Consider the following 43402-nt stretch of genomic DNA (forward strand, 5'->3'; position numbering starts at 1 on the left):
GCATAGCACGATTGGATATGTGTCACCTTTTGAATTTGAAAAGCGGTATTATGATAATTTAACCCTGTCAGGCATTGCTGCCTGACTCAAGTAAAACACTCTCCGATATAGTCGGGGCGGTTCATTTACCAGCAATCTAGGATGCGAGAGGCTGAGCTCAACTTGAATCATGCTAAACTAGGCTAAAAATACTCTCTGGATTGAATCATAGAAAACGGACGATGCGACGTTATACAGATCCGGTCTTACCATAAACACATTACTGATATTGATAAACTTTAGGGCAAAATTATGAATAACCCCAATAATAGCAATCGTGTGGTCATTAATCTTGACAGCGGACTTGATGAATTAGATGACGATGATATTACCTTACCCAGTCTACCAGTGCAATCTGTGCCCATTATCGATGCGCCTGAAAAAAGTGATGTAAGTGATGGCGATGAGTCAGGAACGCCTACTGTCAATAAGCAAGTGTCAAGCACCGATGCAGCCGAGAGTATTGCCCTAGGCGCGCCTATCCTTATGACGCAAAAGCACAGTAACACTGACAATACCTCAGAGAGCTTTGCAAATACCAATGATGCAGAGACTGCAACACCAGCTGTCCCTGCGTCAAAAATCCCCACTATGCCCTTACAAGCACAATTAGGCGATCTGCCAAGCGTTACTTCTAGCAGTACCATTAACAATAGCAATCAAGTGCCTTCTGAGCCACAGCAAAAGGTGGCAGTAGAGTCGCAAGAAAATCAAGAGGTGCAAGAGGAGCAAGAAAACAGCAAAAAAGGCAGCTGGTTTAACCGGATGAAAACCGGCTTGAGTAAATCACGCAAAAACTTAGCTGAAGGGATGGTCAGTATCCTTATCGGTGGCAAAGAGATTGATGATGAGCTGTTAGAGGAAGTGGAAGACCAACTGCTGGTTGCTGATATCGGTGTCAATGCCACCAACCGTATTATCAAAAGCTTAACTGAACAAACAGCGCGTGGCGATTTAATCTACGCACATTCATTGTACAAGGCACTACAAACTGAGCTGGTCGATATTTTAACGCCAAAAGTTGCGCCGCTTGTCATTGATACCAGTAAAAAACCTTTTGTTATCTTGGTCGTAGGCGTGAATGGCGTGGGTAAAACCACCACTATCGGCAAGCTTGCCAAACGTCTGCAAGGCGAGGGCAAGTCAGTCATGCTGGCAGCAGGGGACACCTTCCGCGCTGCCGCCACTGAACAGCTGCAAATCTGGGGTGAACGCAATAACATTGCAGTCGTGGCGCAAGGTCATGGCGCTGATAGTGCATCAGTTATCTTTGATGCCATGCAATCTGCTAAGGCAAAAAATATTGATGTGTTAATCGCCGATACAGCTGGGCGCTTACAGAATAAAACTCACCTGATGGCAGAGCTCGAAAAAGTAGTGCGCGTCATGCGTAAAGCCGATCCAAGCGCGCCGCATGAAGGCATGATTGTGCTTGATGCTGGCACGGGTCAAAATGCCATTAACCAAGTTGAGCTATTCAATAAAGTGGTGCCATTAACTGGTATTACGATTACCAAACTAGACGGTACTGCTAAAGGTGGTGTGGTCTTTAATATAGCCGAAACGACGGATGTGCCTATTCGTTATATTGGCGTAGGCGAGTCGATTGATGATCTGCGTGCCTTTAGTCCCAAACAATTTGTCGCCGCATTGTTTGAGACCGATGATAAAGCATAGCGCTCAACAGCTCATTTTAGCCAATAATAAAGTCTTGAAACCATAACGATTTGAAAGGAGTAGTCATGATAGTCACCACCGCCGCTTTTGGATCTAATCAATTAACATTAATTGCGCGTGCCAATGAGCATAGCAGTCCTAAACTGGTTGAGGTCAATTGGCTGCGGGCAAGTGACTCTTGGCACAGCTCAAAATCTATTCCCAAACTTAAAAAGCATTACGGTATTGATAATCAGAGCTTTACGTTCATAGATGAAGACAGCCTAAGCAAAAGCGAACCTGCTCAAGCATTATTAATAAATGCTATAGCACAATTAACGGAGTATTTTAACGGTGAGCGTCAAGCGTTCGATTTGCCACTAGATACAAGTTTGGGAACCAAGTTTCAGCAGCGAGTTTGGCAAGCACTACAAGATATTGGTTATGGCGAGACGATCAGCTATGCAACGCTGGCACAAAATGTCGATAGTCCCAAAGGATTTCGCGCAGTTGCCAATGCCAATAGTAAAAACCCTTTTAGTATTATCGTTCCTTGTCATCGTGTCATTGCAAGCGACGGTAAGCTTGGCGGTTATACAGGCGGCTTAGATAAGAAAATACACTTGTTAGCGCTTGAAGGCGTCACGTGCAAAGTTTAGTTTGTAGCAAGTGCTTATTGCACTATTAAGTACATACACGTATAAAAAAAGCCAAACGCTAAAAACGTTTGGCTTTTTTATGATACAAAATACAAAAATTATTGCTCAAGCTGCGCCATGACTTCGTCTGAGAAATTGACGTTGCTGTAAACCTCTTGCACATCATCGATGTCTTCTAACATATCAATCATCTTCATGACTTTTTCGGCATCTTCAACGTTGTCTATTTCAGCACTGGTTGATGGCGACATGGTCACTTCAGCATTGTCAGAGACAAGACCTGCGGCATTCAGTGCGTCTTTGACATGACCGAAATTTTCCCATTCAGTGATGACAAGCAAGCTTTCGCCATCATTTTCGATATCAAGCGCGCCTGCATCTAATGCCACCAGCATGACTTCATCTTCTAAGCTTGTGTCATTAAAGCTGATTTCACCGCGTTTATTGAATAGGTAAGCCACAGAGCCAGTAGTACCCAGATTGCCTTCATTTTTGGTAAAGGCATGGCGTACTTCACTGACCGTTCGGTTGAGATTGTCGGTCATGGTTGCGACCAGTACCGCGACGCCACCGATGCCATAGCCTTCATAGCTCACTTCATCCATATTGTCATTGTCATCGCCGCCTGTACCACGAGCTACGGCACGATTGATGGTGTCTCTTGTCATATTCACGGACAGGGCTTTTTCAATCACAGCACGTAGGCGCGGATTTTTATCAGGGTCAGGATCACCTTGCTTGGCAGCAGAAACAATTTCACGAATAATTTTGGTAAATACTTTGCCTTTTACCGCATCCTGACGGGCTTTACGGTGTTTGATATTTGCCCATTTTGAATGGCCTGCCATATGACGTCCTTAAGTGTTACGAGTTATTTGTTGTATGGATAAAAATTTATTGGTAAAAACCTTTCATATCTGATGCAGCTTTTTATTATATGATTGCACTGTTAACATTAGGCAAGTGATTTGTTGGTAAGTTAACGATTTTTATGTTGTTAACAGTGCTTTTTTGCTACACTGCTATGTTCTGGCCTTTAACCCACTAGCAGTTATTTTCGTAGTGACGGATAGCGGCCGATAACCACATTATTTTCAATATTATAAACCACTTTCACGTATTTTGACCAATCTTAGCTTACGCATATACGCCTAAGTTGTCCGGTTTTATATAACCATTGATCCTATGATTTGATTGACTTAATGAAGCAGCCGAATAGCGAAGCCATTACTCATTTGCGTAACCGCATTCATATTATTGTTGAAGGCACAGATACTCGTTTGGGTAAGCTGTTTGATATTGTATTGTTGATCGCGATTGTGGCCAGTGTGGCAGTCGTGATGCTCGATAGTGTGCTCTATATGCGCTTGCAGTACGGTACGCTGTTTTTTTACGCGGAATGGTTTTTTACTATTTTGTTTACCATTGAGTATATGCTCAGGTTACTCTCAGCACCCAATCGCTTACGTTACGCGTTTAGTTTTTTTGGGGTAGTGGATTTATTGTCCGTACTGCCAAGCTACTTAAGCTTGATCTTTGGCGGTGTACAGTACTTACTCGTCATTCGTATTTTACGTATTTTACGTATTTTTCGAGTACTCAAGCTTGAAGCCTATATGCAACAAGCAGGTTTTTTGGCGTCTGCACTTAAAACCAGTCAGCAAAAAATTACTGTCTTTTTCTTATCACTGGTCTTACTGGTTACCATTTTCGGCTCTATTATCTATGTCGTAGAAGGACCAGAAAATGGCTTTACCAGTATTCCGCTGTCTATCTATTGGGCAGTGGTCACCCTGACGACGGTCGGCTACGGTGATATGTCACCAAAAACACCATTGGGGCAAGCCATTGCAACCATGGTCATGATTACAGGTTACTCAATCATTGCTGTACCGACAGGGATTTTTACCTCAGAGCTTGCCCGTAATATGCGCCCGCAGCTCAATCCTGTGACTTGTCCGAACTGCGGTAAATTTGGTCACGCAGTCGGTGCTGAGTTTTGTGACCGCTGTGGCCATGCCTTGCATATATAATCAATACTGAAACTTATTCTGTAGATAAGTAGATATGTATAGTCAAAATACTCTAAAAACGCTACGGTACTGCTAGTACAAATTTTTTGCAGCCTCTGTCTGCATGGGCACAGCAAGCAAGAAAAATTGATACCAGCAGTACATAATGTGTCGATATTACTTTTCACTGACTATAGATATTTATTACTCCAAAATCCAATGCTTTAAAACTACATATACTCATGGACCAGTGGTGATAAATCTATCGTCACTCCTAGATTGACGAGATTCCAGTATTGTCCTGATATTGTGCGATCAAGCATCATCGTAGATGCTGATGGCTGAAACTGCCCAAAGTATTTCAAAGAAGTACGCATTTGAGCGATGGCTTCATGATGGGTCTGACTGTGTGCAAAGTCAAAAGCGCCGTCTTGATAGGGTTTGATGGATAAGGGTTTTAGCCCAATCTCTAGCCATCTGCCATAAAACTCTCCGGGTACGATTTTGTCGTCTTCACGGCGAATATCAAGAGCGACCAAATCCTGCTCAAGAGCGGTGACGTCGCCTTTTAAAGCGTGTTTGGCAAATCGCCGAAACAGTTGCACTTCGCTATCGCTATAGCTGCGAATCCCACCAAAATCGTATGCTACCACACTGCCGTCAGTGCGGAACGCAAAGTTGCCCGGGTGAGGATCGCAGTGCATTCGATATAAGCCAAACAGCTGCCCTGCGGTAAAATGAAACAGACGCGCGGCAATTTTCTGTTTAATATCATTATCCCACGTCGCTGCCACTGTCATCGACTCGCCACTCTCTTCTGTCAAGGTCAAAACTCTTTTGGAAGAGTGACTGCTAATCACCTTTGGAATAATCAAACCCGTATCTTCGGCATGAAAAGCGCCAAATACCCGTAAGTTATGCGCCTCTTTAATGTAGTCCAGCTCGTCATGTAAGCTTTGGCGAATCTCGTGAAACAACTGCTCTTGCAATTGCTTACTCATATTGAGCACGCCAGCGATTTTTAGTGCCATACGCACTTGTTTTAGATCACTATCACAGTTTTTGTCGACATCCGGATATTGCACCTTAACCACCACTCTTTGTCCAGATGGCAGCATTGCTCGATGCACCTGTCCGATGGAAGCTGCGGCAAAAGGCATTTCTTCAAATTCAGTAAACAATTCATGAATAGGCGCTTTGAGCTCACGTTCAACTTGGGCTCGTATCTGCACATAGGGCATTGCCGGTGCATCCTTTTGCAGCTTCTCCAATGCGGTTGCCACTTCAGGCGGGAATACGTCTTTATATTGTGAGGCAATTTGCCCTACCTTCATGACCGCACCCTTCATCTCGCCTAAGGTTTCAGCGATTTGAATACCGACATCTTGCATCAATTCTGAGCGTGCTTGTAGGCGTTTTTCTTCGTCACTTGAGAGATGCTTTAGTGAGTTTTTAGCTGCTTTTCCGGCAATACTTGCTGTCATACCAGCGAGTTTCATAAAGCGCGTTCCGGACGATTTTGCCATGCCTATCACCATATAGTGGGTTGTTTTCTAAACCCTAATATTATTATTTTAATTACATAAATGCTGTTTGACTACTGTGCCAAAAGTATCGCTATGACGATTTTTGTACTATTTGTCGCAGTAATTTTTATCATGTTTTTAGCAGTATTATTCATATAAAAATTTCAACGCCAACAAACTACTTATTCAATGTTATGGCATAAGTATGGGTCAGCCAATAATCCAATGCCATATGATAACCCAACTGACCCAAACCACAAATCACGCCAACGGCTACATCAGATAAATAAGAGTGCTCTCGAAACGACTCGCGGGCGTGGACATTGGATAAATGTACCTCTATAAATGGCTTTTGGGTGGCAAGTAGGGCATCGCGTATCGCAACTGAGGTATGTGTAAAGGCAGCAGGATTGATAATTATTGCATCGACCTGCGCACTTGCCTCTGCTAATAGACCGTAATGCTGGATATCATCGACCAGCTTGCCTTCGTGATTAGACTGACTGCAAATCAGCTCAATACCATGGGCTGCTGCGCGCTCGGTTAAGGCGCTCTCAATATCAGCAAGGGTCATATGACCGTAAATATCAGGCTCACGTTTGCCGAGTAGATTTAGATTCACACCATTAATCAATAGTAGTTTATAAGTAAGGGTTTTATTGGCTTTTTGATGGGATGCAGTGGGGGTCGTTGCTGATTGAGATGAGGTGGTCATAATGGTCTCTATGAATAGCAATGAATATCTTTATATAAATTTTTGGTGAATATAAGCGTACTACAATAACAGATTTTAGAGAACATAGCGCTCTCTACCCCTTTATATTATAGTTGATCCACTTTTAAAAGAGTACAGAACTACTGAGGTTAATTATTCGCGGCCAATAGCACTGTATCGTTTTTAAAATGAATCGACTATAAGTTATAAAAAAATAATTCTAAAAGACCGTTCAAGTTCTAAAAATCATATGAAAAGTCTTTGTGTTGCTAAAAAGCCGTGCTATGATATTTTTTACACAACAAACATTACATGTTTGTTGCTAATTCTAGTTTATTTGATGATTAATGCTTTTTTCGTAAAGCGGTTTTGGTTTTTGTCAAAGACTAGAGGCAGTAAAATGACTATATGCTAAATATTAAAAGCTATTATGAATCTTTTAGATTTCGCTAATATTATATTGGATAGTCACTCTTAAGTTTTGATTTCATAATTTTAGTACCCGTTTATATGCAATGATGCAAAGGAATTTGGGACTAAGTAAACTTTTTAGGAAGTAATATTATGTCAGCTCGCGAACAAGGTATCGTTAAGTGGTTTAATGACTCAAAAGGCTTTGGTTTCATTCAACGTGACAGCGGAGAAGATATTTTTGTGCATTTCCGCGCGATACAAGGTGATGGTTATCGCTCTTTAAAAGACGGCGAAAAAGTTGAGTTCAGTGTGGTAGAAGGTGATAAAGGTCTACAAGCTGAAGAAGTCAGAAAAGTAGAAGAGTAATCGCGACAGTCATTCTTATAGTTTAGCTATAATGTCTGTACAAACTACTGATATACTGCTGAGTCAAGTCCGTCCTGTCTTACTTATGTTGATTTTAACGCAGCATATTGGGTAAGCATCGACATAGGGCTTGGCTTTTTTATGCTTATCAGTTTTATACAGCTTCGCCTGCTGGCCAATGTTTAATGCAAACAGCTAAGCCTTATGACCGCTCATTTATTTATGATACACAAGCGATTTATATAAAAGGATATTTTTTTGAGTAACTTTACGACGTTTACGGATTTGCCACTTTCAGCAGCGACCTTGCGTGCAGTAAGTGACTTAGGTTTTACTGAATTGACGCCTATTCAAGCAAAGATACTGCCGCATACGTTGGCAAATCAAGATGCAATTGGACAGGCACAGACGGGTACGGGCAAAACGGCCACGTTTTTATTGACGATTATGGAGGCGTTACTCAAACGTCCGTTTGCCGCTGATGAAGAGCGCCATTTAGGTGAGCCGCGTGCCGTCGTCATGGCACCAACCCGTGAGCTTGCTCAGCAAATATTTGATGACTGTATCGCCTTAACCAAATATACCTCTTTGCATAGCGTTTGTATTATGGGGGGTACCAATTATGAAACCCAACAGCATGAGCTTGAGCGCCAATATGTCGATATCTTGATTGCCACACCTGGTCGCTTGATTGATTTGATGCACAAAGGCATGGTCTATTTGGATCGCGTAGAGGTATTGGTATTAGACGAAGCAGATCGCATGCTCGATATGGGCTTTATCCCCGATATTAAGCGCTTGGTCAGTCGCATGCCAGCCAATACCGACCGTCAAAGCTTGCTGTTTTCTGCGACTTTTAACCAAGATGTGATGGGTTTGGCATATCGCTGGTTACATGAACCAGAGTTTGTTGAGATTGAACCTGAGCATAAAACCAGCGAGCTGGTAGATCAACATTTTTATCTATTAACCGAAGAGCAAAAGTTAGAAGCAGTCGAACGTATCATCACGGATAGTACGGTAGAAAAAGTGATCATCTTCGCCAATCGTAAAGACCAAGTAAAGCGTCTATACCATCAGCTGCGTCAGGGATACAAAATCGTCATGTTATCAGGCGATGTCATTCAACAAAAACGCGAAAAATATTTACAGCGCTTCAAAGACGGTCATGCCTCTGTGTTGGTTGCGACCGATGTAGCAGGGCGCGGTATTCATGTTGATGATGTCAGCCATGTGATTAATTATACCTTGCCAGATCAGCCAGATGACTATGTACACCGTATTGGTCGTACTGGTCGTGCTGGACAATCGGGCATCAGTATCAGCTTTGTCAGTGAAGATGATGCCTTTAACATACCGGCATTAGAGAAGCATTTGGACACTAAGTTTAAGCTTGAGCAGTGGCAGCCCTAAGCACCTAAATCCTAGAGATTAGTCACTATCTTATTCATTAAGCTGGCTAAAATCGTTAAATAAAAAAAGCCCTTAGCGATGTATTAAGGGCTTTTTTATGCCTGTAATGTTGGTGATAACGTTAATGAGTCATAAATTAGTGAGGCTCTTCCATCGCTGCCGAGTCATCATCCATATTGGGCATACTATGATCCATCTGGCTCATATCGTGGTGGGTAGTACCATTTGTATCAGTTATCATCATAGTATCACCATGCTCCATGCCTTGACCACCGCCATGCTTCATGCCTTGACCACCGCCATGCATATTAGACATGGCGATAGGAAAGAAGACCACAGCCAAACCTGATAATACCATCACCGCACCATTGAGCTGTCTTAAGCGAAAACGCCCAATCTTATCCCGTAACCATCCGACGGTCTCGTGAGTGGCGACTAACATCGGTACAGTTCCTAAGCCAAAGACGAACATCAAGGCGGCACCGCTGAGTGGGTTGTGCGCGACCACGGCGATAAGTAAGGCGCCATAGACCAAGCCACAAGGCAAAAATCCCCATAGCAGACCAGCAGACAATGCCCGCGGAAAGGTATTAAGTGGGAAGACTTTTTGGCGAATAGGGCTTAGGTACTGCCAAAATCGCATGCCAAAACGCTCAAGATTTTTTAGAAACGGTGCCCCCAGCATTGTCACGCCGACAAATACCAATACCAAACCAAGCAAAATACGCGGTGCACTATTGCTTTGCATCAATGGCTGTAATACGGCTGTGCCTATCAATCCTGCGACCAAACCCAAAAATGCATAGCTGGTCAAGCGACCGAAATGATAGGTGGCAACCAATGCACGGCGTTTGGCAGGGCTGACGTCTTTCATTGACAGACCAAAGGCAGTTACTAAGCCACCACACATTCCTAAGCAGTGCGGAGAACCGAAAAAACCCATTAACAGTGCCGCAACGAGTAAAGCTGTGGTCATGGCAAGGTACTCCTAAAAATGGTAAAAAGCGTACCGACTTATCACTCTCTTATACAGATAGAATAAGTGGGTAACGCATTAGTAAGATAGCCCACAGCTATATTTTTGAGTTCTTGTCTGTATCAGACAGAGGATTTGCGGCGATGTCCACATTATTTAGCTTACTAGAGTGTTCTTCAATAGAAGTCATATCGTGCGCTTCTTTTACTTCTTGAGTAGCAGTTGCATTCTCCTGCGCCTGCATCACTTGTCGACGCTCCTGACGATCGTCTAAGATAATACGCTGTGAAGCGTTATCCAAATCTTCAAACTGGTTGGATTTTACCGCATAACGTACTGCCCAAATCGCGACCACAAACAGCATGAGACTTAATGGAATTAATAAAAATATACTGAGCATGGCACATCTCTTTAATAGCAGTTTCTTTTATCATTATACACCTGTTGCCAGTGAGGTGGATGAACGGTAAAGATAAAAGTAAGGGGGTAGATACTAATGACCGCACGTTTGCCAAGATTGGCTTGCAAGCTCTAGTCATCAGCAGTTTTGGCGACCTTGCCTCTCGGTGTTAATAGCTGCTGCGACGTTACCTCTTTGGCTTGACGACAATTTGCTTGAGGACGTATCACATCACGTAAGTAAGCGGCAACTTCATACACCGCGCGCCGCGAATGGCTTAAGTTTTGTGCCGGTTCCCTCCAATCACGTCTGACGGGTAAAGGGGAATTAAGGGCTGTGCTGTTGATGCCGTTTAAGGCAAACTGTCTGCGAGCACGTGCCATATGGTAGCTGTCGGTGATCAGATAAACATGATGCAGAGGGATGCGTTTTGCGGTAAATCGGGCGTTTTCACAGGTATTCATGCTGGCATTTTCACTGATTAACCCATCGATACCATGCTCAATCAGCCATTGACCAAGCCAAGGCGCTTCAGCACCACTGAGCACAATCGGCAAAGGTAGGTCATGGTAAGCTGTGGCAGCAGTACGGGCACGATTGAGACTATAGCGATTGAGGATAATTTGGTTGTTATGGTCATTGGTCAGACCACCGCCCAATACCACATAAGCGGTAGGCGGCGAGCTCAGAGCAACAGGTGGCATATTTGGCAAAGGCAGATGGGCTAATATATAAATAACCGCCTGAGAAAATAGCGGCGTAAATAAACTGATGAGAAGCAAAATAACCGTCGTTGCACCCAGCAAAAATGTGGCATTGATAATACGAAACAATTTAAGCATACGCTCAGCTGAACGTAAATAATGCCGCCATAGACGAGTAGACCATGACTGTTTAGACCACATGCTCATCGTATCCGAAGGAGCCATCGGCATTTACCCACACCGGCTCGCGCGACAACAGTATCGCAAATTTCTCATACACAGTATTGGTAATATACTGCTGAGCGGCGGCTACCTCTTTTTGGGTGGTTAGATAGGGCGCATGATTGGTCAGTACCAACGCTTGCTGCTGATGAGTGAAAATAGGTGCTATACCGCCGCCTTTTAGACCGGCTTGTTCGATAAGCCAACCAGCTGCCACCTTAACCATTGCGTCAGGCATTGGATAACCAACAACAGCGGGATAAGATGATTGCAGTTCGGTAAATTGCTCTTGAGGGATAATAGGGTTTTGAAAAAAGCTGCCACAATTTGGTAATTGCCTCGGGTCAGGTAGCTTTTGCTGACGAATCTCGATAATGGCATGCATCACATCAGCGGGCGTCGGCTTGGTACGACTTTGCTGCGCCGCATAGCGCTGTGCAACGGTCTGTACATCGCCATAGCTTGCCAACACCTTTGTTATATCAGTATGCAGTCTAAAACCCACACGGCTGATTAACCACGTATTTGGTTGACGCTTAAACATACTATCACGATAGCCAAACTCGCAGTCGACTGCTGTCAGATTATGCCAAGTTTGGCTTGGCAGATGATAAGCACGTACATACTGCAAGCAGTCCTCCAGCTGGACACCATAAGCGCCGATATTTTGTATGGGAGCGGCACCAGTAAGACCCGGTATGAGGGCAAGGTTTTCAAGTCCATACCAGCCTTGAACGACAGTATGTACAACCAAGTCATGCCAGTTTTCGCCTGCCATGACTTCGATATCGACATGAGAGTCTGTCTGGGCTGTCACATATATCCCAAGCATTTGTGGTCGTAAGACAATCGCATTGAGCTTTGCTGGCAATAGCACATTGCTACCGCCGGATAGGACAAATAAGGGCTGATTAAGCTTGGTATCTTGCCCATAGTTTGCCATAAACTCATCAAGCTGCGCTTCATTTTTCAACGTAAGGACAGAGTCAGCTGTACACGCCAAAGCCATGGTGTTGCTATGAGACAAATCCGCTGCGTCATCAGATAGAGGGTATAGTGCACTGGATTTAGAGCATAAAGCTGAAGTCATAACATAGCCTATGGAGCAAATAAACAAAAATTCATACGATATTTATTATAAAGGATGCGGCGTATGAAGGTAGCAAAAATACAGCGTTTTATGATTACTATGTCTTCCAGCTTTCAATCCAAGCTTGGGCACTTGATTCGATACGCTCGATTACCTCTTCAAAGGCATCGCTATCACCGGTGTATGGGTCTGGCACATCATAACCACCGTAAGTGGGATCTTCTTCACTAAATAAAGCCAATTTGGCTAATTTTGTATCGGTATCTTTTAGACCATCTTTGATAGATTGCAAGTCTGCTAAATTTTGTGCATCCATCGCCAAGATTAAATCAAAATTGCGAAAGTCATCAGCATTGACTTGGCGCGCGACCAGTTTATTGATTTTATAACCGTGGGCTTTGGCATGACGCTGTGCTCGCTCATCAGGTGCATGCCCAATATGCCAATCTCCAGTTCCAGCTGAATCCACCCTCATCGACAGCCCTGCAATCGCTGCTTGCTGACGAAAAATCTCTTCGGCGGTCGGTGACCGGCAGATATTCCCCAAACAGACCAGTAATACAGATGACGGAGTAGACGCTTTGATTGGCATAGGATGACCTTTTGTCGCAATAAAAAAACATGCTATCAAAATCAGCCCTGAAAAGGCGATTTATGAGCATGCTATCGGGTAATGTAAATTGTTATAGCGTAACGGTTAATGCGTTGAATGGCAAGGGCAGAGGGTGAACAATCGGGTCAATCTGTCAGGCAGATAAAGAACAGTTACCAACCCTATTGTTTTTACGGCGATTTAAGGCTATTACCAGCGTTGCTCATAGTCTCAATCTTGGTTACTTCTAAAGCGTTGTAAATCCCGACGCTCTTTTTTATTGGGTTTATTATCTGGGCGAGCAAGGTTGGCAAGTTTGCGCTGCTCAGCATAATAGTCACGGCGAGCGATGCTTTCTTTAGTTTCTGAATATAAGACTTCCGCATCGGTGGCATTACCACGTTGCATGGTTAATGCTTCAACCACGACCGTCTTTTCGGTCATAGCAGTCGCTGAGCCTTGACGAATCTGCAATTCATCGCCAACAGCAATCTCTTTACTGGTCTTTACGCGGCTACCAGCATAATGCACGCGACCACTTTCGATGGCTTCTTTAGCAAGATTACGCGTCCGATAAAAGCGTGCCGCCCATAGCCATTTATCAATACGCATACGCACAGCATCAGGTTTGCTATGACTGGGTTGATTGTGATTTTTATTGTGTTTACTCATCAAAACCTCATAGCTATCAATAACGTAAGATAATAATGGTGGCTTTTTTGCTGATTAAAAGGGCGCTCAGCTATTATGAGTAGCAACTTTTGCGGCCATTGTTAGGGATAGGGCAAGCTTCAATGCCTTGAGTGGTCTGGGCAATGATAGTCGCTAAGGGCTTTGCGGCAATAAAGTCGATGATACTATCAAAATTTTCTTCGCAAAAGACTGAAGGGATGTGCATGATATTCTCTATATATCAAGTTGTTAATAACAGCTTCTAATATTAGTTGCTAACATCAATAAGCGACCACGCTTAAAAAGAGAGATCGCTTGCAGTATTATATGAGCTTTGTTTTATTTATAACTCTTTATGAAAAGCTACTTTATCAGCACTACTTTATTAGCACTACTTTATCAGTACTACTTTAAAAACAACTGATAACCAATATTGTCATTGAGCATGTTGCAATCATAGCCGATATCGAGCAAGGCATCTTGTAGTTGGCGCGAGTTGCCCTCAGAAGCTTGCAAGCCTACCAATACTCGACCTTCAGCTGCGCCATGATTGCGATAATGAAAAAGCGTGATATTAAAATCATCACCCAATTTTTCTAAAAAAGTCAATAAAGCGCCCGGACGTTCTGGGAAAGTGACTTGTAACAATTGCTCATTTTCAACATGCGCATGACCACCAATCAAATGACGGATATGTGATTTGGCGACATCATCATCTGTCAAGTCGTGCGCTGTATAACCATCAGCGGCCAATTGTGTACGGATAACTTGACGCTCTTTGTCACCTTCTTTTAGGGCTATACCAACAAAAATCGCCGCAGCTTCCATAGAATCCGGTGATTTTTTGCTATCGGCACGGTAGTTAAACTCAGTGATATTACGACCGTGTAGACTACGGCAGAAGTTTAAGAAAGCGCCAGTCTGCTCAGGGATTGTCACGCCAAATATCGCTTCTTTTTTCTCACCAATCTCAGTACGTTCAGCGATATAGCGCAAGCGGTCAAAATTCATATTGGCACCGCAGATAATGGCGACGCAATTTTTGTCTTGTATGTTATGGGTCTCAAGGTATTTCTTCATACCAGCGACCGGCAGCGCGCCTGCAGGCTCAACGATGCTACGATTTTCTTCAAAAATATCTTTGACGGCAGCACAAACTTCATCATTGGTACAAGTCACGACTTCAGGTTCGACGACAGGACCGGATTGATCGCTCTTTTGCATACGGACAATATCAAAAGGCAATTCGCCGATTTGGGCGACTGCCACACCATCGACGAACAGTCCTACTTGCTCAAGCTTGACGCGCTCGTTTGCCTCAAGTGCGGCTTTTAAACAAGCTGATTGCTCAGACTCTACGGCAATAACTTTGATGTGCGGGGCCACTTCACCCAAAAATGCAGCGACGCCAGAGATGAGACCACCGCCACCGACTGCCACAAAGACATAATCCATATTGCGCCACTGCTGGGTCAGCTCAAGGCCGATAGTACCTTGTCCGGCAATGACCAGCTCGTCGTCGTATGGTGGTATAAAAGTCAGACCTTCACGCTCAGCGCGATCAATCGCATAGCGGTTCGCTTCATCAAAACTGTCACCATACAAGTCGACATGACCGCCAAGCGCTCTTACGGCATCTACCTTGATATCAGGGGTGGTGGTTGGCATAACAATGATATTGTTCAGAGCAAGTTTACGGGCAGAATACGCAACGCCTTGAGCATGGTTGCCTGCCGAGGCACAAATCACGCCGCGTGCTTTTTGCTCGTCGCTTAATTGGCTGATACGGTTATAAGCGCCGCGCAATTTAAAGGATTTGACTGGTTGCAGGTCTTCGCGTTTGAATCGAATGTCATTAGTAAAACGCTGGGTCAGCTTGGGTGCCGCTTCAAGTGGTGTTTGAATAGCAACGTCATAGACGGTGGCTTGTAAGATGGCTCGTACCCAATGTGACAGCATAAAAATTCCTAGACTTGTGTGTATGAATATAAAAAGTGACTATTTTTATAAATGAATATGTTTATAAATGAATATGTTTGTAAATGAATATGTTTGTAAATGAATATGTTTATAAATGATTATGTTTATAAATGATTATGTTTATAAGTGACCATATTTATAAATGAATATGGTTATATAAGTGGCAATTAACAATAACAATTACCAAAAAATGCAGAGAATGGTAAAAATGAAATAGATTAGCCTATGCTGATTTTAAGCATCTTGCAAGACACAATTGCAGTTTTTAAGACGCTTTGGTGAGTGATGAGCAACAATTGCGGGAAATCTAAAGGAAAGTTAAAAACAAAAGAGTTTTTTTGATTGTTTATCTAAAAATTCTTGAGTTATTTCCATATGTCTGTATTATTGGACATATGGAAATAACTCATGCTATTACAAGTTTTGCCGCCCTCTCACAAGACACCCGCTTAAAGGCATTTCGGCTATTGGTCAGTCACGAGCCTAAAGGATTGGCTGCGGGTGAAATTGCACGCCAGTTATCTGTGCCACACAATACGATGTCAACGCACTTAGCCGTGCTGGCACGAGCAGGATGGCTGATATCAGAGCGCCAAAGTCGCCAGATTATCTATCGTGCTTCTTTATCACATATGCAGGCAGTCATTGAGTTCTTATTGCAAGATTGCTGTGCTGGAAATGCAGAGCTGTGTGCCGCTCTTGTTATTAATTTAAATGGCTGTTCAACCGATAGTAACGGTGCAATGAATACATTAGATGATGTGAATAACCAGCCGCACTGTTGAATCACCACCAATCAAAGAACGCCCCAATTCTACATTCATAAAAATAAATGAGAGTGCTATGACATCATTGATTTTTCACAACCCAAAATGTGGTACTTCTCGCAATACGCTCGCCATTATGCAAGCGTCAGGGGAGAATCCAGAAGTAGTTGAGTATCTTAAAACGCCGCCAAGCCGCGAGTATTTGGTTGAATTATTGGCAAAAATGGCACTCTCGCCACGAGAGCTGTTACGCAGTAAAGAATCTATCAATGATGAGCTGGGTCTAGACAACCCTGCAGTATCTGATGATAAGATTATCGATGCGATGATTGCCCATCCTATCTTAATTAATCGTCCTATCGTAGTCACTGATAAAGGCGCAGCATTGTGTCGACCATCAGAGCGAGTGTTTACATTGTTAGCCAATCCGGTCAGCAGTTTCACCAAAGAAGATGGGGAGATTGTTTGTGACGTTAAAGGTCCGTGATGAGGCTCTGTAACGGTTTCAGAGCCTATTGGTTTGGATGAAGGTGGTTTTGATAAGCTAAACATCGCTGACTTACCTAATATTGATGCAAGTCTTATTCATCCTATCGATATTGAGCCTTTGATTGGTGTAAATGACCCACGTCTATAAAGTTTGCCTCTATAAGGTTGTCCATGCTCGCATTCATTATTTTTATTGTCACTTTAGGGCTAGTAATATGGCAGCCTAAAGGTTTGGGTATTGGTTGGAGTGCGATGGGCGGGGCGTTAGTAGCCTTGGCTTTTGGTGTGGTGCAATTATCTGATGTTAGTATCGTCTGGGACATCGTCTGGGATGCGACCTTTACCTTTGTTGCGCTGATTATCATCTCGCTTATTTTGGATGAGGCAGGGTTTTTCGGTTGGGCTGCGCTATATGTGGCGAGGTTGGGTAATGGACATGGGCGTTTGTTATTTCCTATGATTGTGATGTTGGGTGCCTTTATCTCAGCGTTTTTTGCCAATGATGGTGCTGCATTACTATTGACGCCTATTGTCATTGCGATATTGCTACGGCTTGATTTTTCAGCACCATCTGCGTTGGCATTTATCATAGCGACAGGCTTTATTGCTGATACCGCAAGTTTGCCATTGGTGACATCGAATCTGGTTAATATCGTCAGTGCCAACTATTTTGATATTGGTTTTGGACGTTATGCCGCGGTTATGGTACCGGTCAATATCGCCTCTGTATTGGCGACGCTAGTGGTGCTATGGATATTTTATGCGCGCCATATTCCAAAACACTATTCAATGGTCAACCTTAGCGCACCTGCGTCAGCGATCAAAGATACGTTGGTTTTTAAAGCCGCTTTTCCGCTATTGGCTTTGCTGCTTGTCGCTTATTTTGCAATAGAGTCGCTCGGTATGGCTATTTCATTGATTACTGGTGCGGCGGCATTACTGCTCATGGCGATTGCTGGGCGATTTTGGCAAGGTGGTCGCGGGGCCGTGATGTCTGTGCCTGATATTGTACGTAAAGCACCTTGGCAGATCGTTTTATTTTCAATCGGTATGTACTTGGTCGTCTATGGCTTGGGTAATGCAGGATTGACCGCATACGGCGCACAAATACTAACTTGGTTAGGAAAGCAAGGCGCACTGATCGCAACGTTGGGGACAGGGTTTCTCTCCGCTATTGTGGCATCTATTATGAATAATATGCCCTCTACCTTAGTAGGCGCACTGGCGATTGATAGCGCCCAAGTACCGACTGCGACGCGCGAGCTGATGATTTATGCCAATATTATCGGTAATGATTTGGGACCCAAATTTACGCCGATTGGCAGTCTGGCGACCTTATTATGGCTACATGTACTAGCCGAAAAGGGTTATAAAATCAGCTGGGGGCAGTATATGAAGATTGGTCTGATTATTACGCCGCCAGTATTATTGGTAACACTGTTGGCTTTGGTATTTTGGTTGCCCTATTTGTCTTAGTCTTAAGATTAACGTCATATCTTATTATTAGAGGCGCTATTACGCTGACATCCATCAAAGTCATCGGTTATAATAGGCACGCATTTTACCTCTTTTACCATTTACTTTTTTTAAAACGATACGTCTATTTTGCCAAGGATTTATGATGAGTGATCAGCAAGCCCAAAAGCAAGCCGCCGCCCGCGCCGCACTAAGTTATATCGAAGATGACATGATACTTGGCGTGGGGACGGGCAGTACAGTCAGTTGTCTGATTGAGCTATTGCCGACATTAAAACTTGCGGGCGCGGTGGCAAGCTCGCAGGTGACAGAAGATAAATTGCGCGCACTTGGTATCGAGATTGTTGATTTAAATTTTGCCGGTACACTTGATGTCTATATTGATGGTGCTGATGAAGTAAATGCTCATTTGCAATTGATTAAAGGTGGCGGCGGCGCGCTCACACGCGAAAAAATCGTCGCTGCGGCGTCGAACAAATTTGTTTGTATGGTTGACGCTAGTAAAAGTGTTGAGATACTAGGACGCGCGTTCCCGGTGCCGATAGAAGTGCTGCCACAGGCGCGCTCTTATGTCGCCAGACAATTAGCTCGTATGGGCGGTGAACCGGTTTATCGTGAAGACTTTGTCACCGATTATGGCAATGTGATTTTGGATACTTATGATTTAGATGTCAGTAATCCAGTAGAGCTTGAGAAACAGCTTAATAATATCGTCGGTGTGGTTTGTAATGGTATCTTTGCTGCCAATCAAGCCGATGTATTGCTCAAAGCCAGCAGTAATGGGGTTGAAGTACTGACTCGTTAATTAATAGTGCTTGTGTATGATATACGTATAAAAAAGGCAGACTACAATCAATGTAGTCTGCCTTTTTTATACGTGCTAGTTTTTATAAACCAATATTTATGAAGGTATAGTTAAAATATCTCTAGAAACGCTACGGTACTGCTGGTATAAATTTTTTGCAGCCTCTGTCGGCTAGCTACAGCAAGCAAGAAAAATTGATACCCGCAGTGCATAATGTATCGATATTACTTTTCTCTGACTATAGTTTGATCTTATCTTTTAACAAAAACTCCATCAAAGCTTTTTGGGCATGTAAGCGGTTTTCAGCCTCATCCCATACGACAGAGCGTGGATCATCTAGCATATCATGAGAGATTTCCTCGCCGCGATGCGCAGGCAAGCAGTGCATAAATACCACTTCAGGATCGGCTTTATCGAGCAGTGATGGTGTCACTTGATAAGGCGCAAATCGACGTGCGCGCGTATTTTGCTCAGACTCTTGCCCCATACTTGCCCATACATCGGTGACAATCAGATTGGAATCTTTTGCCGCATCTTGGACATTTTCGACAAGGCTGACACAATGCGAGAAGCGTTCCATCAGTGCGGAGTCAGGTTCAAAGCCATAAGGCGCGGCAATACGCAGCTCAAAACCAAACTGGTGGGCAGCTTGCATAAATGAGGCGCACATATTATTACCATCACCGACCCAAGTGACGATTTTATTTTCGATACTGCCGCGATGCTCATAATAAGTTTGCATGTCAGCCAGTAGCTGGCAGGGATGAAATTCATCAGTCAGAGCATTGATGATTGGAACACTTGAGTACTTTGCAAAGGTTTCGACTTTTTCGTGACCAAAGGTGCGAATCATAATGATATCGACCATACTAGAGATGACACGTGCGGAGTCCTCAAGCGGCTCACCGCGTCCAAGCTGGGTATCATTTGGCGATAAGAAGATAGCGCTACCACCAAATTGTCCCATGCCGGTCTCGAACGAGATACGCGTACGGGTTGAGGACTTCTCAAATATCATGCCGAGCGTCCGACCAACAAAAGGCTGATATATCTCGCCTGCGTGTTGCATCTTGCGCAATTCACTGCCGCGTTTGATGAGGTTTTCTAGTTCTTGTTTGGTGAAATCAGATAAGGTCAAAAAATGGCGCAAACTCATAGCAATCCTAGCAGTCGAACACAGTCAGTGAAAAATAATAGGTTATCAGCCGGCAGTTATATCGCGTCAATACATCAGGGCGTCAGTGCGTATGCTGGGATAACGACAAACTTTTAGTATAGCGCAATTACTCTCAATGTAAATGTTCAATTTACTCTGATTTTTTAGTCATGCACACAGGCACTTAGTGAGTGGCTATCTGGGACAATCATTAGCCCTGTAGTCTTTGAGGGCGTAAGCTTAAGCGGCACAGCAACTCATAGCTAATCGTACCTGCATGAGCTGCGACTTCATCGACATGTGGCGTATCACCCCATAGTATCACTTTGCTATTTAAGGCAATGCCCTCTGGTACGTTGCTAACATCGATGACAATCATATCCATAGCGACCCGCCCAATCACGGCACATGGATAGCTTTTATGGTTTATGGTATCAATGACAGAAACATAAACATCATCACCAATGATACGTGGGTAGCCATCTCCATAGCCGATACTGACCAGTGCAGTTTTGGTATCTTGCTGCGCCAGCCAGCGACTACCATAGCCAATAGTATCACCTGCGTTGACCGTTTGTAGAGCGATAATTTGAGCACTGAATTCCATGGCCGGTTGCAGATTTAGCTCACACGCGCTTTGATCAATGACAGGCGCACTACCATACAGCATGATGCCTGGACGTACCCAATCATGATGATGCTTTGAGAAATTAACGATACCAGCAGAGTTGCACAGTGAGCCTTTGACATCGCAATTAATGGTTTCTCGCAAAGTGCTAAGCATGTCATTAAAACGCTGGATTTGAATGGCATTTAGTGGATGCGAATGGTTATCGGCATTGGCAAAGTGGGTGGTCAAAATTAGCTGATAACCAGCATGATGCAGTAACTTTGCTGCTGGAATAAGCGTTTGCTCGTTAAAGCCCAAGCGGTTCATGCCGGTATTGTACTTTAGCCAAACGACCCGAGTGGCGCTATTAATAGGCGGTATATGCGCTAATGCCCATGTCAATTGCGGCGCATGATGAATCACGCAGCTGATATCATGTTCGATCGCTTGTTGCCATTCATTGACAGTAAACGCCCCTTCAATCAGACCAATCGTTTTGTCCCATCCTAGTTTTCGTGCCTCCAGAGCCTCTATCAACGTTGCTACACCCACACCATCGGCTTGTTGCAGCGCAGGCAAGACAGCAGCAACCCCATGTCCATAAGCATTGGCTTTTACCATAGCAAGTACTTTAGAGGTTGGTGCCAGTTTTTTAACTTGATTAAGATTATGGGTGATAGCTGCTGGTTTAATAGTGATAGTGCGCATAATCATCTTCTTTTTAGAAAAGTTATAAAATAATAAAGCCAGTGACTCATCATCGGCTGATAAATCACTGGCTATTGGTAGAAATTATTAATCAATAATATTCTAGCGTTTATTTGAAACAGTTATTATTCGTCATTCTCGAAACTGGCATTTTGATAGTATTCTGGCGTCAGATTGATAAAGCGGGTAAATTGACCTTCAAAACCCAAACGTATGGTGCCGATAGGACCGTTACGCTGTTTGCCAATGATGATTTCAGCCACGCCTTTATGGTCTGTATTCTCATTATAAACCTCATCACGGTAGATGAACATAATCAAATCCGCATCCTGCTCAATCGCACCAGATTCACGCAAATCCGACATAATAGGGCGCTTATTAGGGCGATTCTCTAGACTACGGTTAAGCTGCGATAAGGCGATGACTGGACATTCAAGCTCACGGGCCAGCGCCTTTAAACTCCGAGAAATCTCAGATATCTCTCCAACACGGTTGGTATCAAGACCAGGAACTTTCATTAATTGTAGATAATCGACGATAATAGCGCCAAGCTTGCCATCATGATTTTTGGCAATACGGCGGCAGCGTGAGCGCAGCTCTGACGGCGGCAAGGCTGTACTGTCATCAATATAAAGATGCTTTGATTGCAAATGCTGAATGGCGTTCATCATTTTTGCCCATTCATCTTCATTCATTTGTCCAGAGCGCAGGTGCGTCTGATTAATCGCGCCCCATGATGATAGCAAACGCATTACGATAGATTCTGCTGGCATCTCCATCGAAAATACCACCACGGGCAAATCTTCATTAAATAAAATCCCTTCTGCCAAGTTCATGGCAAAGGTGGTTTTACCCATTGATGGACGTGCAGCCACAATGACCAAATCGCCTGCTTGCAAGCCTTGGGTTTTATTATTAAGCTCAACAAATGGGGTTTGCAGACCAATCATGCCATCTGGGTTTGATTTAAGCTCTTGGATTTTATCAATAACATTGGTCAATACGGCGGTAATACCGACAGGTCCACGCTGCTCAGCACGTTTGTTATGCTGCTCATTGATGCTAAATATCTTTGCTTCTACGTTATCCAAAATATCACTGACGGTTTGGTCTTTGGGATTGTAGGCAAGGGTCAACATATCATTACCGGTAGTAATGAGCTGACGTAGCGTAGACAGCTCGCGCACACGCTGGGCGTAAGCCGTCAGGTTAAATAAAGTCGCCGGACTTTGGCTCAAAATATCTGCCAAATAACTGTCACCACCAGCGCTTTTGAGCAGTTTTTGCGCCTCTAACCAATCATGCACCATGACCGTATCATAAGGCTCATTGACGGCGGCTAAATGGGCGATACTATCAAAAATATATTGGTGTCGCCCCGCATAAAAGTCGTCTTTGGTGACGATATCTGCAATTTTGTCATATGCCTCTTCGATACTCATCAAAGACGCCAGCAAGGCCTTTTCAATATCGATATTGTGCGGCGGTGTCTGATTGAGTAAGTCGTCGGTTTTGTCGGTATCTGCCATGAGTGCCTAATGTTTCAAAAGTCGGTATAGATGGATATTTGGTATAGTTTGTTCTACATAAAAGAAATACAATATTATAACGCACTACTGGGATGCATTTTGCTTGCTTGCTGTAGCTAGCCGGCATGGGCTACGAACCATGAATTCTAGCAGGGCTATATTCTTTTAAAAGTGGATCAACTATATAAGTATTTATTTTAGTCATGATACAGCAAAGCAAACGCGATGCACCTCGATGAGAGAAGTACCAAAACGTCGTCTCACTCCTGCCAGTAAATGCTACAATCAAAAGCAAAAGTTTAACACATTATGCCGTTTTTTCGGCTCATATAAGTAATTATCTATAAAAATGCACGCTTCTATGAAATGAAGTTCATGGCATATAACACAGCTTCAAATACGCTCATTTATCATAAAAAATAAAATAGAATCAGCTACTTAATATAATAATAGGATGTTATTGCTATGCAAGAAAAATTACCATTACTCATCACGACTGGCGAACCTGCGGGCATCGGTATGGACATCGTACTGCTGCTAGCCACAGAAGGTAAGTTACAAAATTTTGATCGCCCAGTTTGGGTCACGGCAGATAGCAAGGCAATGCAAAAACGTGCCGATGAGCTTATTGCTGCGGGCATACTCAAAAGCTGCCCACCTTGGAAAACGATCAATGCACATGAAGCAACTATAGAAGACGATGATTTTTTACATCAAATGTCACAGCAGGAAATTAACGGTGGCACGGTTAATGATGGTAATGCTTTTATCTTATTCAATATTCCTTGTGCTGCGTTCGTGGCTTGCGGGAAAATTGATATCAATAATTCTGCAATGGTCGCAAAGCAGTTGGAAATAGCGCATAAACTGGCAGCCAACAAAACAGTGGCCGCTATCGTAACGGGTCCATTGCAAAAATCAGCGTTGATAGATGCCGATATTAAATTGCTCGATGGCACGATGTTCAGCGGTCATACTGAATTTTTTATGCAGCAAAGTGGCTGTGCTAAAGTCGTCATGATGCTCGCCAATGAAGCCATGAAAGTCGCGCTTGTTACGACGCATTTGGCGTTAAAAGACGTGCCTGCTGCCATCACCGCCGATAATGTACGCCAAACGGTACAAATCGTCATCGATGATATGCGTGAGAAATTTGGCTTAATACAGCCACGTATTTTGGTCTGTGGTCTCAATCCACATGCAGGCGAAGGCGGACATTTGGGAGTCGAGGAGATTGAGATTATCAATCCCGTGCTACAAGAGTTTATCGATGCAGGTGTCGATATCTCAGAGGCGATGCCAGCGGATACGTTATTTACGCCGAGACATTTAGCCAACTGCGATGCCGTTATCGCTATGTACCATGACCAAGGTTTGCCAGTACTTAAATCGCACGGCTTTGGTGATACCGTCAATCTAACGTTGGGGTTGCCTTATATTCGCACTTCGGTCGATCATGGTACGGCGCTTGATTTGGCAGGACGTGGCGGCGCTAGTGCAACCAGCCTATACCAAGCACTCATCATGGCAAATGAGATGGCCGATAAATCAATCATTGATAGACCTCTTGCATAAGTCGATGCCTTGGCGAGATTTGTCACGCAGTATTGGGTAGTTTTAGTATCAGCAATACCTTTTATGAATCATCAAACACGGCCTAATATAAGTGGTTCTATTATACCAGTCTGTTTTAAGTGGTCTGTTAATAGGTTTAGAGGGTGAAATAGCTGGTTCCTTTGGGGTATAGCGTATGATTGCAATCTCACTTTAGATGGTAAATAACAAACTTGCTCTAATAATATTTTCATATCGGGTGCTGCTCTGCTATAAAATCAACAACTACATAAATGAGTGCTACATATCATAGGATTGAGCTACATGTCATCAGCTGAGCAACTTTGGATTGCAATTTATGATTTTTATTGCCTTTTAGCCAGTAAGAATAACGAGGAGGCCTCCTATCAAAGGCTTTTTGAACAGCATCCTGCTATTTTCACTGTGCTCGGAATAGATACAGCAGCGTCGTTTGAAAAAAGTTCGCCAAATACTCTGCCATTTGATGAAGATAGAAATTTTAATCCTGAACCTGATTTCATTGGAGCAGAAATCGAAGCTGGGATCTTGACTGTTGTAGAACTAAAAACGCCTTTTGTGGGAAATATTACAACCAGTCGAAATGATGGTAATAGAGCAAAGTTCAAAGCTATAGCTGAAGGCTATATTTCGCAAACAACTGAGTATGTTGAGTCTATAAGACAGAATCGAGAGGCTAGGGATGTAGTCAAGAAAGTGCTTAATGTCTCTAAAACTTCTGATTACCGTGCGAAACTTATTTATGCACTTAGCGCTGAGAACGACACACATCTTGTTAACTCTATTATGGCACAACGAAAAGTACCGACCGAGATAGTTTTCTATGATGATCTTTTTGAGCGTATGGTCAAAGCGTATTCAATCGGGAGAAGCGATAGCTTATCGCGTGATGGGTGGTGCTTCGTAACACATATTTATTTTGGAGATATGCAAGCGTCTGGAAAAACGTTCATTGCAGATTACGGTTCTGCAAACACTGATCGAATTTCAGTTTGTCTAAATAACAACGAGATTATTTTTGAGTGCTTTGATTCCCGGCAGGAGATTCACTCGCTTAAAGCACGCTTAGATGGGATAGGGCCACACTATATCAGATTTGAGTTTTCGAATGACTCAAGTGGTACATACATGTCGCTAAACGTTAACAATATTGAGTCTGAGCTTCGTTTAAGTAGGGGTGCATTAAAACTATTTCCTAAGATAGAGTTTTTTACTCTTGGTGCAGATTCAAACGGAAACAACGGAGCGCATTTCTATATGTTAGAGCACTACGCAGTTAACAAAACTCTAAGCTTAATTGATAAGTTAAATACTTTTCGCTATTTTCAACAAAAAATTAGCAAAACTTCTCATTGTCTTGAGTTCAAACCAAAGGATTATATGATTCGACAATCGTCAGGTGATATGGGACAAGAATTAGATGCATTCAAACCAATTTTGCGTGCTTGGCCACTCGTTAAAACTAAGGTATAAATGTTTGCTTATCAGGAAAATTCAACTTTACTCACATGATGGTACTTATGGCAATCGCGAATAACTCAATCTATCCTCGAAAAACTAACTTTCTGTACACCATGAAGTACCCTGTGAGTATTTCAGCGAGTTAAAACATTGATACTAGTAGCCTACAGCCGAAGATTCAAGTCGTCACTAGGGAACCGTATATACAACCATATTATAGCAAATGGTTTAGAACAAAAAAGCTACTGTGTCGGTTGCGCCAAGGTATGGGTAGTTTACGGATCAAATATCTCAAAAACACAGTCAAATAATAAGCTGTGATATAATTCATCCCAATAAAACACTCATTTTATCGTCATTGCTCACTTTTACCTCTTACTCATTAAGACTATTCTATGTCAAAAACTACATTTGATGCACAGAGCATTTCCAACAGCTTAAAAGCTGCCAAACACCAACCGCGTAAACGCTTTGGTCAAAATTTCTTACATGACCGTAGTGTTATCCGTGAGATTGTTGAGAGCATTCGTCTAGAGCGCGATGATAATTTGATTGAGATTGGACCGGGTATGGGCGCATTGACTGAGCCGCTATTGGCAGAAGTGGATGCAATGACTGTGATAGAGCTGGATCGGGATTTGGCCGATAGCTTGCGTATTCGTATTGGGGCTAATAGCCATCCGGATTTCACGATTATCAAAGACAATGCCATGCACGTAGATTATCGAGAGCTTTATAGCGAGCAGCGCGGCAAGCTGCGGGTAGTCGGTAATCTACCGTATAACATCTCTACGCCGATACTCTTTCATCTGCTCAGTTATGCTGATGTGATTCAAGACATGCATTTTATGCTGCAAAAAGAAGTGGTCGAGCGTATCACTGCCGATGTTGGTAATAAAACTTATGGTCGCCTATCTGTCATTATGCAATATCATTGCCATACGGATTATCTACTCACCGTACCGCGCGGTGCCTTTAATCCGCCGCCAAAAGTGACCAGTGCTGTTTTTCGTCTGACCCCGCATATTAATAAGCCGGTCGTGGCAGAAGATGAAGACTATTTTGCATTGGTGGTGCGCGAAACCTTTAATCATCGCCGTAAGACATTGCGCGCTATCTTTAAAAAATCAACGCTATTACCGACGTTGAGCGAAGACGATTTTGCGGCTTGTGCCATCCACCCACAAGCCCGTCCTGAAACCTTGAGCGTGAAAGATTTTGTGAGGCTAAGCAATCAGGCGCGCACTGTGCCGGTATAATGTATTAATGTCCCACTGGCACAGAGACAGTAGACGGGTGCTATTTTGACCATCAAGTAAATAGTTTTGATTTAATGGTTAAAAAGTACCAGATAATCACAAATATCTAAAAGCCATTTAAACATTATAGTCAGTCCTAAATAAAAGAAATACAAATATTATAAAGCACGACTGGGGTTAATTTTTCTTGCTTGCTGTAGCTAGCAGACAGAGGCTGCGAATCATTAACCCCAGTAGTGCTGCACTCTTTTAAAAGTGGATCAACTGTATTTAAAAGCTATCATATAAAAATCATTGAGGGTTTATGAGTTTTCGTCATCAGTATGTCATCGGTGATTTACAAGGCTGCTATGCGGCGTATCTTCAGCTACTTGAAACATTGGATTTTGATCCTGCGCAAGATAAATTATGGTTTGCCGGTGACTTAGTGGCACGCGGCGAGGACTCGTTAAATACCTTGCGTCATGTCAAATCATTATGTGAGCAAGGGGCCGCCGCTACAGTACTTGGCAATCATGACATTAATTTGCTAGCTGTCTGGCGCGGTGCGACGAAAATTAAGAAAAAAGATAAGACCTCCCCGATTTTTGCTGCCGATGATGGTGATGATTTGCTGGAGTGGCTACGCCATCAGCCATTATTGGCTTATCCTGATGAGCATACAGTGCTGGTGCATGCGGGTATCCCACCGCACTGGAGTATTGAGGAGGCCGCACATTATGCACGGCAGTTAGAGTCACAGCTACGTGGTCATCTAAAGCAGCTTGATAGATTGTTACCAAATCTCTATAGCAAGACGGCAGATGAGTGGCATGCAGACATTCATGGGTTTACGAAAATGCGGGCGATAGCCAATTATTTTACTCGTATGCGCTTATGTCAGCAGGATGGGTTACTTGAATTTAGCTTTACCTCAGCACTAGATGAGCGCATGCCAGAAGGGTTTTTGCCTTGGTTTGAATGGCAAGTGCCGCGCACGCGTAAGGTGTTATTTGGTCATTGGGCCGCGCTCAAAGGTGAGGTTGATTTGCCTTATGCACGCGCACTGGATGGCGGCTGTGTGTGGGGCAATTATCTGATTGCCTATCGTTTGAGTGATGGCAAAACCCTGACGTCAAATGCGCAGTGCTTGCCCACGTCTTCTTAGTTTTTTAGAGATTGCAAAAAACCAGTGAAGCCACCAAATTAACCCATTAACTGGGTAAATTTGGTGGTTTTTTTGGTTTAGGTAACGGTGTTTTGGCGTCGCCTGCGACTTTACTGTCAGGGTGGCTATCATGGCTTATAAGATCAGGGGGCGTTGGATTATTGTCATCAAACGCGGCATGCGTCTTATCATATTCAATGTCCTGACGATAAGGGACACTACTGAGAGCTTCCTCTGTCAGACCATCATCAAGCTCAATGGTTTTATTCATGGCTGGTGTGTTGACAGTGGTATGCGCCTCACGGCTGCTCATTTCTGGATTCAGCTGATGCTCTGCTGATGGATTAGCATAATGTATATCGATGACCGCCTGCTCCTCTGGTGTCTTTTTTTGCAAGGACCTTGGTAGTACTTTGACATCAGATAATCGCCTTACCACATAGTTTTTGGGAATGGGCTGATTGCTATTTTGTGGTGCCGTATCATCAAAAATCATCTGACCTTGGCTGTCAATACGTGCATACTTCATCGGTTTGTCACGTGGCCAAAAGAAGTCTGAAGGGTGCGTCATTAAGTGGCTAAAGAGCTGCTTGGTCAAGCGACTCCAATCGACGAACTTTACTTCTTTTGAGCGTAATGCGACAAATAGCGCCAATGAAAAGCTGACAATTAAGTTGACCATGCCAATAAGTAAAACGCCCAAGACAGAAAGCAGCACAACCTCCCAGTCTAGTTGATTCGATGAGAGATTAAATAAGCCATGAGCCAAGTTTGCGGAGGCAAAAGCAATATGGCGAATATCAATCGGTAAGCCAAATAAGAAACCAATCGTTGCGGTACTTCCTAAGAATACCCCAAATATAAAGTTACCCATGATGGCGCCAAGATTGGCTTCTATAAAGCCGCTTAAACGCTGTAGCCATGCTTTGGGTAATAAGTACTGTAATAGCTTATGACGCTGAATACGGGCGCCTATTTGGTTGTAGACCGCCAAATTGTCATAATAGCCCGCAATCAGACCCGATAAAAATAAATATACCCCAGCAATGGCAGCATGTGGCAAAGCCAGCGAGCGAAAAGGGTCGAGGTCATGAAGTAGGTGTGCGGCCTTATCTGTATTAATCATCGGCGCGCCGGTATATTGTAACCAAGCAAAAGAGATAATCAGGGCGACTGGTATTGCCACCATAATATTACCCATGATGGCAATAAACTGGGTACGTAAAATATCGACCACCAATTCAGACAGCTTATTTAACTGATGTGATTTTTTGCCCGAGCTGTCCGATATGGTGGAAGCGATAGCTGCTGCTGTCATGGCAGGCTGTTTGGTGGCGACCGTACCATGAACAATATGAATAAAAACGAAGCCCAAACCATAAATCATACTATTAATAAAGGCGCGTCCCATCGGTGCTAGCGCTAAATGATAGGTCACGATCTTGAGGGTTGCCATAAAAGCAATAATAAAACCGCCTATAGAGGCTTTTCTAAACATCTTTTGATAGCCGCTCTTATCGGTACTGATATAGTGCTCACCGACGCGACTGGCGTTTTCAGTCACTTTACGTGACAGCAGCTTGGTATTATTGTCAATCAAATAGCCGATGCTATAACGGTGACTGGCAGTCGTAATCAGCGTTTGAATCAATTCAATTATTGCCCGATCACGCTTATCGTAGTTGTTTGCTACCAGCTCAGTTAAGATGCGCATACGCTGTAAGCTTTGATCCAAGCGTAGCATCATGTTGGTTAGACGAATAGAGATGCCGGTTTTATAAATGCGCTTGCGTATGGTGGCAACAATATCCTCGCATTGTTCAATCATGACCAATAAAGGCGCTGGATCCACAGCTTTTTCGGGAATGATATCGGTTAAGGTATCAAGCTCATGTGCTTCTCGGTACTGATTGACGTACAAGACCGCTTCTTGATTTTGTGCTACGAATGACGCTGAGTAATTCAGCATTTGCGGGTAAGATTCCATCAAGTCTGGATGCAAGCCAATGCCGCTGATACGATAAGATAAAATAATAATCGCATTCAAAATACTGTTTTTTGCCGTCGCGACTAAGTTTAAATGCTGCTCATTGACTTTGAGTAGGCCGACCAGCTCATCCCACTTTTCTTTTTCGATATTGGCAAGCCAGTGCTCATCAGAGCGCCTATCAAATAAATAACCAACCAATTCTACGACAGAATCTTCTTGTGGCAGCAGTGGCAAAAAACGATGACCAATCAGACGGCGCAAACTGTAAAAGAAACCCTGGTCTGACATAATGCCAGTATCGGTATAAAGAGCGATTTGGCGATATTCAATAATAAGTTTTAAGACGAAACTTGACAGTCCGTCGCCATATTCTGGATGCTGACGTAAAACCTCAATGAGATCTTGAATATTCTGATTGGCTAAAGCGGGCTCTTTATCACTCACTCGTAGCTTATCGATTAAGCGCTTAAGTACCGCAGGATCTGGCACATCACTTAAGGCAGTAATCTGTTGTAAAATGTGTTTTATCTCTGACACATCGTATCCCTTATGGTGGTTATTTCAATCATTGTTATTATTCAGTAGGTGCAACGATATATGTGCTTGTAGTGATGGCTGTGGCTGTGGCTGTGGCTGTCACTGTTGCGATATATGTCTTTATTAATTTACCGCTTGTTAATTGACAGTGCATTCATTGATAAATTTTGGGATATTTTTATTAAGTTTAATCCAGGTTTTGCGTTATTTTAATCGTAACGGCGCATCAGTGGTCAACTATTTTGTTAGCAGATATTGTGTTGATGGTAGTGTCGATTTCTATGGCGATATTTTTGGCAAAAAAAGGGACAGTAGTGTGACTGTCCCTTTTATCGTAGTGCGGTAGGGCTTACTTTATTATAAAAGTAAGCAATTAGCTAGCAGGTACATCAAAGTAATTAAGGTCAAAGTTCATCATCGGATCACTACCTGCTTGAACCATCTGAGCATGAGCATCAATACGTGGCAACACGCGACCGACGAAGTAATCAGCAAGCTTAGCTTTGTTGGTGTAGAACTCGCCTTCTTTGCCGTTAGCAGCTTCTACCATTAACGCAAACATGTACGAGTAGCATAGATAGCCAAAGGCATGCATATAGTCAACGGCACAGCCATTGATTTCGTTTTTACGCTCGCCAATATTGGCCAGTACTGTTTGGGTAAGGGTTTCTATCGTATCTGCAGCGTCCAGTGTTGCTTGCTTGATACCATGATCCGCTTGCATATTATTGACAAACTCACGAATCTCACCTAAGAAGTTGGTGACGTATTTGCCGTTATTTTTCGCCACTTTACGACCTAGTAGATCAAGCGCTTGAATACCATTGGTGCCTTCATAAATCTGCGCAATACGGGTATCACGAACGATTTGCTCCATACCCCATTCGCGGATATAGCCGTGACCACCGAATACTTGTTGGCAATCAATCGTCGCTTCTAGCGCTTTGTCAGTCAAGAATGCTTTGGCAACTGGCGTCAGTAGGGCAACGCGAGCGGCAGCAGCTTGAGCAGCTTCTGGATCGGTACTAAACTTTTCTTCATCAAGGTTTTTGGCGACATACATCGCAAAGCAACGTGATGCTTCAGTATTGGTTTTAGCATTTAACAACATGCGGCGTACATCGGCATGGTGGATAATTGCATCAGCTGGTTTTTCTGGGCTTTGCAGCTGAGTGTCGCTACGACCTTGACCACGGTCATTGGCATATAGCGCCGCATTTTGGTAAGCAAGCTCAGCACCACCAAGACCTTGTAGACCCATAGTGACACGCTCATAGTTCATCATAATGAACATAGAAGACAGCCCCGTGTTTTCGGCACCAACCATCCAACCTTTGGCACTGTCAAAGTTCATCACACAAGTAGCTGAGGCTTTGATACCCATTTTGTGCTCGATAGAACCAACAGCCAAGGTGTTACGCTCGCCTAAGCTACCATCTTCATTAACCAAGAATTTCGGTACCACAAACAGTGAGATACCCTTTGAGCCTTCTGGTGCGTTCGGCGTTTTTGCCAATACCAAATGAATGATGTTGTCAGTAAGGTCATGCTCACCGCCTGTGATAAAGATTTTGGTACCAGAGATGTCATAGCTACCGTCATCGTTAGGGATAGCTTTGGTTTTGATGATACCTAAGTCAGTACCAGCATGTGGTTCTGTCAAGCACATGGTGCCCGCCCAGTCACCGTTATACATTTTTTCTAGATAGGTTTGCTTTTGCTCTTCTGAGCCAGCAGCATTGAGACACAATGTCGCGCCAACGGTAAGGTTGGGGTAGAGGGCGAATGATTGATTAGCAGTGAAAACCATCTCTTCGGTGAGCATGGTCACCATTTTGGGGAAACCTTGACCGCCATATTCAGCGTTACCACTTAAGCCGACCCAGCCAGATTCTGCATACTGCTTATAAGCTTCTTTAAAGCCAGTCGGAGTAGTAACGACGCCATCACCTTGAAAGGTTGCACCTTCTTCATCACCGCTACGGTTGATAGGTAGCAGAACATTTTTGGTCAGTTTTGCCATTTCTTCCAAAATCATATCGACCGTTTCCATGTCGACATGAGCTAGATTTTCGTTATTTTGCCAAAATTCATGGGCTTTAAATACGTCAGTCAAAATAAAGCGCATGTCGTTAAGAGGGGCGTTATAAACAGCCATAAACATTCCTTTGGTTCAAATGAATAAAAATTAAATACATTAAGATTATCGGTTGTTCTTTTTGAGTTAACCTTAACGGTCGATAGCTAAAGTTTAGCAAATTAGCGGCTTGGCTTGTGTATTTCTTCGTGAATTGTGCGTACACCAAAAACATTTATGAGGCAAAATAATTACCCTTAAATATAGTGGTAATAAGCAAATCGGCAACACACCTTGGTATATTGCCGATTATTAAGAGATTTTGATGAAACAATGATCAGTTAAAACTTTTATTAAAAGGCAAATTGATTAACATCCATGCTCATATACGGCTCAACGCCAGTAGCGATACGTTGTACGTGAGTGGTGGTACGTGGCAATAATTTGGCAAAGTAAAATTGTGCTGTTTTTACTTTGGCGTCATAGAATGCCTGCTCGCTGCTACCATTAGCGATTTCGGTTTGCGCGACTAATGCCATACGTGCCCATAGGTACGCCAACGTCACATAGCCGCTAAAATACATATAATCAACCGCCGCGCCGCCCACTGCATCTGGGTTTTCAGTGGCTTGCATACTGATACGTGCAGTCAAATCGCCCCATTCTTTTAGATGTTTGGCAAGGGGACGAATAAATTGACCCATCTCATCCTTGTCTTGGTTATCGTCACAGAATGCTTGAATGATTTGCACAAAGTTGGCAAGCAGTTTGCCTTGTGAGCCTAAGACTTTACGACCTAGTAGATCAAGCGCTTGGATTTCAGTGGTACCTTCGTAAAGACACGCAATACGTGTATCACGGACGTTTTGCTCCATGCCCCATTCGCTGATAAAGCCATGACCACCATAAACTTGTACGCCATGGTTGGCCGCTTCTAGACCCGTTTCAGTCAAGAACGCTTTGGCAATCGGTGTCAGCAGTGACAGCATTTGGTCAGCAAACTTCAGCGCATCGCCTTCGCCTTTTGCCACGGTATCGGCAAAATGTGAGAGGTAATAAACTAAGGCGCGACCACCTTCTGCAAAGGCTTTTTCAGTCAACAGCATATTACGAACGGCTGGATGCACAATGATTGGATCAGCTGCTTTTTCTGGCGCTTTGGCACCTGACAATGAACGCATCGCTAGACGGTCTTTGGCATACATTAATGAGCCTTGGAACGCATATTCAGCCGCGGTTAAGCCTTGAACCGCCGTACCGATACGGGCCACGTTCATAAAGGTAAACATACACTGTAGACCACGGTTTTCAGGACCAATTAAGTAACCGATTGCACCATCAAAGTTCATCACACAAGTGGCTGAGGCTTTGATACCCATTTTGTGTTCGATAGAACCACAAACGACCTTGTTGTTTTGGCCTAGGCTGTTGTCTTCATTGACCATGATTTTAGGCACGATGAACAAAGAGATGCCTTTGGTGCCAGCAGGCGCGCCTGGTAGACGAGCCAAGACAATATGAATAATATTGTCGGTTAGATCATGCTCACCTGCTGAGATAAAGATTTTTTGACCGGTAATGCTATAACTGCCATCATTATTTGGTTCCGCTTTGGTACGGATAATACCCAAATCAGAGCCAGCATGCGCTTCAGTTAGACACATGGTACCTGACCATTCGCCGCTGACCATTTTTTCTAGATAAGTTTGCTTTTGCTCATCCGTACCATGATGCTCGATGGTTTGGATAGCACCATGCGATAGGCCAGGGTACATAGAAAATGACCAGTTCGCGGTACCAACCATCTCATTGATGACCGTCGATAATGAGAACGGCATGTTTTGACCACCGAATGCTTCTTCAGCGGACAAAGCTGGGAATCCAAGCTCACAATACGCTTTATAAGCTTCTTTAAAGCCTTTTGGCGTGGTGACTTGACCATTATTAAACTGGCAGCCTTCAGCATCACCGCTTTGATTCAATGGTGACAGCTCATTTTCAGCAAAGCTTGCTGCCATCTCAAACAGACTGTCCATCAACTCGCGATCTGCTTCTTGGAACGCAGGCAAGGTTTTATAGTGGCTTTCGCTGTCAAGTAACTCATGCATCACGAATTGGATATCACGTAAGGGTGCTTTGTATTGCATAACTTCCTGTCCTTTTTTAGTGTATGACCGACAGCGATGGGACGACTGTGTTTTTTAAGTCTGAGTTGCTAGTATCTCGCTGGCATGGAATGTGTCTGCGTTATTAATGAATAGTTAACAAACAACGATACCGATCATATGAAATAACATTGAGAAGAGAAAAGAATTAAGACCGTATCTGTAAATTCTTGGTAAAAGATAGGCGTTCACTGGTAAATATACAAGTTTGGTGACAATACTGATAAGTCATCAACCTATCTTGCATCCTATGTGCAATATAGCCTACGCGCTAAGAGTATTGGTAGATATGGCGGGGGAGCGTGATCAGGATGTTTTATACTGCCACTCTAATCACGGTTATTTTTCGACAAATGTTGTTGCATTAACATATCGGTTGCAACCTCAGCAGACATAGGTTTGCCAAACCAATAGCCTTGACCGTACTGACAACCCATAGCCAAGAGCAAATCGCGCTGATGTTCATTTTCGATACCCTCTGCGATGACCTGCATATCCAGTGCCTCTGCCAACGTCAAAATAGCGTTGACAATGGCACGTTGGGTTTTATCCGCGGTAATCTTGGAGATAAAGCTTTTATCGATTTTAATGAAGTCAAAGGGATATTCTTGCAGATAACTCAAGGAAGCGTAGCCGGTACCAAAGTCGTCTAAAGCCAGACAAACTCCTAGCGCTTTTAATAACTCAAGCTGTTTTTTGACATTAGAGTGGCGCTTCATCAAAGATGATTCTGTCACCTCAATATGTAAGTGATGCGCTGCAATCTGATGCTGTGCCAGTAAATTACTGACCAAATTGAAAAACTCTGGATTGCTGAATTCAGTGGCATCGGCATTGATACAGATATGTTGGTCAAAGCCCAAACCTTGCCAAATCTTTAGCTGCTCAGCGATTTGGGTTGCCACCTGAGAGAACAACTCAAGTGATAATTTATGAGAGATGATGGCATCAATAAAATCAATAGGTTGCAACAATCCGCGAGTGGGATGCTGCCAGCGTACCAATGCTTCAAAACCTGAGATATCGCCCGTTTGTAGAGCAAATTTGGGTTGATAGTAGGTGACGAACTGACCTTCGATGGTGGCTCTTCTAAGCTCGTATTCTAACTGTAGATGATCAGCATTGAGCTCAATAATGGATTTGTTATACCAATACACATCATCGCCACCGTGCTGCTTGACGTAGTTTAATGCTTTTTCAGCTTTGGTCAATAAGCCGATAAACTCATTATCATTTTCGGGATAGTAGCTGACCCCAACAGAGACATGGCAATATACTTCGGTATTTGTGGCGCCATTATCATTGACAAAAAAAGGACGCTCACACATTTGCATTAAACTGTCTAGCTGATGGCGCACCATATTGGCGTCACTACACTCAAACAATAAAGCAAAGTCATCACCGCCAAAATGTGAAAAACAGCGCAAATGATCAAGTGCCAGTGCCTTAATCCGCAATACAAAATCCTCAACCAAAGTGTTGATGTATTCAGGTCCTAACAATGTAGCAAGGTTGCGATAACGATCGATATTGACACGGACAATCACCACTTCTTGATAGCTCTCTAACAACAGCTCACTGGTCTGACTCAAAAATACCTTACGGTTTGGCAGTCCAGTCACCTCATCATGATTGAGCAAATGCACCATTTTCTTTTTATTTTTTACAACGATCGAGGTATCTCGAATCGTGCCGACATAGTACGGCGTATCATCTAGGTAGATTCTGCGGTAAGTGATATGGCAATCAACATTGTGCCCGTAACGGTTTGCTATGGAAAAATCAATTTCACAGAACCCTGTGCTGTCCAAACTGCTAATCAGATTTTTTAATACCAATTGTTCATCTTCTGATAACAATTCAGCGGCGTATATGCCAAGCGGACGCCCAAGCAAAAAATCTTCCGTGTAACCGATCATGCGCTCATAAGTCGCATTGACCGATAAATAATACAAATTTGCATCTAGGATAAAGATAGCATCTTCATATTGTTCACAGAGTTTGATCAATAATTGCTGTTTGTCCGCCAGTGGCATCGGTGTGAAAGCAGTCATAACTGAACTCATAAAATGGATTAACTATACTAAGGGTGAACACGTGGCAATAGCGCCTGCAATGTTGCTAAGGCAACCACTGGTGCAGTTTCTGTTCGTAACACCCTTACGCCAATTTGCCAAGGCTCAAAACCGACACTTTGTGCCTGCTTGCATTCCTCATCACTTAATCCACCTTCAGGACCAATCAACAATTCGATATAAGGCGCTGGCTGCTGTAATATTGTCAATAGCGAATCAGGCATAGCAGGTTGTCCCGCCTCTGGTACGCTCAGCTGCAGACGCAAATCGGCTGTTTGCTGTAATACATGATAATAAGTATCCTGACTAAGGGTAGTGACCATAGAGCTGACAGCCGATTCCACCTTTACAGGTGTGGTCATCGGTAGGGGCTTGAGCCAATCGTTAATAGCGATAGGAGCAAAGATAAGGGGCGGGCGATTGAGTCCACATTGCTCACAAGCGGCAATGGCGATTTGTTGCCAATGGGCGAGCTTTTTCTCCACTTGGGCAGGTTTTAGATTGACCTCGCCATGATGACTGCTTAGCAACTGAATGGCAGTGACCCCAAGCTCAGTAGACTTTTGAATGGCATAATCCATTCGCTCTGCGCGACTCATCACCAGCCCGATTTTGGTAAATATCGCTGTACTACGATCCTCATTTATATGAGCAAGCAGGGTAACAGTGGCGTGTTTTTTGCTGATGGCGAGTAGCTGTACTTGATACTCACCCCCAAAGCCATCAAACAAAACACCTTGGTCACCAATATTTGCTCGTAATACACGGCACCAATGATGAACAATACTCTCTGTTAATTCGACACTATCACCGATAGACAAGCTGCTTAGCTGAGGGTGAGCGGTCTCTGATTGGTTGCTATCATCATTAACAGCATAAAAAAAACGTCGCACAGTGGCTGAGTCCTATAATGTGATCATACTATTTTGAAACATATTAGCAGAATATTGTTGACATGGGTAAAGGATCGTTATCCGTACTACTGTTACTACTATAGTCAGGGAACAGTAATATCGATACATCAAGTACTGCTGGTATCAATTTTTCTTGCTTGCTGTAGCTAGCTGACAGAGGCTGAAAAAAATTTATACCAGCAGCACGGTAGCGTTTTTGAGATATTTTAACTATATATGTCAATGATTGTACTCTGGGATTCATATACTCATATCAATTGTTAGGGGTTTTCCACGTTAATCCTTGATAATTGCATAAAAATTTTGGCTATAAAAAAACTGGCGCTCCTAGGAAGAACGCCAGTTATTGAATCATTTGCTAAGCGGTTATTGATGGACTAAGCCCAGTGCTTCAATCAAGCGTTTGTTGGGCTCAACCTTATTCATGCTATAAAAATGCATGGCGGGCACGCCCTCGCTGATTAGGCGCTCGCATAAGCGGTAGACCACCTCAAAGCCAAACTCGCGAATCGCCTTGCTATCATCACCAAAATCAGCCAACTGTTTACGCACATAACGCGGGATATCAGCGCCACAGCTGTCAGCAAAACGCATCAGGTTGCTAGAGTTGGTAATGGGCATGATGCCAGCAACCAAAGGCTGTGCAACCGTATCAATACCGCGTTTTTCTAGGCGCTCACGCAGATACAGATAGCTATCAGCGTTGTAGAAAAACTGCGTAATCGAAGCATTGGCGCCTGCTTTATATTTATTGACCAAGTTGTCGACATCAAGCTCAAAGCTACGAGCTTGCGGATGCATTTCAGGGTAGGCGGCTACTTCGATACGGAAGTGATCACCTGAATGCTCACGGATAAACTTTACTAAGTCTAACGCAAATGGCAGCTCACCTATGTCGACCTGACCTGATGGCAAGTCACCACGAAGCGCAACAAGACGGCTGATACCTAAGCTCTTATAAAGATCAAGCAATTCAGCAATTTCACTTTTATCATCGCCAATACAAGACATATGCGGCGCAATATCAGTGTCACCGCGAGCGCATAAGGCTTGGACGATATCTAAGGTGCGGCTACGGGTTGAACCGCCCGCACCGTAAGTTACCGAAAAATACGCAGGCGATAGCTTGTTCAGCTCATCATAAGTGCTGAGGAGCTTTTCGTGTCCTTGCTCAGTTTTGGCAGGGAAAAACTCAAAGGAGAAAGCAGGCTTAGTCACAGTCTGACTCCCTTTAATATTTATAAGCGTCGGGCTTAAATGGACCTTCGACAGGCACACCCAAATACTCAGCTTGTTTTTCAGTCAGCTTGGTTAGCGTACCGTTAAAGCCTGCAACCATCGCAGCGGCAACTTCTTCGTCTAGTTTCTTTGGCAGTACTTTGACATATAAGTTTTCAGTACGCGTATCAGCTGGCAAGTCGGCGAATTTTTCTTCGAACAGATACATCTGCGCCAATACTTGGTTGGCAAATGAGCCGTCCATGACGCGTGATGGATGACCAGTGGCGTTACCTAAGTTCACCAAACGACCTTCAGCAAGCAAAATCAAATAATCGTTCACGTCGTCTGAGCGGAAGATTTGATGGACTTGTGGTTTCACTTCTTCCCAGCGCCAGTTGTCACGCATAAACTGAGTGTCAATTTCAGTATCAAAGTGACCGATGTTACAAACGACAGCACCTGGTTTTAGTGCGGCTAACATGTGTTTATCACAAACATGATAGTTGCCAGTGGTGGTGACAATCATGTCTGTGTCTTCTAACAGGCGAGTGTCGATGCCTTCCGCGCCGCCAGTATTGTCGCCATTGATGTACGGTGACAGTACTTCATAGCCGTCCATACAAGCCTGCATCGCGCAGATAGGATCAACTTCTGAGACCCGTACAATCATACCTTCTTGACGTAAGCTTTGCGCTGAACCTTTACCGACATCGCCATAACCGATCACTAAGGCGCGACGACCAGCAAGGAACATATCAGTAGCACGTTTGATAGCGTCATTTAAGCTATGACGGCAGCCGTATTTGTTGTCATTTTTAGACTTAGTAACGGCGTCGTTAACGTTGATCGCTGGTACTTTAAGTGTGCCTTTATTTAGCATTTCAACTAAGCGATGTACACCAGTGGTGGTTTCTTCTGAAATACCATGGATATTATCAAGTAGCTCAGCATAATCATTGTGAATCAAAGCAGTCAAATCGCCGCCGTCATCCAAGATTAAGTTAGCATCCCAAAGTTTACCTGATTCTTCACCGCCAACGTGGATTTGCTGACGTAAGCACCACTCATACTCTTCTTCGGTTTCGCCTTTCCAAGCATAAACAGAGATACCAGCAGCAGCAATTGCCGCAGCAGCATGGTCTTGGGTTGAGAAGATATTACATGAGGTCCAGCGTACTTCAGCACCTAACGCGACTAGAGTCTCGATAAGGACGGCAGTCTGGATGGTCATGTGAATACAGCCGACGATTTTGGCGCCTTTAAGTGGCTGGTCTGCTTCGTAGCGACGACGCAAGCCCATTAGGGCAGGCATTTCGGCTTCAGCAAGGGTGATTTCACGGCGGCCGTAATCAGCTAAGCTAATGTCAGCGACTTTATAGTCAGTGAAAGCGGGATCGATCGTATGGGCAGATGGGGTATTAGACACTGCGTCCATAATATGCTCCTATCAGTGGTTAATTTATGATAAAAAGAATAAAAACGCAGGTGTCGTTATTTGCGCTGTCAATAATGAATGAAACAATTATTTAACAGTTACCGAGCCTAACATGATGACTGATTAGCATAGCTTGTGCATAAATCTCAAACGTAACTATTAATTCATATGGCGCAACACCTCTCGGAGGTCGTTATTGTAATGTATGGCGCTTAACTTGTCACCTATTGGCTGAGGTAAATAGGTGACGGTTATGGCATATAAAATTATTGTATATGCCTGAGAGCTGATATACAGGCATAAAAAAAGGCCATCGATGGATAGCCTTTATTATTGATAATACAATTTTTAAGTGATGCTAAATAAGTTTAGAACCAGTTATAAGTGAGTGAGGTGAAAAAGTTAGTACCGTCAGTATTATAACCCGGTAGTGTGGTGTACTTCTCGTTGGTAATATTGTTTAAGCGAGCGGTCAGACTTAGATTAGAATTCAGCTTATAATTTCCGCTAATATTAAATAGACCATAGCTGTCAACGAGTTGTGAGTCAGTGTTAGCAGGGTTGCTGTAATAATCACCTACATATTGATATTCAGCACGAATATCTAAGCTTGGTAAACGATAGCCTGCGTATACTAAGCCTTTATGCTCAGGGCGAATAGCAAGGAAGTTATCGTCGTTAGCACCACCACTGCTATCTTTAGCTTGTTGATAGTCGTAGCTACCACCGAACAGATAGCTATTTAATTCCCAGTCTGAAGTCAGTGATACCCCTTCTATTTTGGCTTCGTTGACGTTTTCGCTACCACCGGCAAAAGGATTACCAGGTACAGGTTTAGTGACATAGGTAATTAAGTCTTCGACATTGTTGCGATAGCCAGTTAAACGCGTAGACTGGAGTGGTGTGTCATATTTTATGAAAACTTCATAATTATCACTAGTTTCAGCTTTTAAATCAGCATTACCACCGAAAGGTGAATACAAATCATTGAAACTAGGTGCTCGGAACCCTTTAGCGTAACTGGCACCGATGCGTAGATTGGGGTTGATGTGTAGCGCGCCACCTAAATTATAAGTGGTCTCATCACCATACTGTGAGTTGTCATCATAGCGTAGGTTGGCTTGTGCATCGAACTTATCATTAGCCAATACATAACCCAAAAATGCACTGGTCACATCACGATCATCAACATCAAAGTCGCTGGTATCAATGCTTTGATTGAGATATTCCACACCATAAATACCTTTACCTAATGCCAGTTGCTGCTGAACCACTAAGCTGATTTGATCTTGCTTAGTATCATAAAAACTTTGGTAAGTTTCGGTGTCTATTTTATCTATTGAATGACCATACTGAAGCTTTACGGATGAGCCGGGCAGATAGCGCCAGTCTACGAATGCTTGTGCTGAGCCAATCTCTTGGTCAGAGTAAACATTAGGAGCTGCACCATTATCAAATTCGGTGGTTGATTTGCTATACAGAGCGCTAGCACCAGCCAGCAACTGCTCATTGATACGTTGAGTCAAAGCGATACTAAAGTTATCGCTCTCAAAGCCATCATCATCTTTGTTATAACTAAAACTGTTTGACGGTACCGTAGCATTGATACCATCGGTCTCATTATGACTGGCTGACAGACTTAGTGCTGTGCCTTTGTCAGTAGCTAACTGTGCGCTGGCACCATATAGATACTGATTGTTTGAACCAACACCTGCGGTAACAGAGAAGTTGCTCTTTTTAACATTACTACCTTTAGTAAAAATTTGAATGACGCCGCCCATAGCGTCTGCGCCATAGATACTAGAGCCTGATGCACCATATAAAATCTCGATACGATCAATCTGATCTGTAGGGAGTAGATTTAATGCGGCTGTACCCGTACTGATTGAGCTATAACGAACACCATCAATAAGTACTAAAATCTGTTTGCCATCATAGCCGCGCATATAAATATTGGACACGGTACCCATGCCGCCATTACCGTAATAACTAATACCCGGTTGACGTTGAATCACTTCAAGAGCAGTCTGACCTTGATAACGTTGTAGCTCTTCTTTATCAATGACGCGAGTCTGAGCAATCACGTTGCTGGTTTTAGTTGGCGTACGAGTGGCGGTCACCACAATTTTATCAAGCTCAACTTGTGGTAGTTCGCTATCACTGATGACACTGACATCAGCTGCGGCGTTAGCACTCATAGCAAATGCGCTAAGTGCGCTTAAAATACACAATCGAAGATAAGTGGTCGAAGATGAACGTGATAAAACCATAGGTAGTTCCAAAGTAAAAAAAGCAGAAGTTACAGAAGCGAAATCTGAGTAGCTAGAAATTACAAAAAGTAATAAATAGACCTCTTGCAAAAGTCATAGATTAAGCTCGAAATTAACGATACCAGCAAACAGCTTCATTCTAAGATCATAGCGCTGACGACGGTTGCGATATTTATGAGCCACGATCTTGAATAATTTGATCAAGCCTATTTTGTGTTCAACCATAATACGGAACTTTGCCAGATAATGATTCGCCTGTTTGCATATCTCTAATAACTGACC

At 43.4% G+C, this 43402-nt stretch carries 35 protein-coding genes and 1 pseudogene; 13 read left to right on the plus strand and 23 right to left on the minus strand.

From position 1 onward, the window contains the following. Positions 1-804 precede the first annotated feature (804 nt). Together ftsY and JMW90_RS11655 are read left to right on the plus strand one after the other, a co-directional pair. Positions 805-1716 carry a signal recognition particle-docking protein FtsY gene (gene ftsY, locus JMW90_RS11650; RefSeq protein WP_227691955.1) on the plus strand — a complete coding sequence of 304 codons (912 nt, stop codon included), beginning with the start codon at positions 805-807 and terminating at the stop codon, positions 1714-1716. A gap of 65 nt (positions 1717-1781) precedes the next feature. Continuing rightward, positions 1782-2354: a methylated-DNA--[protein]-cysteine S-methyltransferase gene (locus JMW90_RS11655; RefSeq protein ID WP_201564382.1), complete on the plus strand. Its 573-nt coding sequence runs from the start codon at positions 1782-1784 to the stop codon at positions 2352-2354. Positions 2355-2452: 98 nt separating this feature from the next. Here JMW90_RS11655 and JMW90_RS11660 read toward each other — a convergent pair whose 3' ends face one another. Continuing rightward, complete coding sequence (locus tag JMW90_RS11660) at positions 2453-3202, minus strand: YebC/PmpR family DNA-binding transcriptional regulator (protein ID WP_201564384.1); 750 nt, start codon at positions 3200-3202, stop codon at positions 2453-2455. A 354-nt stretch (positions 3203-3556) separates the two neighbouring features. Between JMW90_RS11660 and JMW90_RS11665 the strand changes: the two genes are divergently transcribed. Further along, entirely contained in the window at positions 3557-4387 is an 831-nt protein-coding gene (locus JMW90_RS11665; protein WP_201564386.1) for an ion transporter, read from the plus strand. Between the two features lie 209 nt (positions 4388-4596). Here the strand turns inward: JMW90_RS11665 and JMW90_RS11670 are convergent, their stop codons facing one another. Then, positions 4597-5892, minus strand: a complete 1296-nt coding sequence (locus tag JMW90_RS11670; RefSeq protein WP_201564388.1) for an ABC1 kinase family protein — start codon at positions 5890-5892, stop codon at positions 4597-4599. Between the two features lie 178 nt (positions 5893-6070). After that, entirely contained in the window at positions 6071-6607 is a 537-nt protein-coding gene (aroQ, locus tag JMW90_RS11675; protein ID WP_201564390.1) for a type II 3-dehydroquinate dehydratase, read from the minus strand. A 564-nt stretch (positions 6608-7171) separates the two neighbouring features. Between aroQ and JMW90_RS11680 the strand changes: the two genes are divergently transcribed. After that, positions 7172-7387: a cold-shock protein gene (locus JMW90_RS11680; protein ID WP_011513806.1), complete on the plus strand. Its 216-nt coding sequence runs from the start codon at positions 7172-7174 to the stop codon at positions 7385-7387. Between the two features lie 258 nt (positions 7388-7645). Then, the gene (locus JMW90_RS11685; protein ID WP_201564392.1) at positions 7646-8800 is read left to right on the plus strand and encodes a DEAD/DEAH box helicase; all 1155 of its coding nucleotides are present in this window, start codon (positions 7646-7648) and stop codon (positions 8798-8800) included. 136 nt (positions 8801-8936) lie between these two features. Here JMW90_RS11685 and JMW90_RS11690 read toward each other — a convergent pair whose 3' ends face one another. The 8 genes from JMW90_RS11690 to ilvA all read right to left on the minus strand — a co-directional run bounded on the left by JMW90_RS11690 (position 8937) and on the right by ilvA (position 15415). Further along, positions 8937-9776: a sulfite exporter TauE/SafE family protein gene (locus JMW90_RS11690; RefSeq protein WP_201564394.1), complete on the minus strand. Its 840-nt coding sequence runs from the start codon at positions 9774-9776 to the stop codon at positions 8937-8939. A gap of 97 nt (positions 9777-9873) precedes the next feature. Beyond that, complete coding sequence (gene ccoS / locus JMW90_RS11695) at positions 9874-10176, minus strand: cbb3-type cytochrome oxidase assembly protein CcoS (RefSeq protein ID WP_201564396.1); 303 nt, start codon at positions 10174-10176, stop codon at positions 9874-9876. 131 nt (positions 10177-10307) lie between these two features. Beyond that, on the minus strand, positions 10308-11087 hold the full coding sequence (locus JMW90_RS11700; protein ID WP_227691952.1) for a YdcF family protein: 780 nt from the start codon (positions 11085-11087) through the stop codon (positions 10308-10310). Then, complete coding sequence (gene murB, locus JMW90_RS11705; RefSeq protein WP_201564398.1) at positions 11071-12192, minus strand: UDP-N-acetylmuramate dehydrogenase; 1122 nt, start codon at positions 12190-12192, stop codon at positions 11071-11073. Before murB ends, JMW90_RS11700 begins: the two co-directional genes overlap by 17 nt. 97 nt (positions 12193-12289) lie before the next feature. Next, complete coding sequence (locus JMW90_RS11710) at positions 12290-12784, minus strand: low molecular weight protein-tyrosine-phosphatase (RefSeq protein ID WP_201564400.1); 495 nt, start codon at positions 12782-12784, stop codon at positions 12290-12292. Between the two features lie 231 nt (positions 12785-13015). Beyond that, complete coding sequence (locus tag JMW90_RS11715) at positions 13016-13456, minus strand: RNA-binding S4 domain-containing protein (RefSeq protein WP_201564402.1); 441 nt, start codon at positions 13454-13456, stop codon at positions 13016-13018. 73 nt (positions 13457-13529) lie between these two features. Beyond that, a complete protein-coding gene (locus JMW90_RS11720; protein ID WP_201564404.1) occupies positions 13530-13682 on the minus strand; it encodes an FMN-binding negative transcriptional regulator in 153 nt (50 codons plus the stop codon). Between the two features lie 179 nt (positions 13683-13861). After that, positions 13862-15415: a threonine ammonia-lyase, biosynthetic gene (ilvA, locus tag JMW90_RS11725; RefSeq protein WP_201564406.1), complete on the minus strand. Its 1554-nt coding sequence runs from the start codon at positions 15413-15415 to the stop codon at positions 13862-13864. Between the two features lie 359 nt (positions 15416-15774). Between ilvA and JMW90_RS11730 the strand changes: the two genes are divergently transcribed. From JMW90_RS11730 to rpiA, 4 genes are all read left to right on the plus strand, one after another. Further along, on the plus strand, positions 15775-16221 hold the full coding sequence (locus tag JMW90_RS11730) for an ArsR/SmtB family transcription factor (RefSeq protein ID WP_265089242.1): 447 nt from the start codon (positions 15775-15777) through the stop codon (positions 16219-16221). A gap of 58 nt (positions 16222-16279) precedes the next feature. Next, positions 16280-16690: an arsenate reductase (glutaredoxin) gene (gene arsC, locus JMW90_RS11735; protein ID WP_201564408.1), complete on the plus strand. Its 411-nt coding sequence runs from the start codon at positions 16280-16282 to the stop codon at positions 16688-16690. Positions 16691-16863: 173 nt separating this feature from the next. Then, positions 16864-18168, plus strand: coding sequence for an arsenic transporter (locus JMW90_RS11740; protein WP_201564410.1), 1305 nt, complete (start codon positions 16864-16866; stop codon positions 18166-18168). A gap of 145 nt (positions 18169-18313) precedes the next feature. Further along, the gene (rpiA, locus tag JMW90_RS11745) at positions 18314-18973 is read left to right on the plus strand and encodes a ribose-5-phosphate isomerase RpiA (RefSeq protein WP_201564412.1); all 660 of its coding nucleotides are present in this window, start codon (positions 18314-18316) and stop codon (positions 18971-18973) included. A 238-nt stretch (positions 18974-19211) separates the two neighbouring features. On the opposite strand, the gene argF is transcribed toward rpiA, so the two are convergent. The 3 genes from argF to dnaB form a co-directional block, all read right to left on the minus strand. Continuing rightward, entirely contained in the window at positions 19212-20129 is a 918-nt protein-coding gene (argF, locus tag JMW90_RS11750; RefSeq protein WP_201564414.1) for an ornithine carbamoyltransferase, read from the minus strand. A 211-nt stretch (positions 20130-20340) separates the two neighbouring features. After that, entirely contained in the window at positions 20341-21447 is a 1107-nt protein-coding gene (gene alr / locus JMW90_RS11755; protein ID WP_201564416.1) for an alanine racemase, read from the minus strand. A 125-nt stretch (positions 21448-21572) separates the two neighbouring features. Further along, positions 21573-22976: a replicative DNA helicase gene (dnaB, locus tag JMW90_RS11760; RefSeq protein ID WP_201564417.1), complete on the minus strand. Its 1404-nt coding sequence runs from the start codon at positions 22974-22976 to the stop codon at positions 21573-21575. Positions 22977-23441: 465 nt separating this feature from the next. Here dnaB and pdxA point away from each other — a divergent pair, with 465 nt between their 5' ends. The 4 genes from pdxA (at position 23442) to JMW90_RS11780 (ending at position 28436) form a co-directional block, all read left to right on the plus strand. After that, positions 23442-24551 carry a 4-hydroxythreonine-4-phosphate dehydrogenase PdxA gene (pdxA, locus tag JMW90_RS11765; protein WP_201564418.1) on the plus strand — a complete coding sequence of 370 codons (1110 nt, stop codon included), beginning with the start codon at positions 23442-23444 and terminating at the stop codon, positions 24549-24551. 303 nt (positions 24552-24854) lie between these two features. Further along, positions 24855-26042, plus strand: coding sequence for a Shedu anti-phage system protein SduA domain-containing protein (locus tag JMW90_RS11770; protein WP_201564419.1), 1188 nt, complete (start codon positions 24855-24857; stop codon positions 26040-26042). A gap of 383 nt (positions 26043-26425) precedes the next feature. Next, on the plus strand, positions 26426-27289 hold the full coding sequence (rsmA, locus tag JMW90_RS11775; protein ID WP_201564420.1) for a 16S rRNA (adenine(1518)-N(6)/adenine(1519)-N(6))-dimethyltransferase RsmA: 864 nt from the start codon (positions 26426-26428) through the stop codon (positions 27287-27289). 304 nt (positions 27290-27593) lie between these two features. Continuing rightward, positions 27594-28436: a symmetrical bis(5'-nucleosyl)-tetraphosphatase gene (locus tag JMW90_RS11780; protein ID WP_201564421.1), complete on the plus strand. Its 843-nt coding sequence runs from the start codon at positions 27594-27596 to the stop codon at positions 28434-28436. 46 nt (positions 28437-28482) lie between these two features. Here JMW90_RS11780 and JMW90_RS11785 read toward each other — a convergent pair whose 3' ends face one another. The 9 genes and pseudogenes from JMW90_RS11785 to JMW90_RS13790 form a co-directional block, all read right to left on the minus strand. After that, positions 28483-30963, minus strand: coding sequence for a site-specific recombinase (locus JMW90_RS11785; RefSeq protein ID WP_201564422.1), 2481 nt, complete (start codon positions 30961-30963; stop codon positions 28483-28485). A 373-nt stretch (positions 30964-31336) separates the two neighbouring features. Continuing rightward, positions 31337-33121 carry an acyl-CoA dehydrogenase C-terminal domain-containing protein gene (locus JMW90_RS11790; protein ID WP_201564423.1) on the minus strand — a complete coding sequence of 595 codons (1785 nt, stop codon included), beginning with the start codon at positions 33119-33121 and terminating at the stop codon, positions 31337-31339. A 272-nt stretch (positions 33122-33393) separates the two neighbouring features. Continuing rightward, positions 33394-35187: an acyl-CoA dehydrogenase C-terminal domain-containing protein gene (locus tag JMW90_RS11795; protein ID WP_201564424.1), complete on the minus strand. Its 1794-nt coding sequence runs from the start codon at positions 35185-35187 to the stop codon at positions 33394-33396. A 347-nt stretch (positions 35188-35534) separates the two neighbouring features. Continuing rightward, positions 35535-37259: a putative bifunctional diguanylate cyclase/phosphodiesterase gene (locus JMW90_RS11800; protein ID WP_227691953.1), complete on the minus strand. Its 1725-nt coding sequence runs from the start codon at positions 37257-37259 to the stop codon at positions 35535-35537. A 29-nt stretch (positions 37260-37288) separates the two neighbouring features. Further along, positions 37289-38173 (minus strand): 16S rRNA (uracil(1498)-N(3))-methyltransferase, encoded by an 885-nt coding sequence (locus tag JMW90_RS11805; RefSeq protein WP_201564426.1) that lies wholly within the window; start codon positions 38171-38173, stop codon positions 37289-37291. 387 nt (positions 38174-38560) lie between these two features. Next, positions 38561-39412, minus strand: coding sequence for a methylenetetrahydrofolate reductase (locus JMW90_RS11810; RefSeq protein ID WP_201564427.1), 852 nt, complete (start codon positions 39410-39412; stop codon positions 38561-38563). 13 nt (positions 39413-39425) lie between these two features. Next, entirely contained in the window at positions 39426-40850 is a 1425-nt protein-coding gene (gene ahcY, locus JMW90_RS11815; protein ID WP_201564428.1) for an adenosylhomocysteinase, read from the minus strand. Between the two features lie 368 nt (positions 40851-41218). Further along, the gene (locus JMW90_RS11820; protein ID WP_227691954.1) at positions 41219-43048 is read right to left on the minus strand and encodes a TonB-dependent receptor plug domain-containing protein; all 1830 of its coding nucleotides are present in this window, start codon (positions 43046-43048) and stop codon (positions 41219-41221) included. 165 nt (positions 43049-43213) lie between these two features. After that, positions 43214-43402, minus strand: a pseudogene (locus JMW90_RS13790) (IS5/IS1182 family transposase); the annotation flags it as partial.

The sequence above is a fragment of the Psychrobacter glacincola genome, from assembly GCF_904846215.1.
GTDB classification, from domain to species: domain Bacteria; phylum Pseudomonadota; class Gammaproteobacteria; order Pseudomonadales; family Moraxellaceae; genus Psychrobacter; species Psychrobacter glacincola.

What these genes read in the sequence shown, in the direction of transcription:
- ftsY (WP_227691955.1), top strand. Translation starts at nt 805, where the DNA reads ATGAAAACCGGCTTGAGTAAATCACGCAAAAACTTAGCTGAAGGGATG.
- JMW90_RS11655 (WP_201564382.1), top strand. Translation starts at nt 1,782, where the DNA reads ATGATAGTCACCACCGCCGCTTTTGGATCTAATCAATTAACATTAATT.
- JMW90_RS11660 (WP_201564384.1), bottom strand. Translation starts at nt 3,202, where the DNA reads ATGGCAGGCCATTCAAAATGGGCAAATATCAAACACCGTAAAGCCCGT.
- JMW90_RS11665 (WP_201564386.1), top strand. Translation starts at nt 3,557, where the DNA reads ATGAAGCAGCCGAATAGCGAAGCCATTACTCATTTGCGTAACCGCATT.
- JMW90_RS11670 (WP_201564388.1), bottom strand. Translation starts at nt 5,892, where the DNA reads ATGGCAAAATCGTCCGGAACGCGCTTTATGAAACTCGCTGGTATGACA.
- aroQ (WP_201564390.1), bottom strand. Translation starts at nt 6,607, where the DNA reads ATGACCACCTCATCTCAATCAGCAACGACCCCCACTGCATCCCATCAA.
- JMW90_RS11680 (WP_011513806.1), top strand. Translation starts at nt 7,172, where the DNA reads ATGTCAGCTCGCGAACAAGGTATCGTTAAGTGGTTTAATGACTCAAAA.
- JMW90_RS11690 (WP_201564394.1), bottom strand. Translation starts at nt 9,776, where the DNA reads ATGACCACAGCTTTACTCGTTGCGGCACTGTTAATGGGTTTTTTCGGT.
- ccoS (WP_201564396.1), bottom strand. Translation starts at nt 10,176, where the DNA reads ATGCTCAGTATATTTTTATTAATTCCATTAAGTCTCATGCTGTTTGTG.
- JMW90_RS11700 (WP_227691952.1), bottom strand. Translation starts at nt 11,087, where the DNA reads ATGAGCATGTGGTCTAAACAGTCATGGTCTACTCGTCTATGGCGGCAT.
- murB (WP_201564398.1), bottom strand. Translation starts at nt 12,192, where the DNA reads ATGACTTCAGCTTTATGCTCTAAATCCAGTGCACTATACCCTCTATCT.
- JMW90_RS11710 (WP_201564400.1), bottom strand. Translation starts at nt 12,784, where the DNA reads ATGCCAATCAAAGCGTCTACTCCGTCATCTGTATTACTGGTCTGTTTG.
- JMW90_RS11715 (WP_201564402.1), bottom strand. Translation starts at nt 13,456, where the DNA reads ATGAGTAAACACAATAAAAATCACAATCAACCCAGTCATAGCAAACCT.
- JMW90_RS11720 (WP_201564404.1), bottom strand. Translation starts at nt 13,682, where the DNA reads ATGCACATCCCTTCAGTCTTTTGCGAAGAAAATTTTGATAGTATCATC.
- ilvA (WP_201564406.1), bottom strand. Translation starts at nt 15,415, where the DNA reads ATGCTGTCACATTGGGTACGAGCCATCTTACAAGCCACCGTCTATGAC.
- arsC (WP_201564408.1), top strand. Translation starts at nt 16,280, where the DNA reads ATGACATCATTGATTTTTCACAACCCAAAATGTGGTACTTCTCGCAAT.
- JMW90_RS11740 (WP_201564410.1), top strand. Translation starts at nt 16,864, where the DNA reads ATGCTCGCATTCATTATTTTTATTGTCACTTTAGGGCTAGTAATATGG.
- rpiA (WP_201564412.1), top strand. Translation starts at nt 18,314, where the DNA reads ATGAGTGATCAGCAAGCCCAAAAGCAAGCCGCCGCCCGCGCCGCACTA.
- argF (WP_201564414.1), bottom strand. Translation starts at nt 20,129, where the DNA reads ATGAGTTTGCGCCATTTTTTGACCTTATCTGATTTCACCAAACAAGAA.
- alr (WP_201564416.1), bottom strand. Translation starts at nt 21,447, where the DNA reads ATGCGCACTATCACTATTAAACCAGCAGCTATCACCCATAATCTTAAT.
- dnaB (WP_201564417.1), bottom strand. Translation starts at nt 22,976, where the DNA reads ATGGCAGATACCGACAAAACCGACGACTTACTCAATCAGACACCGCCG.
- pdxA (WP_201564418.1), top strand. Translation starts at nt 23,442, where the DNA reads ATGCAAGAAAAATTACCATTACTCATCACGACTGGCGAACCTGCGGGC.
- JMW90_RS11770 (WP_201564419.1), top strand. Translation starts at nt 24,855, where the DNA reads ATGTCATCAGCTGAGCAACTTTGGATTGCAATTTATGATTTTTATTGC.
- rsmA (WP_201564420.1), top strand. Translation starts at nt 26,426, where the DNA reads ATGTCAAAAACTACATTTGATGCACAGAGCATTTCCAACAGCTTAAAA.
- JMW90_RS11780 (WP_201564421.1), top strand. Translation starts at nt 27,594, where the DNA reads ATGAGTTTTCGTCATCAGTATGTCATCGGTGATTTACAAGGCTGCTAT.
- JMW90_RS11790 (WP_201564423.1), bottom strand. Translation starts at nt 33,121, where the DNA reads ATGGCTGTTTATAACGCCCCTCTTAACGACATGCGCTTTATTTTGACT.
- JMW90_RS11795 (WP_201564424.1), bottom strand. Translation starts at nt 35,187, where the DNA reads ATGCAATACAAAGCACCCTTACGTGATATCCAATTCGTGATGCATGAG.
- JMW90_RS11800 (WP_227691953.1), bottom strand. Translation starts at nt 37,259, where the DNA reads ATGACTGCTTTCACACCGATGCCACTGGCGGACAAACAGCAATTATTG.
- ahcY (WP_201564428.1), bottom strand. Translation starts at nt 40,850, where the DNA reads ATGGACGCAGTGTCTAATACCCCATCTGCCCATACGATCGATCCCGCT.
- JMW90_RS11820 (WP_227691954.1), bottom strand. Translation starts at nt 43,048, where the DNA reads ATGAGTGCTAACGCCGCAGCTGATGTCAGTGTCATCAGTGATAGCGAA.